58 protein-coding genes are annotated in these 57,671 nt (G+C 43.6%); 32 read left to right on the top strand and 26 right to left on the bottom strand.

Annotated elements, in window-relative coordinates:
- Positions 1-13: 13 nt before the first annotated feature.
- The 4 genes from can to G6047_RS04735 form a co-directional block, all read right to left on the bottom strand.
- On the bottom strand, positions 14-655 hold the full coding sequence (gene can / locus G6047_RS04750) for a carbonate dehydratase (RefSeq protein ID WP_169526337.1): 642 nt from the start codon (positions 653-655) through the stop codon (positions 14-16).
- Positions 656-681: 26 nt separating this feature from the next.
- Complete coding sequence (locus G6047_RS04745; RefSeq protein WP_169526336.1) at positions 682-2,331, bottom strand: SulP family inorganic anion transporter; 1,650 nt, start codon at positions 2,329-2,331, stop codon at positions 682-684.
- Between the two features lie 70 nt (positions 2,332-2,401).
- A complete protein-coding gene (locus tag G6047_RS04740) occupies positions 2,402-2,584 on the bottom strand; it encodes a hypothetical protein (protein ID WP_169526335.1) in 183 nt (60 codons plus the stop codon).
- 177 nt (positions 2,585-2,761) lie between these two features.
- On the bottom strand, positions 2,762-3,241 hold the full coding sequence (locus G6047_RS04735) for a Dps family protein (RefSeq protein WP_169526334.1): 480 nt from the start codon (positions 3,239-3,241) through the stop codon (positions 2,762-2,764).
- A gap of 105 nt (positions 3,242-3,346) precedes the next feature.
- Between G6047_RS04735 and G6047_RS04730 the strand changes: the two genes are divergently transcribed.
- On the top strand, positions 3,347-4,288 hold the full coding sequence (locus tag G6047_RS04730) for a LysR substrate-binding domain-containing protein (protein ID WP_169526333.1): 942 nt from the start codon (positions 3,347-3,349) through the stop codon (positions 4,286-4,288).
- 32 nt (positions 4,289-4,320) lie between these two features.
- Here G6047_RS04730 and G6047_RS04725 read toward each other — a convergent pair whose 3' ends face one another.
- The 5 genes from G6047_RS04725 to G6047_RS04705 form a co-directional block, all read right to left on the bottom strand.
- Positions 4,321-4,512 carry a hypothetical protein gene (locus G6047_RS04725; RefSeq protein WP_169526332.1) on the bottom strand — a complete coding sequence of 64 codons (192 nt, stop codon included), beginning with the start codon at positions 4,510-4,512 and terminating at the stop codon, positions 4,321-4,323.
- A 193-nt stretch (positions 4,513-4,705) separates the two neighbouring features.
- On the bottom strand, positions 4,706-4,903 hold the full coding sequence (locus G6047_RS04720; RefSeq protein ID WP_169526331.1) for a hypothetical protein: 198 nt from the start codon (positions 4,901-4,903) through the stop codon (positions 4,706-4,708).
- A gap of 176 nt (positions 4,904-5,079) precedes the next feature.
- The gene (mnmD, locus tag G6047_RS04715) at positions 5,080-5,742 is read right to left on the bottom strand and encodes a tRNA (5-methylaminomethyl-2-thiouridine)(34)-methyltransferase MnmD (RefSeq protein ID WP_169526330.1); all 663 of its coding nucleotides are present in this window, start codon (positions 5,740-5,742) and stop codon (positions 5,080-5,082) included.
- On the bottom strand, positions 5,742-6,089 hold the full coding sequence (locus G6047_RS04710; protein WP_235946496.1) for a hypothetical protein: 348 nt from the start codon (positions 6,087-6,089) through the stop codon (positions 5,742-5,744). The genes mnmD and G6047_RS04710 overlap by 1 nt, the downstream gene beginning before the upstream one ends.
- 86 nt (positions 6,090-6,175) lie before the next feature.
- On the bottom strand, positions 6,176-6,760 hold the full coding sequence (locus tag G6047_RS04705) for a DUF4920 domain-containing protein (protein WP_235946495.1): 585 nt from the start codon (positions 6,758-6,760) through the stop codon (positions 6,176-6,178).
- Between the two features lie 260 nt (positions 6,761-7,020).
- On the opposite strand from G6047_RS04705, the gene G6047_RS04700 reads away from it, so the two are divergent.
- Positions 7,021-8,088, top strand: a complete 1,068-nt coding sequence (locus tag G6047_RS04700) for a branched-chain amino acid aminotransferase (RefSeq protein ID WP_169526329.1) — start codon at positions 7,021-7,023, stop codon at positions 8,086-8,088.
- Here the strand turns inward: G6047_RS04700 and G6047_RS04695 are convergent.
- Positions 8,085-8,477, bottom strand: a complete 393-nt coding sequence (locus G6047_RS04695; protein ID WP_169526328.1) for a pyrophosphohydrolase domain-containing protein — start codon at positions 8,475-8,477, stop codon at positions 8,085-8,087. The two genes, G6047_RS04700 and G6047_RS04695, sit on opposite strands and share 4 nt — an antisense overlap.
- Before the next feature lie 75 nt (positions 8,478-8,552).
- Here G6047_RS04695 and G6047_RS04690 point away from each other — a divergent pair, with 75 nt between their 5' ends.
- The 5 genes from G6047_RS04690 to G6047_RS04670 all read left to right on the top strand — a co-directional run bounded on the left by G6047_RS04690 (position 8,553) and on the right by G6047_RS04670 (position 11,408).
- Positions 8,553-8,741: a hypothetical protein gene (locus tag G6047_RS04690; protein ID WP_169526327.1), complete on the top strand. Its 189-nt coding sequence runs from the start codon at positions 8,553-8,555 to the stop codon at positions 8,739-8,741.
- A gap of 65 nt (positions 8,742-8,806) precedes the next feature.
- Positions 8,807-9,916, top strand: a complete 1,110-nt coding sequence (locus G6047_RS04685) for an SRPBCC family protein (RefSeq protein WP_169526326.1) — start codon at positions 8,807-8,809, stop codon at positions 9,914-9,916.
- 57 nt (positions 9,917-9,973) lie between these two features.
- Positions 9,974-10,522: an RNA polymerase sigma factor gene (locus G6047_RS04680; protein WP_169526437.1), complete on the top strand. Its 549-nt coding sequence runs from the start codon at positions 9,974-9,976 to the stop codon at positions 10,520-10,522.
- Positions 10,523-10,524: 2 nt separating this feature from the next.
- Positions 10,525-10,944, top strand: coding sequence for a hypothetical protein (locus G6047_RS04675; RefSeq protein ID WP_169526325.1), 420 nt, complete (start codon positions 10,525-10,527; stop codon positions 10,942-10,944).
- Between the two features lie 5 nt (positions 10,945-10,949).
- Positions 10,950-11,408, top strand: a complete 459-nt coding sequence (locus G6047_RS04670) for a sensor of ECF-type sigma factor (RefSeq protein WP_169526324.1) — start codon at positions 10,950-10,952, stop codon at positions 11,406-11,408.
- On the opposite strand, the gene G6047_RS04665 is transcribed toward G6047_RS04670, so the two are convergent.
- Positions 11,409-12,449: a WD40/YVTN/BNR-like repeat-containing protein gene (locus G6047_RS04665; protein WP_169526323.1), complete on the bottom strand. Its 1,041-nt coding sequence runs from the start codon at positions 12,447-12,449 to the stop codon at positions 11,409-11,411. It lies immediately after the preceding gene.
- A gap of 109 nt (positions 12,450-12,558) precedes the next feature.
- On the opposite strand from G6047_RS04665, the gene G6047_RS04660 reads away from it, so the two are divergent.
- From G6047_RS04660 to G6047_RS04645, 4 genes are all read left to right on the top strand, one after another.
- Complete coding sequence (locus G6047_RS04660; RefSeq protein ID WP_169526322.1) at positions 12,559-13,815, top strand: hypothetical protein; 1,257 nt, start codon at positions 12,559-12,561, stop codon at positions 13,813-13,815.
- Positions 13,816-13,939: 124 nt separating this feature from the next.
- A complete protein-coding gene (locus G6047_RS04655) occupies positions 13,940-15,922 on the top strand; it encodes a KUP/HAK/KT family potassium transporter (protein WP_169526321.1) in 1,983 nt (660 codons plus the stop codon).
- 60 nt (positions 15,923-15,982) lie between these two features.
- On the top strand, positions 15,983-17,200 hold the full coding sequence (locus G6047_RS04650; protein ID WP_169526320.1) for an RsmB/NOP family class I SAM-dependent RNA methyltransferase: 1,218 nt from the start codon (positions 15,983-15,985) through the stop codon (positions 17,198-17,200).
- 8 nt (positions 17,201-17,208) lie between these two features.
- The gene (locus tag G6047_RS04645; RefSeq protein WP_169526319.1) at positions 17,209-18,303 is read left to right on the top strand and encodes an endonuclease; all 1,095 of its coding nucleotides are present in this window, start codon (positions 17,209-17,211) and stop codon (positions 18,301-18,303) included.
- A gap of 76 nt (positions 18,304-18,379) precedes the next feature.
- Here G6047_RS04645 and rho read toward each other — a convergent pair whose 3' ends face one another.
- Positions 18,380-20,110 (bottom strand): transcription termination factor Rho, encoded by a 1,731-nt coding sequence (gene rho, locus G6047_RS04640; protein ID WP_169526318.1) that lies wholly within the window; start codon positions 20,108-20,110, stop codon positions 18,380-18,382.
- 171 nt (positions 20,111-20,281) lie between these two features.
- Here rho and G6047_RS04635 point away from each other — a divergent pair, with 171 nt between their 5' ends.
- From G6047_RS04635 to G6047_RS04620, 4 genes are all read left to right on the top strand, one after another.
- Complete coding sequence (locus tag G6047_RS04635) at positions 20,282-20,692, top strand: DUF4293 family protein (RefSeq protein WP_169526317.1); 411 nt, start codon at positions 20,282-20,284, stop codon at positions 20,690-20,692.
- Between the two features lie 133 nt (positions 20,693-20,825).
- A complete protein-coding gene (locus G6047_RS04630; protein WP_169526316.1) occupies positions 20,826-21,488 on the top strand; it encodes a response regulator transcription factor in 663 nt (220 codons plus the stop codon).
- A gap of 11 nt (positions 21,489-21,499) precedes the next feature.
- Positions 21,500-21,775: a hypothetical protein gene (locus G6047_RS04625; RefSeq protein WP_169526315.1), complete on the top strand. Its 276-nt coding sequence runs from the start codon at positions 21,500-21,502 to the stop codon at positions 21,773-21,775.
- A gap of 50 nt (positions 21,776-21,825) precedes the next feature.
- The gene (locus G6047_RS04620; RefSeq protein WP_169526314.1) at positions 21,826-23,511 is read left to right on the top strand and encodes a sensor histidine kinase; all 1,686 of its coding nucleotides are present in this window, start codon (positions 21,826-21,828) and stop codon (positions 23,509-23,511) included.
- Here G6047_RS04620 and G6047_RS04615 read toward each other — a convergent pair.
- Positions 23,494-23,994, bottom strand: a complete 501-nt coding sequence (locus tag G6047_RS04615) for a metallophosphoesterase family protein (protein ID WP_169526313.1) — start codon at positions 23,992-23,994, stop codon at positions 23,494-23,496. The genes G6047_RS04620 and G6047_RS04615 overlap by 18 nt on opposite strands.
- 288 nt (positions 23,995-24,282) lie before the next feature.
- Between G6047_RS04615 and truA the strand changes: the two genes are divergently transcribed.
- The 4 genes from truA to lpdA all read left to right on the top strand — a co-directional run bounded on the left by truA (position 24,283) and on the right by lpdA (position 29,905).
- Positions 24,283-25,023: a tRNA pseudouridine(38-40) synthase TruA gene (gene truA / locus G6047_RS04610; protein ID WP_169526312.1), complete on the top strand. Its 741-nt coding sequence runs from the start codon at positions 24,283-24,285 to the stop codon at positions 25,021-25,023.
- A 201-nt stretch (positions 25,024-25,224) separates the two neighbouring features.
- Positions 25,225-26,334: a hypothetical protein gene (locus G6047_RS04605; protein ID WP_169526311.1), complete on the top strand. Its 1,110-nt coding sequence runs from the start codon at positions 25,225-25,227 to the stop codon at positions 26,332-26,334.
- A 321-nt stretch (positions 26,335-26,655) separates the two neighbouring features.
- Entirely contained in the window at positions 26,656-28,419 is a 1,764-nt protein-coding gene (locus tag G6047_RS04600) for an ABC transporter ATP-binding protein (RefSeq protein WP_169526310.1), read from the top strand.
- Positions 28,420-28,516: 97 nt separating this feature from the next.
- Positions 28,517-29,905 carry a dihydrolipoyl dehydrogenase gene (gene lpdA / locus G6047_RS04595; RefSeq protein ID WP_169526309.1) on the top strand — a complete coding sequence of 463 codons (1,389 nt, stop codon included), beginning with the start codon at positions 28,517-28,519 and terminating at the stop codon, positions 29,903-29,905.
- A gap of 195 nt (positions 29,906-30,100) precedes the next feature.
- Here the strand turns inward: lpdA and G6047_RS04590 are convergent, their stop codons facing one another.
- The 3 genes from G6047_RS04590 to G6047_RS04580 form a co-directional block, all read right to left on the bottom strand.
- Positions 30,101-30,679 (bottom strand): hypothetical protein, encoded by a 579-nt coding sequence (locus tag G6047_RS04590; protein ID WP_169526308.1) that lies wholly within the window; start codon positions 30,677-30,679, stop codon positions 30,101-30,103.
- 231 nt (positions 30,680-30,910) lie between these two features.
- On the bottom strand, positions 30,911-31,906 hold the full coding sequence (locus tag G6047_RS04585; protein ID WP_169526307.1) for an aldo/keto reductase: 996 nt from the start codon (positions 31,904-31,906) through the stop codon (positions 30,911-30,913).
- A gap of 11 nt (positions 31,907-31,917) precedes the next feature.
- Positions 31,918-32,346 (bottom strand): hypothetical protein, encoded by a 429-nt coding sequence (locus tag G6047_RS04580; protein WP_169526306.1) that lies wholly within the window; start codon positions 32,344-32,346, stop codon positions 31,918-31,920.
- A 193-nt stretch (positions 32,347-32,539) separates the two neighbouring features.
- Here G6047_RS04580 and G6047_RS04575 point away from each other — a divergent pair, with 193 nt between their 5' ends.
- The 3 genes from G6047_RS04575 to G6047_RS04565 are packed head-to-tail and all read left to right on the top strand — an operon-like array spanning position 32,540 to position 36,168.
- A complete protein-coding gene (locus G6047_RS04575; RefSeq protein WP_169526305.1) occupies positions 32,540-32,833 on the top strand; it encodes a hypothetical protein in 294 nt (97 codons plus the stop codon).
- A 49-nt stretch (positions 32,834-32,882) separates the two neighbouring features.
- Positions 32,883-33,590 (top strand): GLPGLI family protein, encoded by a 708-nt coding sequence (locus tag G6047_RS04570; RefSeq protein ID WP_169526304.1) that lies wholly within the window; start codon positions 32,883-32,885, stop codon positions 33,588-33,590.
- Positions 33,580-36,168 (top strand): TonB-dependent receptor, encoded by a 2,589-nt coding sequence (locus G6047_RS04565; RefSeq protein WP_169526303.1) that lies wholly within the window; start codon positions 33,580-33,582, stop codon positions 36,166-36,168. The genes G6047_RS04570 and G6047_RS04565 overlap by 11 nt, the downstream gene beginning before the upstream one ends.
- A 41-nt stretch (positions 36,169-36,209) precedes the next feature.
- Here the strand turns inward: G6047_RS04565 and G6047_RS04560 are convergent, their stop codons facing one another.
- The 3 genes from G6047_RS04560 to G6047_RS04550 are packed head-to-tail and all read right to left on the bottom strand — an operon-like array spanning position 36,210 to position 38,755.
- Positions 36,210-37,355, bottom strand: coding sequence for a hypothetical protein (locus tag G6047_RS04560; RefSeq protein ID WP_169526302.1), 1,146 nt, complete (start codon positions 37,353-37,355; stop codon positions 36,210-36,212).
- 1 nt (position 37,356) lies between these two features.
- Entirely contained in the window at positions 37,357-38,415 is a 1,059-nt protein-coding gene (locus G6047_RS04555; protein WP_169526301.1) for a hypothetical protein, read from the bottom strand.
- Position 38,416: 1 nt separating this feature from the next.
- Positions 38,417-38,755 (bottom strand): PadR family transcriptional regulator, encoded by a 339-nt coding sequence (locus tag G6047_RS04550; protein WP_169526436.1) that lies wholly within the window; start codon positions 38,753-38,755, stop codon positions 38,417-38,419.
- 194 nt (positions 38,756-38,949) lie between these two features.
- On the opposite strand from G6047_RS04550, the gene G6047_RS04545 reads away from it, so the two are divergent.
- The 3 genes from G6047_RS04545 to xseB are packed head-to-tail and all read left to right on the top strand — an operon-like array spanning position 38,950 to position 41,927.
- The gene (locus G6047_RS04545; protein WP_169526300.1) at positions 38,950-40,332 is read left to right on the top strand and encodes an alpha-amylase family glycosyl hydrolase; all 1,383 of its coding nucleotides are present in this window, start codon (positions 38,950-38,952) and stop codon (positions 40,330-40,332) included.
- A gap of 4 nt (positions 40,333-40,336) precedes the next feature.
- Positions 40,337-41,743: an exodeoxyribonuclease VII large subunit gene (xseA, locus tag G6047_RS04540; protein ID WP_169526299.1), complete on the top strand. Its 1,407-nt coding sequence runs from the start codon at positions 40,337-40,339 to the stop codon at positions 41,741-41,743.
- Positions 41,730-41,927 carry an exodeoxyribonuclease VII small subunit gene (gene xseB / locus G6047_RS04535; protein ID WP_169526298.1) on the top strand — a complete coding sequence of 66 codons (198 nt, stop codon included), beginning with the start codon at positions 41,730-41,732 and terminating at the stop codon, positions 41,925-41,927. The genes xseA and xseB overlap by 14 nt, the downstream gene beginning before the upstream one ends.
- Here xseB and G6047_RS04530 read toward each other — a convergent pair.
- The 3 genes from G6047_RS04530 to G6047_RS04520 form a co-directional block, all read right to left on the bottom strand.
- Positions 41,924-42,397 carry a GNAT family N-acetyltransferase gene (locus G6047_RS04530; RefSeq protein ID WP_169526297.1) on the bottom strand — a complete coding sequence of 158 codons (474 nt, stop codon included), beginning with the start codon at positions 42,395-42,397 and terminating at the stop codon, positions 41,924-41,926. The genes xseB and G6047_RS04530 overlap by 4 nt on opposite strands.
- Before the next feature lie 156 nt (positions 42,398-42,553).
- Entirely contained in the window at positions 42,554-43,690 is a 1,137-nt protein-coding gene (locus G6047_RS04525; RefSeq protein WP_169526296.1) for a cysteine desulfurase family protein, read from the bottom strand.
- A gap of 1 nt (position 43,691) precedes the next feature.
- Positions 43,692-45,812 carry a glycoside hydrolase family 97 protein gene (locus G6047_RS04520; protein ID WP_169526295.1) on the bottom strand — a complete coding sequence of 707 codons (2,121 nt, stop codon included), beginning with the start codon at positions 45,810-45,812 and terminating at the stop codon, positions 43,692-43,694.
- Positions 45,813-45,962: 150 nt separating this feature from the next.
- Between G6047_RS04520 and G6047_RS04515 the strand changes: the two genes are divergently transcribed.
- Positions 45,963-46,955 (top strand): hypothetical protein, encoded by a 993-nt coding sequence (locus tag G6047_RS04515; RefSeq protein WP_169526294.1) that lies wholly within the window; start codon positions 45,963-45,965, stop codon positions 46,953-46,955.
- Here the strand turns inward: G6047_RS04515 and G6047_RS04510 are convergent.
- Together G6047_RS04510 and G6047_RS04505 are read right to left on the bottom strand one after the other, a co-directional pair.
- Positions 46,952-47,491: a Smr/MutS family protein gene (locus G6047_RS04510; RefSeq protein WP_169526293.1), complete on the bottom strand. Its 540-nt coding sequence runs from the start codon at positions 47,489-47,491 to the stop codon at positions 46,952-46,954. The genes G6047_RS04515 and G6047_RS04510 overlap by 4 nt on opposite strands.
- Positions 47,475-47,660: a hypothetical protein gene (locus G6047_RS04505; protein ID WP_169526292.1), complete on the bottom strand. Its 186-nt coding sequence runs from the start codon at positions 47,658-47,660 to the stop codon at positions 47,475-47,477. The genes G6047_RS04510 and G6047_RS04505 overlap by 17 nt, the downstream gene beginning before the upstream one ends.
- An 89-nt stretch (positions 47,661-47,749) precedes the next feature.
- Between G6047_RS04505 and G6047_RS04500 the strand changes: the two genes are divergently transcribed.
- Both G6047_RS04500 and G6047_RS04495 read left to right on the top strand, forming a co-directional pair.
- Complete coding sequence (locus tag G6047_RS04500) at positions 47,750-48,031, top strand: DUF2752 domain-containing protein (RefSeq protein ID WP_169526291.1); 282 nt, start codon at positions 47,750-47,752, stop codon at positions 48,029-48,031.
- Between the two features lie 26 nt (positions 48,032-48,057).
- Positions 48,058-48,369: a CCC motif membrane protein gene (locus tag G6047_RS04495; protein ID WP_169526290.1), complete on the top strand. Its 312-nt coding sequence runs from the start codon at positions 48,058-48,060 to the stop codon at positions 48,367-48,369.
- 45 nt (positions 48,370-48,414) lie between these two features.
- Here the strand turns inward: G6047_RS04495 and rocD are convergent, their stop codons facing one another.
- Positions 48,415-49,659 carry an ornithine--oxo-acid transaminase gene (rocD, locus tag G6047_RS04490; protein WP_169526289.1) on the bottom strand — a complete coding sequence of 415 codons (1,245 nt, stop codon included), beginning with the start codon at positions 49,657-49,659 and terminating at the stop codon, positions 48,415-48,417.
- A 187-nt stretch (positions 49,660-49,846) separates the two neighbouring features.
- Positions 49,847-50,257 carry an OsmC family peroxiredoxin gene (locus G6047_RS04485; protein ID WP_169526288.1) on the bottom strand — a complete coding sequence of 137 codons (411 nt, stop codon included), beginning with the start codon at positions 50,255-50,257 and terminating at the stop codon, positions 49,847-49,849.
- A gap of 714 nt (positions 50,258-50,971) precedes the next feature.
- Here G6047_RS04485 and rlmD point away from each other — a divergent pair.
- The 4 genes from rlmD to G6047_RS04465 form a co-directional block, all read left to right on the top strand.
- The gene (gene rlmD / locus G6047_RS04480; RefSeq protein ID WP_169526287.1) at positions 50,972-52,387 is read left to right on the top strand and encodes a 23S rRNA (uracil(1939)-C(5))-methyltransferase RlmD; all 1,416 of its coding nucleotides are present in this window, start codon (positions 50,972-50,974) and stop codon (positions 52,385-52,387) included.
- Between the two features lie 5 nt (positions 52,388-52,392).
- Positions 52,393-52,908, top strand: a complete 516-nt coding sequence (locus G6047_RS04475; protein WP_169526286.1) for a DUF6452 family protein — start codon at positions 52,393-52,395, stop codon at positions 52,906-52,908.
- Entirely contained in the window at positions 52,883-53,629 is a 747-nt protein-coding gene (locus G6047_RS04470) for a DUF6048 family protein (protein WP_169526285.1), read from the top strand. The genes G6047_RS04475 and G6047_RS04470 overlap by 26 nt, the downstream gene beginning before the upstream one ends.
- A gap of 262 nt (positions 53,630-53,891) precedes the next feature.
- Positions 53,892-57,671 (top strand): lamin tail domain-containing protein (locus G6047_RS04465; RefSeq protein ID WP_211165377.1); only part of this gene is annotated, 3,780 nt, incomplete at its 3' end.

Below are 57,671 nucleotides of genomic sequence, written 5' to 3'. Positions count from 1 at the left end.
AGCGGTTTTGAATTTACTTTGCGAATTGCAACTGATAAACTTTATCGAGTTGGTCAGGTGAACTCAGGTTGACGTCAAGATCTGTAACATACCCGGAATTGAGACCGTAAACCCAACCGTGGAGCGTGACTTCCTGTCCTCTGCCCCACGCGCCTTGTACCACGGATGTTTTGGCAAGGTCGAAAACCTGCTCTTTAACGTTCAGTTCCACGAAAGCCTTGAAACGGTCTTCTTCGTTTATGATGGAATCAAGGTACTGATGATGCAATCTGTAAATATCCTTGATATGGCGAATCCAGTTGTCGATGATGCCGATGGATTGGTTGCCCATAGCCGCTTTGATACCACCGCAGCCGTAGTGTCCGCATACGATAACGTGTTTTACTTTCAACACATTGACAGCATAATCGAGCACACTGAGCATGTTCATATCCGAATGGATGACCATATTGGCAATATTCCTGTGAACGAATACATCGCCCGGCTTGGCACCGATGATTTCATTTGCAGGCACGCGGCTGTCCGAACATCCGATCCACAACAACGGCGGCTTTTGTTCCTTGGCGAGATGCGTAAAATATTCCGGGTCTTTTTCCAATGATTTTTGAACCCATTCCTGATTGTTGTCCAGTATTTTTTTATAGAAATCTTCCATGATTTAATTATAGTTTGTAATGTAATTTAAAATTTGGATTTATCTTTTTCTTCTTTTTCCTGAAGGCGTTTTACAGCTTCCGATCTATGCTGCAAGGTAACATTATTAAAAGTATTTTCTGAATTTTCGAGGTTATAAGCCTTCTTGAATCCTTTTAATTTGAGCCTGATATTTTCTTCAGGGGCGCGTACATCTTTAAATTCGGTTATCAGGTCGAGGATATCGTGGGCAATGTAAACGGTATCAGATGCATCGATGATGACTTTTGAATTCGCCGGAATTTCTCCCAATGTGGTCTTGATTGCAGCTTTATTAAGGAACGAAACTTCCTGTGCCAGATCAATATGGATCACATCACCGTCCTCATATTGTTCTTTTCGGAAATTATACGCCCGTTTGAGATTTCCTTTGATGAGGAAAATGATGCTGATGATGATCCCGAGTGCGACACCTTTCAATAAATCGGTAAACACAACCCCAATCAGCGTGGCCACGAAAGGAATGAACTGGTATTTCCCCTGATGCCAGAAGTGCATGAAAATAGCCGGTTTAGCAAGCCTGTAACCCACGAGAATCAGGACCGCGGCAAGCGTTGCAAGTGGAATCAGGTTCAAAACAAACGGAATGCTCAATACACAAATCAGCAATAGAACACCGTGGATTATTGTCGACATCTTGGTTTTGGCTCCTGCGTTATTGTTCGCAGAGGTACGTACCACAACTGATGTCATTGGCAAACCGCCGAGCATGGCACTGATAATATTCCCGATTCCCTGAGCCTTGAGTTCGTTATTGGTATCGGTATATCGCTTCTGGACGTCCATCCGGTCGGCAGCTTCGATGCAAAGCAAGGTTTCGATTGAGGCTACGACGGCAATGGTTGCACCTGTTATCCAGACTTTGGAATTTCCGAATGCCGTAAAATCGGGCAAAACGATAATATTCTTTAAATCTTCAAAACTCTGCGGAACCGGTAGTTTCACCAAATGGTTTCCGGACACTTCCAATCCTGGAAAACTCGCCTTGAAGAACTCATTGAGCAAAATGGCCACCACCACCGCAACCAAAGGTCCTGGAACCAGTTTGAGTCGTTTGAGGAAACCTATTTTGTCCCATGAAATCAGTATGGCTATCGAAATCAACGTAATGATAATCGCGCCGAGCTGCACATAATCGAATGCATGCATGATGGCTGAAAAGGTATTCGATCCGTCGGTTTCGACAAATTTTTCGTCTCCTTCAAAATCTGAATCGTAGCCTACGGCATGCGGCAATTGCTTTAGGATGATAATGATCCCGATTCCAGCCAACATCCCTTCAATGACATTGTTCGGGAAATAATTCGAAATGGTTCCGGCTTTGACGAATCCAAGGATCAATTGGATCACTCCGGCAACCAATACGGCCGAAAGGAAAATCTCAAAGGCGCCAAAATCTGTTATCGCAGTAAGTACGATGGCGGTCAATCCCGCTGCCGGCCCGGAAACGCTTAAATGCGATTTACTCAGGAAACCAACTATTATACCTCCGATTATTCCGGCTATGATGCCTGAAAGAGGCGGCGCACCGGATGCCAGTGCAATACCAAGGCATAAGGGCAAAGCGACCAGGAATACTACAAGGCCTGAAGCGAAATCGGCATTCAGGTGGCCAAAAATGTTTATTTTTTTTGTCATGTCTGATGATTGAAAATACAGTTTAAGCCACAACCTCTTTGGCTGCAGCATGCATTCGTACACGTAACAATCAGACCAATTCTGGTGGAGGAGATAAAATTTGTGCCGGCAGTGTAAGGCAATCCTGGATCAGATACCAGAATACACTGCGTTGTGCCTGCTTAGGAAAAAAAGAAAAAACATATTGTATAGGCTGCGGGAAATCGGCTTTAAGCTCATTGAAAGATTTTAATGCAATTTCTTCTTCGTTCATGCTGAAGAAACAAGTAGTATCGCAGGATTTTTTTATGACGCTGACAAGTGTTGGCGTTGCCAGGAAGAAAACAAAAAGGGCCGTCATAAGTCTTACCGCGTGCAGCATAGTTGCAAAAATAGCGGAACGACCTTACAAACCAAGCCCTCTTGTATGTTTTAATGTAAAATTAACGGCTTAAAGCGATTCTTCGAGCCAAGCGTTCATCATCCAGATTGTTTTTTCCTGATCGACGATGAAATCTGAAATCATGGAATTTGTTCCTTCATCATTGATTTCCGCAGATTTAGCTAGAATAGGGCGCTCAATCTTAAGTAATCCTGTCAATGACGAAACGACCAAATGTACTGCCTTGACATCTTCTGAAATATTTTTCCCGATTTCAAGCTGGTTTTCTTTGATGTAATCTTCGAATGTGTGGAGTGGCTTTCCACCGATGGTCAGGATACGTTCAGCTATCAAATCGATTTTGAGTTGGGCATCATTGTATAATTCCTCGAATTTGACGTGAAGATCAAAGAAACGCTTGCCGCGGATATTCCAGTGAATGCCTCTGAGGTTTTGGTAATACACCTGGAAGTTTGCTAAAAGTGTATTGAGTTCATCTGCAATAACACCTGATTCTTTGACCGGAAGGCCTAACATATTGGTTTTCATGTTGCTTTTGTTTTTGATTTTTCGGCACCTAAAATTACAATTATAATTGGTCATTTCAATAAATAAAAGCTATCGTTTTCTTATTTTTAACCAAAATTTACAATCATGACAATCACCCAGCTCACCTATGTACTCGCTGTTGCGGAACATCGCAATTTCACGCTTGCCGCCGAAAAATGTTTCGTCACCCAACCCACATTGAGCATGCAGATCCAGAAAATTGAGGACGAACTGGGAATCCTGATTTTTGACCGCAGCAAAAAACCCATCCAACTGACCGAAATTGGGAACAAGATTGTCACCCAGGCAAAAAATATCGTCAATGAATCAATTCGTATCAAAGACATTGTTGATCAGCAGAAAGGTTTTATAGGCGGGGAATTCAGATTGGGCATCATCCCGACGATTATGCCTACGTTGCTTCCGATGTTCCTGAATTCTTTCATCAAAAAATATCCGAAAGTAAACCTGATAATTGAAGAACTGAACACGGAGGAAATATTGACCAAACTCCACAACAATCACCTCGACGCCGCCATTGCCGCGACTCCGCTTGAAGACGAAAAGATAAAGGAACTCGTTCTCTATTATGAACCATTCGTGGTTTACGTACCTGAACAACATGAATTTTCATCACAGAAAACAATCGACCCGAATCAACTCGACCCCAATGAAATCCTTTTGTTGCGGGACGGACACTGTTTCCGTGATGGCATTTTGAATTTATGCCAAAGACGTGACAACATTCATCCGCCGGCTTTCGAGATTGCCAGCGGGAGTTTTGAAACCCTGATCAAACTGGCCGACGAAGGCTTGGGAATAACGCTTCTTCCTTATTTACATACGTTGGATTTAAACGATAAAAACCGTGAAAAACTGCGTCAGTTCCGCGACCCGAAACCGGCACGTGAAGTCAGTCTCATTTTCCCGAAATCGGAATTGAAACTGCACATTATTGAAGCTTTGCGATCTGTAATCAATGGTGTTGTAAAAGGTGCGATTGCTTTTCATGATGTCGAAATCATAAGCCCTCTTTCTAAAAAATAAAAAAGAGGAGCGTAGGTTCTCCTCTTTTTTAGTTAATGTGCAAAGACAAAATCTTTGAGTTCTGGTTTTTGGCTGGTGTAATAATCAAGCCATTTCTTAAGCATTTCAAGCTCATAAGGCAACAAGACTTTCTCGGCGTTTTTTAGTTTTCTCACGAACCTTGCCGGATCTGTACTTGCCCTTTCGAGTCTGGATTTGGTGTAATCGTAGATCATTCGGGGCATATGGATAGGGTTTTGGGGTTTCTTTGGTTGAACGTGAGATAAATCTACATAAGTTTTCTTTAACACATATCACTTTTAACCGATTAAATGTATTTTTTATCGGCGAAATGCATTTATAAATAATTTAAGAAAGATTTTTCTTTCAAAATTAAATTGAACTAAAGAAAAAGGAGCTTTTATACTCCTTCTCAATTTATTTCTTTACATATAACAGGCATTGCCTTAGTTCGGGTTTGCCTTGGGTAAAATTCAACAGCCAGTCTCTCAGCTGTTCAACTTCGTATGGCAATAATGATTTGAGGGCTTTTTGCAATTCCTTACGGAAAAGATCGGGATCAAAACTGACTCTTTCCAGAATCTCTTTAGTGTAAGCAATCATGGTTTTTTTCATACGATCAATACAGGTTAAATGAGTTTGGATTTCGTGATAGCCAAATGTAATTAAAAAATTAATCGATGACACGTGGAGTTTCCGTTAATTAACAAGGCTGGATTGCGTTAAATTCTACCAAACCGCACAAACAGTGCGATTATAACAAATGAAATTGTTAAAAAAAATATAATTTTTTAAAGCTTTACAGCTCTTGTCATTTCTCGCTTTCCTGGTGGGCCGGGTAACGTTTCAACAGAAAATCCTGTTGCTTTAAGATTTCTACGGATAACGGACCGGGCCGCATAAGTGACTAAAACGCCGTCTTTTTTTAAGGCTTCGGACATGGTTTGGAATATACTTTCACTCCAGAGCTCAGGCTGCACGCGGAATCCGAAAGCATCGAAATAAATCAGGTCGAATTGCTCCTTAAGATGTATGTCTTCGAATTTCATCTGCAATTTTGTCAACTTAAAGGTGTCAGATATATCGACTGATTTTTCCCAATCTGATACATGCATAAGTTGAAATTGCCTTTCGTATTGCCCATTTCCCACAAGTTCCGGATAATTCAGTGATGTAGCCTCCGACTCCAAAACGGGATAAGCTTCGATTCCGGTATAATCAATAGGAACGTTCCAATCTTTGGTGTGCAGATATGTCAGGAAACAATTAAGTCCGGTTCCGAAACCAATTTCCAGAATGCTGACCGGTTTACCCTGGAACAAATCCAATCCTTTGGAAATGAATACGTGTACTGCTTCCTGGATGGCTCCGTGTTTGGAATGATAGGTTTCATCCCAATCTGGCAGCCGCAATGTTACCGATCCGTCCGCCGTGGTAATGACTTCGCGCTTCACTACTTGATGTACAGTTTTTTGATCCTTGAAACCGGCCCCATACATTTTACTTTATGGCAGTCGATACAGGCCGTAACCGATGCGTTGAAATGTTCTTTCGCATTTTCGGTATCTGAATAGATTTGGGCCTGCGCCTCAAGAAAAACCTTCGCCTTTGTTTTGAAAAAAGCATCATTTTCAGACGGGTCAGTCATAGCCGCACTATGGATCTTTTGGAAATGTACCGGCATTTCACCAAGCTTTTTTCCTTCGATGATTTCGTTGCGAAGCTTTTGGTTATCTGCGAACATCTGCTCCATGACGAGAGACATTTCACTCATCTCGTACATTTCGAATTTGCTCTTCATTTCTTTTGATTTTGGTGTAGTTTCGGCTTTTTTAGAACAGGAAGCCAGCAAGTCAAAAGAAATGATAAGTACTAGTGTAATCCGCATTATTCCTGCATAAGTACGCCATCAGCCATGAACGCATAGGTAGTTTTTGGCTGGGTGATTTTATCGATTTCAGCCTGGGATTTGCCACCGTCTTTTGCGTAATGCTTCAATTCCTCGACAGTTTCCACATCAATAAAAGCTTTGCCACTTACGATTGCAGTTGAATTATCTGAATTCAGCGGAACAAAGAATTCATAATCCTTAAAACGAACGAATGTTTCCTTTCCTTTCGCCAGATCCATCTTCATCCAGCAGCCTTTTTTCTTGCAGACGCTGGTCACTTTGGATTTGAATTTCACCTGGATCGTATCGCCTTTTTTCAACCCTTCATACTTTTTTAGCATAGCCGATTGATCCAAGGCCTTATCAGCGGTGATCTTTTTACCGAATGAAGCATATTTCGGTTCCTGTACCGGAAAGTTCATGGCAAGTAATTTACCCGAAGTCTTCTCCATTAACGCAACGGTATCTTTTTTAACGGTGTCGGCTTCCGTCTGCATTGGCTGATCCGGAGCGGGCGTACTTTCTTTTTTACACGATACGATTACAGTTCCAAGCAACAAGGCAAATACTATTTTTTTCATATTTCGATCTTTCAGATTTTTCGGTCGTAAAAATAACGAGTTTGGCTGAACCTAAAACATTTTTTATCTGGTTTAACGGCTGCATTCCAGTAAATAAGATGATTATTGTTTTTTGAAGCATCGCCAAAAGTTAAATTTATTGGACATCTGCCCTACCCAATCTTAGGATTTTTAGTATTTTAGCCCGTGACAGATAATAGTGTCTGTAATTCAGTGACAGAATGGAAATGTGAGCTTCGTTTTGTCATAATACCACTTGAATGAACCCAAACACAACACACGCTATTGAAGTATTAAAGGCAGACTCGTCCAAGATTAGTTCCGTCGATTTTGAAAACCTGGTTTTTGGCAACATTTTCACCGATCATATGTTGAGCTGTGATTTTAGGAACGGTGCCTGGGAAAAGCCAATCATAAAGCCGTATGAGCCTATGTTGCTCGATCCTTCGGCAAAAGTTTTCCATTACGGACAGGCTATTTTTGAAGGTATGAAAGCATATAAGGATGACAATGACGAGGTGTGGTTGTTCCGTCCCGAACAAAACCTCGAGCGCTTCAATAAATCGGCGGTGCGTTTGGCCATGCCGGAAGTCCCGGACGATTTGTTCCTTGAGGGCATGAAGCAACTCATAGACCTCGAACGCGATTGGGTCAAAAAAGGAAAAGGCAATACCTTATATATACGGCCTTTTATGATTGCAATCGGAACCGGAGTCGTCGCTGCTCCGTCTACGCAATACCGCTTCATGATTATCCTTTCACCTGCCAAATCTTATTATTCAGGTGAAGTCAAAGTCATCATAGCCGAACATTTCAGCCGTGCGGCAAATGGCGGGATTGGGGCTGCAAAAGCTGCCGGTAATTATTCGGCTCAATTCTACCCTACCAAATTGGCTAACGAAAAAGGTTTCCAGCAAATCATCTGGACCGATGACGCCACGCATACCAAATTGGAAGAAGCAGGGACCATGAACGTTTTCTTCCGTATCAACGACACACTTTACACAGCACCTACGAGCGAGCGTATCCTTGACGGTGTCACCAGAAAAAGTCTTATACAACTCGCGCGTAGCCTTGACATAAAGGTTGAGGAGCGCTCCGTATTGGTCACGGAACTTGTCGATGCGCAAAAAGACGGATCTCTGAAAGAAGTATTCGGAGCCGGAACTGCGGCCGTAGTCAATCCAATCGTAGGTTTTAGTTATGCCGATATGTATTACGAACTTCCGAAACTCGAAAATTCCTTTGCCGCAATGCTAAAGGAAAAACTTACGGACATTCAATACAAAATCGATTCAGATCCTTTTGGCTGGACAGTTAAAGTCTAGCTTTCAGACAACAATATTTTGGTGAAATCGGGCTTGAAATAATCAGGCCCTTTCATCACTTTTCCATCTTCGCGATAGATTGGTTTTCCATCTGCCCCGAGCTTGCTCATGTTACTGCGTTGGATTTCGGCAAAAACTTCCTCGATTTTGTATTGCAGGCCGTGTTCGATTATGGTTCCGCACAAAATATAAAGCATGTCACCCAATGCATCGGCAATTTCTATAAGGTCGCCGTTTTGTGCCGCTTCGAGATATTCTTCGTTTTCCTCTTTCATCAAATTGAACCGAAGCATGACTTTTTCGGGTGTCAGTTCAGAGGTCGGTGCTTCTTTATATCCTAATCCGAATGATGTATGGAAAGCCTTTACGGCATCTATCTGGTTTTTCATGATTATAACTTTTACGTGGTGAAATTAGCCGTAAAATCTATGTGAATCTGTACCTTTGCGCCAAAATTATACACAATGTTTTCAGAGGGCCAACTCATTTTCGCATTGGTTTTTATTGTCGTCTTTGTTGGTGCGACCATTTGGGTTTACCGTCGTGATGCCTCATTGCATAAGACTTTTTACAAAGGAAGCTATCGGGTGCTGATTGCATTTTTGCTTTTTGTGGCTTTTTTATTTTTTATCAAAGGCTATCTGAAACACTGATTATCGGCTTTGATTTTCATCTGTCGTTGCTTACATTTACCATACAACTTTAACCGGCGGCCAATATGCGCATCCTGAAATACCTGTTTCTATTATTGCTGCTTTTCCTGATTTCGGTCAGTGTTTTCGTCGCCACTTCAAAGGGAACATTTTCGGTCGAACGAAGCCGGATCATCAATTTACCAAGACCGGTCGTATTCTCTTACGCCAGCGATTTCAGGAACTGGGAAAATTTCGGTACGTGGCCCATCAATAAAAAAGAAGCGAGGTTCGATTATCCGGCAATGACATCTGGTAAAGGGGCATCCTATTCATGGGAATCTTCCGAAGGCGACGGAAAAGTAAAAACGTTATACGTAAAGGAAAACGACAGTCTTTTCCAGCGCATGGAATTCAACGGGGCTTTATCTGACATTTCGTGGAAATTCAAGGATACGGTCGGCGGGACAAAAGTGACCTGGCGTGGGAAAGGCCGTATGAGCTTCATGTATAAGGTGAAGGCGGTTGCGGAAGGTGGGATTGAAAAACTGATTTCGGCACTATCGGAACAAAGCCTTATCGACCTTGACAAAACACTTCAAAAGGAAATAGCGACTTTCAAGGTTATCCCGAATGGAATCAAAGACCTGGCTTCGGTCGGTTATCTGCAACAAACCATTTCAAGTAAAATTGATCTCGCACCATCGAATATCCGGATCATGTTGGCCAAGATGTATTATTTTTTCAAAAAGAACAAGCTCGAAGCGGCCGGAAATCCGTTTGTGATTTATGACAGATATGACGGCCCTAACAATCATTGCCGTTTTTCTGTCTGCATGCCCATTGCCGAAGAAGTCCACATTTCTGACGGAAGCGACATCCAATATGCCGAAATTCCAAAAATGAGTTGTGCCAAAGTAACCCTTACCGGAGATTTATCACATTTGCCCGAAGCACGAAAGAAAGCCACTGAATATCTTACGGCGAACAATTTAGTTGCATTGCCAAAATACCGTTGGATAGAAGTCATAACAAAAGGAATCAACCAAACAAACCGGCCTTCCCAATGGATTACAGAACTGTATTATCCCGTTGGCGTGTATGATGAACATGTCGTAACAGATTCAACTTTGGTCCAGACTCCAACACTTCCAGTCCAACGTCCAGCCGCTACGGTTCGCGACACTGCGAGATAAATTAGCCGAATGATTTAAACTTTTCTTTCCAAACCGTATCAAAGGCCGCGAATCATGATTTTGGAAGACAGGGAAATCGTAGCGAAATTATTGGATCCGGCCACACAGGACGTGGCTTTCCGTGAACTCATCAGTGAGTATAAACGGCCGCTTTATTCCCATATCAGGTCCATAGTCATCGATCATGATGATGCCGATGACGTATTACAGAACACATTCGTAAAGGTTTTCCAGCACGTCAAAGGATTTAAAGGCGAAAGCCGGTTGTTCTCCTGGGTGTATCGGATCGCGACGAATGAAGCCCTGACGTTCATCAGGCAAAAGAAAAGGAAAACCGGAATTGGAGATGAAGCTTCTCACGAAAGGACTTTCCAGAATTTAAAAGCCGATACGTATTTTGATGGCGATGAAATCCAGACAAAACTGCTTGAAGCAGTCGAAAAGCTGCCCGATAAACAGAAACTCGTCTTCCGGATGAAATATTTCGAGGAACTGAAATACGAAGAGATGTCGGAAATACTTGGCACATCGGTTGGTGCTTTGAAAGCATCTTACCATCACGCCGTAAAAAAAATAGAAGATTATGTCACACGTGAACGCAATTGACCATGAAAGAATTTAAACTTGACGAAACCAAAAAAATAAACATCGGTTTTAAGACACCCGAAGGTTACTTCGATTCGCTTGAAGACCGTATCATGCAACGCATAAACGAACTGCCGGAAGCAAAAGAAACACGCATTATTCCCTTGTATCGCCGCAAAATATGGATGTATGCAACGGCGGCGATGATAGTCATCGCACTCGGAACCGCTTTTTTCCTTGAGAAATCGGTCGATGATGTTCCGGACCATGAAGTCCTTGAAAACTATCTGGCTTATCAGACTTCGCTCAATCAATTCGATTTGCTCAATGTTCTTGATACCGAAGACATCCGTGCCATTCAGACAGAACTTCCCGTAGAAGACAAAGACATCGAAGCATTCATTTCTGACAATCCCGATTTTGAACCTATATTAACAGAATAGCCTATATGAAAACTAAAATTTTAATCCCAGTACTCTGTCTGTTGTTCTCCTCTGCCCTTTTCGCCCAGGGCGGCCGTTTGCTGAAGGAGAAAAAAGAAGAACTCAAATCGGTCAAGGTGGCATTCATTACCGATGCACTTGACCTCACGACTGCCGAAGCCCAGAAATTCTGGCCTGTCTATAATAAATTCGAAGACGATCAATTCGCACTGCGTCAGCAAAAAATGGAAGCTTATAAAGACCGGATGAACGACGGTTCTCTGGAAACAATGACCGAAAAAGAAGCGGTGACTATGTTGGGCCAGATGGAAGAAACGGAAGCCGATTTATATCAGCTCAAGAAAAAGCTTATCGCCGATTTGAAAACCATCATTCCGGCAAAAAAGATAATCCTTCTTAAAAAGGCCGAGGAAGATTTTAACCGCAAGCTTTTACAGCAATACCGAAAGAAACGCGATAAATGATCAAGGTTTCAACGTGATTTTTACAATTTTGTTCTTTCCCGCAGCAAACAAAGTAGTTTGGTCTTTGACGACAAGGGTGTAAAGCGTATAATCGTTGAGCATCAATTTCCATGTTTCGCCTGAATCTTCAGAATAAAACAATCCCGTTGCCCCCACGCTCCATAGTTTTTTGCCCATGCTTCCCGGAACATATTGAATACACGAAGCATACCCGAAAGGTTTATCCTGAGCCATGACTTTCCAGGTTTTCCCACCATCAAGAGTCATGGCTTTGTTATTGACGTTACTTGTGGGTTTGGAATAATCGCCACCAGCAACAAAGCCGGTTTTGGAATCGTAAAAATCAGAGGTGAAAATCCCAGTCATTCTTTCTCCTTTTACAATTGGCGTATCGAATACTTTCCAGGTTTTGCCTTTATCTGAGGTGTGGAAAATACGTGAATGACTGCCTCCGCTCACGACCCACGCATTGTTTCCGTGAATCGAAATGTTGGTGTTGCTCGATGCAAATGCGGCTTCTCCATTGTTTATTTTGGGCAACAAACTACAATCGATCTTATGCCAGTTTTTACCTGAATCTCTTGTAATCAATATGGACAGGCAATTTTCAACCGGATCGCCAATGGCAATTCCTTCGCGGTCGTTCCAGAATTTCATGCTGTCGTAGAATGTTTTCTTATTCGAATCTGAATGACGCTGGGCTTTCTGCTTTCCGTCTTTCCCGACCTCAAAAAGAAATGCAGGACTTCCTGCGTTTAAAAGGAATACACTGTTTTTGGTTATGGCGATGCTTCGCAGATCAAGTGTGTCGGGTTCCAATTTGTTTTCACTGCTGATATTTTTATCCAGATCGATGAAACCATATCTCGAACCCGTTGCTGCAAACCACAGTCTGTTTCCGTCGAGGGCCAAAGCACGGCATCCGAAATTGCCTTTGAAAATTGTATCGACCTGAACCGACTGATCCAGTTCAAATGATGGGTTTTCCTTAATAGGAATAAGCATTGACAGCCAAACAGCCGCTAGTATCAAAAATCTCATAAAAGCTAAATAAATCATAAAGATACGCATCTGGGCCATGTGAGTCGCAATTTTAAATCCGGTGGCACAGTGTTTGGAATCGGCACTTCAAGAAATAACCAATACCATTATGAAAACTTCGATTTTTACCTTCGCACTGGCTCTGATCCTAAGTTCAGGCCAACTTTTTGCCCAGGACCGTACTACGGTAACGGCAAAGAATTACGATATCAGCGATAACTTAGACTTGCGCGCTGTCGCTTCCCTCTTTGGGGAATCCAGAAATCTGGAAGAATTTGAACAAAAGCTGAACGATCCTTCCCTCCAAATCTCCAATCTTGACCTTAATGGCGACAACCAGGTCGATTACCTGCGGGTTATTGAATCTACAGAGAACAATATCCACGTTGTGATTATCCAATCGGTACTTGACAAAGATGTCTATCAGGACGTTGCAACCGTAGAAGTCGAAAAGACGGGTTCTGATATCCAGGTTCAGGTTGTAGGTGATTCTTATCTGTACGGACCTAATTATATCTACCAACCGGTTTACGTCACTACTCCCTACATTTACTCTTCTTTTTGGGTGATTGGTTACAGACCATATATTTCAAGCTGGTACTGGGGTTACTATCCGTCATACTATCATTATTGGGCTCCGATTCCCGTTTACAGATACCACAACCACGTTCACAACCACATAAATATCCACAACACATACAACTATGTCAATGTCAGGAATGTGCGTAATGTGGCCGCAATTACAAGACCGTATCGTGGAAACGGCTGGGAAACCAGAAATCCCGGACGTGGTTTTGAAACCAGGAATGCAGGTATGACCAATCGTCATGATTTGGATCGTTCCCGGGGAAATTCCCGCAACACGCTATCTGCTCCATCCGGAAGAAACACGACTGCCAATGTAAACGGAAGGAATTCACAACGAAACAATTCAGCATCTGTCGGAAATACAAGAAAATCCAATTTGTCGACTACAGTAAGCAGGACAAAAACACCGTCTGCAACAGTTAAAAATACCGGAGCACGTGATAATACATCTGTCAGAAACCAGGATTTACAACCGAATCGTTCCGTGCGAAATGAAACCAAAATCCCACAATCTGCTCCGGTTCGGTCAACCGTTAGCCAACCTGTAAGCACACCGCGTGAAAACACAAGACAATCGGTCCCGAATCAAAGTACTCCGCGTTCTTATTCAGCTCCTACACAACAAAGAAGTGTCAGTAGCCCGCAACGTTCGGCTCCGGCAGTACAACAGCCACAGCGTACACAGGTGAGCAGCCCGCAACGTTCAGCCCCGGTTCAGCAACAATCGGCCGCTCCCCAAAGGCAAAGTGGTAATGAAGGTGGTGGAAGAAGAAGATAAAACCTCGAAAATCAAAGCATCCGTAACAGGGTGCTTTTTTTATGCTTTTTCAAAAAAGGGGCATTTACAGAATAACATTGCCCTAATAGTCATAAATTTGCATCGTAATTCGACGGAAAGATAAATGAATGCACAACACAGCGGTCTCCACAATAAACTGACTTTTGCAGGTTTATTGATTACTTTGGGGATCATTTACGGTGACATAGGCACTTCTCCCCTCTATGTTATGAAAGCCATTGTAGGCGATCACCCCATAAATGCAGATGTAGTTCTAGGAGGAATTTCCTGCATATTCTGGACACTGACACTTCAAACCACAATCAAATACGTAATCATTACCCTAAGCGCCGATAACCATGGCGAAGGTGGAATCTTTGCCTTATACGCATTAGTAAGGCGTACCAAGGTCAAATGGCTTATCATTCCTGCTGTCATTGGAGGAAGCGCATTACTGGCAGACGGAATCATTACACCTCCCATCTCGGTTTCTTCGGCAGTCGAAGGTATACGGACATTCTATCCGGAGATAAATACTGTCCCGATAGTTATTGCAATTCTGGTGATTTTGTTCACTATACAGCAATTCGGAACCAAGCTTGTCGGTAAGTTCTTTGCCCCTATGATGCTCATCTGGTTTGTGATGCTTGGTGTTTTGGGCGTTATACAAATCACGGGACATTTAGCTGTTTTTAAAGCACTGAACCCGTATTATGCCATACATTTATTACAGATACATCCCGATGGCTTTTACGTACTCGGGTTCGTTTTTCTTTGTACCACAGGAGCTGAAGCGTTATATTCAGACATGGGTCACTGTGGACGCAAGAACATCCGCATCAGCTGGATTTTTGTAAAAGCGATGTTGGTACTGAACTACTTCGGACAAGCTGCCTGGCTAATACAACACGAAGGTGAAACACTTCAATCTCTTGGAGGTGATTACGGAAATCCATTTTATCTCATAATGGCAGATTGGTTCCAGCCCGCTGGGATCATCATAGCTACAATGGCTGCAGTAATTGCTTCCCAAGCGTTGATTTCAGGTTCTTTCACACTTATCAATGAGGCCATGCGACTGAGTTTCTGGCCAAAAGTCAAAATCAAATACCCTACGGAACTCAAAGGCCAACTTTATATTCCATCGATCAACTGGTTATTACTGGCTGGCTGTGTCGGCGTAGTGTTGCATTTCCGTGAATCGAGTAATATGGAAGCGGCTTACGGTTTGGCAATTGTCTTATGTATGATAATGACGACCATTTTGCTCAATTATTATATGATAATGAAGCGGCTTCCGTGGTATGTTTTCTCCCCTATAATCACGGTTTACCTGGTCATTGAATTCTGTTTCCTTTTTGCAAACCTGAACAAATTTGCACACGGTGGTTATGTGTCGCTTTTCATTACCTGTGTACTCATAGGAATCATGGCAACCTGGTTCCGTGCCAAGAAAATTTCTAAGAATTATACCAAATTCGTCAAGATCGAGCATTACAAAAAGGTCATGGCGGAACTCAGCGTCGATTTGTCTATCCCAAAATATGCTACGCACTTGGTATACATGACCAATGCGAGCCGGACTGATGAAATCGAAGAAAAAGTAATGATTTCGATTTTACAGAAACGCCCGAAACGAGCCGATATTTATTGGTTTGTCCACGTAAATATCCTCAATGAACCGTATCGGACCGAATATAAAGTAACCGAAGTCATCAAAGACGACTTGTTCCGCATCGATTTCAACATCGGTTTCCGTGAATCGACCAAAATCAGCATGATGTTCCGTGAGGTGTTGCGCGATATGGTGCAAAAAGGCGAAGTCGATGTTACCAGCCGATATGAATCATTGAACAAAAACAATATCATTGGTGATTTCAAGTTCGTCCTGTCTGAAAAATTCCTTTCGAACGACAGCGATCTCCGTTTTGACGAAAAAGTCATTATGAACACCTACTTCTTATTTAAGAAGCTGAGCCTGTCCGAAGAAAAAGCTTTCGGTCTTGACAGTAGTTCGGTAAAAGTAGAAAAGTTCCCGTTGGTGCTGCATCCGCCCGAAAAAATTTCATTGACACGGGTTTACAGCAATTCCAAGCAGGAACATTAATAACGTACAGATAATGTTCAAGATAGAATATTAACTATCTTTGCCGTCCCAATTTAGCACATGAGACTTCACCGCAACCTTGTTTACACTACGATCGACTCACTCAACGCCATCTTCAATGAAGGTGAATACGCCGATAAAGTAGTTGCCCGCGCCCTTAAAAAGGACAAGCGGTGGGGAAGCGCCGACCGTAAGTTTGTAGCAGAAACCATTTATGAGATTGTCCGGTGGAAGCGTCTTTATGCTGAAATTGCCGAGGTCAAAGAACCGTTCAACCGGGAAAACCTGTGGCGTATGTTCGGGGTGTGGGCCGTTTTGAGGGGTTACCCGATTCCGGATTGGACACAACTTCAGGGAACGCCGGAAAGAAAAATCAAAGGCCGGTTCGATGAACTGAGCAAAATCCGCAAATTTCGTGAGTCGATTCCCGATTGGATTGACGAAGTGGGGATCAGCGAATTGGGTGAAGAAACCTGGAACAGGGAAATCGCAGCCCAGAATCAGCCTGCTAAAGTAATTTTACGTGTCAATACGCTTAAAACGACCCGTGAAAAGCTTCGGGCCCTATTGATGGATCTGAACATCGAAACAGAATTCCTCGACAATCAACCTGATGCTTTAGTTCTCAAAGAACGCGCGAACGTGTTCCTTACCGATGCGTTCAAAGAAGGTCTTTTTGAAGTACAGGATGCAAGTTCCCAACTCGTAGCACCATTGCTTGACGTACAGCCCGGAATGCGGGTCGTCGATGCATGTGCGGGTGCGGGAGGAAAAACGCTTCACTTGGCTTCGCTAATGCAGAACAAGGGCCAGTTGATAGCTATGGATCTGTACGAAAGCAAGCTCAAGCAACTGAAACTCCGCGCTAAAAGAAACAGCGCTTTTAATATTGAATACCGAATCATTGATTCAACCAAAGTCATCAAGAAACTTCAGGAAAAAGCCGACAGGGTATTGATTGATGCGCCATGCAGCGGCTTGGGTGTCTTAAAAAGAAACCCCGATGCCAAATGGAAACTCCAGCCTGAATTCATAGACAACATCAGAAAAGTACAAGCAGACGTGCTTGAAAGTTACAGCCGAATGGTCAAACCGGGAGGCAAATTGGTTTATGCTACATGTTCGGTTCTCCCATCTGAGAATCAGGAACAGGTTAGCCGTTTTCTGGCCACAGATGCCGGTAAAAACTTCGAATTGATACAGGATCGAAGCATCCTGGCGTCCGAATCCGGTTTCGACGGGTTCTACATGGCACTCTTACATAAAAAAAACTCATAATCCTTTTCATGAAATTGAAATTTACCCTTGCGGTTTGGGCAATAGTCCAGGTCGCTTTTGCGCAGGATGGCGCCCCGGCATCTCCGTATTACAATGGTTTTGACTTCACCCAGACCGGTATGCCTCTCAAATCGGCTCTGGCGACGAAGATTACAACGACCCACACCCATGAACTCACTTACGCACAGGCAAAAAGTGCGCTCAAAGTGACCGACCTCGATCCGACAGATCCGACACATACCAATTTATTGTTGCTATACGGATTCAGTCCGAACACCTGTCCGACATCTTCATCCGATGACAAAGACCACCGCACGCGTAACACGGATATGGAAGACGATGGAACCGCAGCATCGTGTTTATGGAATCGGGAACATACATTCCCAAAAGCACTCGGAAACCCGGATTTGGGAACCACGGGTCCCGGAGGCGATGCGCACAACCTGCGTGCCTGCGACAAAAAACGCAATGCCGACCGCGACAACGATAAATTCTTTGCCGGAAGCGGAAATTCATTCGAAACCGGGACCAATTGGTATCCGGGTGATGAATGGAAAGGCGATGTGGCGCGTATCATCATGTATATGTATCTCAGATATGGCACCCAATGCCTTCCGACCAATGTGGGTGTAGGATCAACCGTTTCTACAGACAATAATATGCCCGAACTGTTTCTTCAATGGAATGCCGAAGATCCGGTATCGGTGTATGAAGATGCCAGAAACACCTATCTTGGAAATGCCAATAATACCTACGGACAAGGCAACCGCAATCCGTTTATCGATAATCCATACCTGGCAACATTGATTTGGGGCGGACCTGTCGCACAGAATCGCTGGCCTTTCCTTGGAACACAGGATTTAAGTTGGACACAATCGGTTTCCGTATTTCCGAACCCTTCAAATGGAATCGTAAATATCAGCAGTGAGATTGACGTGGAAAACATAAAGATATTTTCCGTGAACGGACAATTAATCCAATCCTTTGAAAATCCGGTGTTTTCCAACCATGTGTTTTCTGTCGGAAATCTGCCAAAAGGGTTTTACCTGATGCAATTGAAAGCTTCAGGTTCAGAAGTTGTCCGGAAAGTCATCGTCAACTAAATCTGAAAATATCAGGAATAAAAAATCCCGGAACCTGAATGATTCCGGGATTTTTTATGGTTGCTTCAGAAGATTATCAATCATTCATCGAAATCAGGAATTCTTCATTATTACGGGTCTTCTTAAATCTGTCGTTAATGAAATCCATCGCTTCCACCGGATTCATATCAGACAGATACTTACGCATGATCCACATACGCTGTAACGTAGTATCATCAAGTAATAAATCATCGCGTCTGGTACTCGAAGACATAAGATCGATAGCCGGGAAAATACGTTTGTTAGCAATTTTACGGTCGAGCTGTAGCTCCATGTTACCTGTTCCTTTGAATTCCTCGAAGATCACTTCGTCCATTTTGGAGCCCGTATCTGTAAGTGCGGTCGCGATGATACTCAATGAACCGCCATTTTCAACATTCCGTGCAGCCCCGAAGAAACGTTTCGGTTTTTGTAGCGCGTTGGCATCGACACCACCTGAAAGTACTTTTCCGGATGCAGGCTGAACGGTATTGTATGCCCTGGCCAGACGTGTGATCGAATCGAGAAGGATAACGACATCGTGCCCGCATTCCACAAGTCTCTTCGCTTTTTCAAGGACGATATTGGCAATTTTTACGTGTTCCTGTGGTTCGCGGTCAAACGTTGAGGCGATAACTTCTCCACGGACACTACGCTGCATGTCGGTGACTTCTTCCGGGCGTTCATCTATAAGGAGTACAAGCAGATATGCCTCCGGATGATTCGCCGCGATCGCATTGGCTACATCCTTCAAAAGCATGGTTTTACCCGTTTTGGGCTGGGCGACAATCATACCGCGCTGGCCTTTCCCGATTGGGGAAAACAAGTCAATGATACGTGTGGATATAGTGCTTTGTTTTTCGGCTAACTTGAATTTTTCGGTAGGGAAAACCGGAGTCAGGTGCTCGAACGATATCCTGTCGCGAACCACTTGCGGATCATGCCCGTTGATTTTGAGGACACGAACCAACGGAAAGAATTTTTCTCCTTCTTTCGGCGGACGAACTACACCTTTCACGGTATCGCCGGTTTTCAATCCGAACAAGCGGATTTGTGACGTTGAAAGATAAATATCATCCGGAGATGCGAGATAGTTATAATCGGACGAACGTAAAAAACCATATCCGTCCGGCATCATCTCAAGTACGCCTTCACTTTCTATGATTCCGTCGAATTCATAATCTGAATCGCGGTAATTTGTGGTTTTCTTATCCTTGAACTTCTGATATTGAAAGCCCGGATTTCCAGGATTCTGGACGTTTTGTTGTCCATTTCCGTTTCCGTTGTTATTCTGGTTTTGGTTATTATGCTGATGACGTTGTTGTTGCTGTTGCTTTTGGAATTTCTGCTGAGGTTTTTCGACAGGTGTTTCAGGCGATTGTGAAGCAACAACTTCCGGAGCTTTTTCTTCAGGAACCGAAATAGGTGCAGCAGCTTCTACCCTGACTTCCTGCGGCTGATTTTTATTCAGTTTGAAACCGGGCTTGCGACCGCGCTTTTTTTGCTGGTTTTCTTCCGGAGCCTGATTTGGTTCAGGAAATGGCAAAGTTTGCTCAGCGACAACAGGTTCGGGAGTTGGAGACTGGTTTTTATCAGACGTGATTCTCGCCCGTTTTTGTCGTGTTTCGGCGTTTTTTTCAGATCCGTTTGATGAAGCCGAAGCATCATGGTCCAGAATCTGGTTTATAAGGGTTTCCTTTTTGACGCCATTGAATTTAATACGGCGTTGCTTGGCAAGATCCTGAAGCTCTGGCAGCTTCATTTCTTTTAGTACGGAACTATCTAACATCAAAAAAAGATGGGGTTAATTTGAAAGGAGTGTAAAATACAAGGTGAGTATTAAAAGGTTGCCGCATGGTGAAGTACTTTCGGCTTCCTTACTGCAATATTACAAATAAATTTGATTTGCAACTAGAATTATAAAAAAAGAAAAATTATTTTTGCGATCATAATTCAGGTAATGATACAACGCATACAAACGGTTTATCTTTTTTTGGTCCTCCTTGTGGCCGGAGTTTTACCTTTTGTGTTCCCGCTTTGGAAAACTGACGGAAAGGATTTTTATTTCGCCTCTTCCCTCACGTATTCTTCATTATTCGGATTATCAGCAACATTGGCGCTTCTGGCGTTATTGTTCTATCAAAAAAGACAGCATCAGTTTGTCATTGACAGGCTGAATATCATATTAAATTTAATTTTGTTGGGATTGTTTCTGTATCGGTCACTAAATCTATCTGGAGAAGCGGCTAACGTTTCAGAGAAAGGTATTGGGATGTTCCTTCCTTTTATTTCCATCGTTTTGCTTGTTTTGGCAAACCGCGCCATAAAAAAGGATGAAGATCTCGTAAAATCTGTTGACAGATTGAGATAATCCAATGAAACTTAGTTTATTAGTGCGAAGAAAACCCGGATGTAAATTCCGGGTTTTTTTGTTGAAATATCCCTGAATATAGGGATACATAAACAGCATTAAATTGTTTAGATTTGAAGGGAACAAACACCACATGCATTCCAAAATCAAAATTTACCTGGCCGACGACCATCAGTTGTTGCTTGATGGCTTAGTAGCAGTTTTAGGCAACTCACCTGAGTTCGAAATTGTCGGCACAGCCATGAATGGCGAAGACCTGATCCAAAAAGCGACAGCTTCCAACGCAGACATACTTGTGATGGATATCAATATGCCTGTGCGCGACGGAATAGAAGTATTAAAGGAATTTGCCGCCCTGCCCCAGCCTTTCCGCATCATTGTCCTTTCAAGTTATGACGAAATCAAGCTTATCCGAGAGGTAATGAAACTGGGAGCCAGTAGTTACCTGACCAAACAATGCGCAGGCGAAAATATCATCGAAGCAGTTGAGGCGGTTCAACGTGGCGAAGAATATTTCTGCAAGACCGTACGTGAAAAAATATTCAACTCGTTTGCAGGAAATAATCCGAAAATCAACTCTTCTGGTCCTAACTACAACCTGCCTCTTACCGAACGTGAAATTGAAATACTGAAATTGCTATCGTTGGAATACAGCGGAAAACAGATAAGTGAATTCCTGTTCATCAGTTTCCATACTGTCGAAAGCCATCGCAAGAACCTATTGAAGAAAATCAATGTAAAGTCTACAGTCGGCCTTGTAAAATATGCAATAAAACACCAATTGATCAACCCCTAAAACCAAACATTATGAACCTAATCACAAATTACAGTATCAGCTACCAAAACTCAGGATATGACTATTTGGTGGAATTTGACATGCCTAACAATTGCACGTGCAAAAAAATAACCGGCGTTGGTAAAAACACTATAGAAGTTACGCTTCCGAGCGGCCAGGTACCTTCTCCCACAATGATAACCAAACAACTCACTTTTACCGGTACCGCTACGGGCATTGAAGTAGGTTTTGACCAGATTTGCAATGGGATAAGTTATAAAAAACCAACCATGGTGGTCACGATATAATCTTGGGGCGAACCTCTGTCATACTAGTATTACAATGCCTTTTGATTTCATTGGCATTACCCTGTCACGCGACATCTTCACCAGATTCGCTTCAGATATACATAGACAAGTATGATTATGTAGGTGCAAGAAATTTTGCCAACCGATTCTGCGAAAAAGCCTGGAGGAACAAAGAATATCTTTCCTACACAAAATGCCTTATAGCGCATGCGGAAATGTATGTACTTGTAAATGATCCGGAAGCTTCCCACAAATTATTATTCGAAGGCCTAAGGAAAGTCGAACAGGCAAATTTGCTGGTTCCCCAGGTTATGATTCGAAACCGAATCGGGGCCATATTTGCAAAATCCGAAAGTTACAGGGCATCTATGAAATATATGCGCTCTGCCTGGCAATTAAGCTTGCAGACGCATAACGACAGCCTGATTTCGCGATGTGAGCAAAGTATTTTCTACAGCTATCTTATGATGCATGTACGGGACAGCTCAAAATATTTTTCTGACCGAATCTATAAATATGCGAAAAAGACAAAGGATAATTCAGAATTCCATCGCGCCCATACCAATATATGCGCCTATTATTTTGAATTCGAGGAATATGATATCGGTAAAAAATATCTTGATTCCTCTGTCTATTATGCTAACCGAACCGCTAATCCGCAAATTATAGAAGATGCATCAATGAATGCGGCGGCATTTTACGTTAAGCCCTTTAAGAATTATGCTGCCGCTAAAAAAATTTATGATAAATATTTCCAGGATCACGCTTCCGATACGACTTCTTCGGCCATGGCAAATTTTTATCATACCTATTCTGAAATCCTTGAAAAAACAGGTCATCCTGATGAAGCCATAACCTATCTCAATAAAGCGATCGCTATCAAAGAAAAAGCATATGCCGCCGATAGGGATCGATTGGTGTGGAACATCGAAAGCAAATACAAAATCAAGAAAATAGAAGACGGATTTGCCAAAAAGAATAAGATCATGCTTATCATCCTTGCAGTGCTCATCCTCACGCTGATCCTTTTCTATTTCTACATGCAGAACACCCGCCTCAAGCAAAAGAACAAGCTGCAGTTGCTCCAAAACGAAACCCAGCAGCAGATTCTCGGTGCTACGCTTGACGGACAGGAAACCGAGCGACACAAAATAGCGGGCGTGCTCCACGACAACATCAGTGCTATGCTGAGTTCGGCGTCTTTACAGTTGAGCGCTTTCTCGGCTGGCAATCCGGATAAATCGGCCGGTGTTTCAAAGGTTCGCGAAATAATAGGGATGGCGCATGAAACCGTAAGGGAATTATCGCACGAGCTTGTGCCGGTACTGCTTTCCAAATTCGGTCTTGCTTATGCTGTCAACGATTTGAGTGAACGCAATTCCACCGATACCCTTTCCATAAAGGCCCAAATGGCGCAGGAAGCCCAAAAAAGATTCGATGCCGAATTTGAAATGAAGGTGTTTTTCATCACATCAGAACTGATCAACAATGTCGTAAAGCACAGTAAGGCCACGGAAGCGTTTGTAAAAATCGGGGCTGACGAAGGCCAGCTTTCCGTTGTTATTTCCGACAATGGGAACGGTTTCAGTTCAGATACTTCATCGGACGGCTTCGGGTTGACCCAAATCAAAGCCAGGGTCGCGGCCATGAAAGGAAAAATCAATATCGATTCCAAACCGGGTGCAGGAACCTCGATACATATCTCATTGCCGATACCGCTAGCCCCGCTTTCCTAATTCGATGATTTCCATATCGCGGATGTCCTTTCCATCGATCACAAACCGAAGCATCGTACGAACCTGATGAAATCCGCTTTTACCTGCAGCGCCGGGATTCAAGTGAAGTAAATCCAGCTTTTTGTCGAACATCACTTTTAATATATGTGAATGGCCGCTGATGAAAATATCCGGTTTTTCGGCGGCGAGTTCCTTTGTGATTCCAGGTGCGTAATTTCCCGGATAACCGCCAATATGAGTGATCCGCACGGACATTCCTTCACATTTGAAAGTATTGTCCAACGGATATTCGAGCCTGGCCGCAGCTCCATCGATGTTCCCATAAACTGCGCGCAATGGTTTCAATGCCTTTATGGAATCGGTAACCGATAAATTCCCAATGTCTCCGGCATGCCAGACTTCATCGGCCTGGGAAACATAGTTGAGGATGACATCATCAATGTGGCCGTGTGTATCTGAAAGAAGAAGGATTTTGACAGGCATGTCGATTACTGGATCATCAAAAGCTAAATTAGTATTTTCCTATTACAAACTTCCCAACTTTCCGATCTTCCAAACTTCCAATCTTCCAAACTTCTTAACTTCCTAACTCTCAAACTCCCAGACTTTCCCGACTTTCCCGACTTTCCCAACTTCCGATCTTCCGAACTCCCGAACTTCCAACTTTCCCAACTTTCCCGACTTTCCCAACTTTCCCGACTTTCCCGACTTCCGATCTTCCGATCTTCCCAACTTCCGAACTCCCAGACTTTTCAACTACCTTTGCACCCCATGCGCTACTTCATCGAATTTTCATACAACGGAACAAACTACCTCGGCTGGCAGGCCCAACCCGACACACCCAAAACCGTTCAGGAAACCTTACAGACCGCCGTTTCTCTTTTGTTGCGTTCCGAGGTGGAACTTGTTGGCGCCGGTCGCACCGATTCAGGCGTACACGCAAGACAGATGTTCGCCCATTTTGATTTTGACGGATTGTTCGAGACCAAAAAACTGATCCACAGACTCAATTCTTTTTTACCCCAGGATATTGCCATCCATTCCATTTTTGCGGTTGCCGATGATGCCCATGCCCGTTTTGATGCGCGCCAACGAACCTACGAATACCACATACACACCCAAAAAGAAGTATTCCTTGAAAACATGAGCCTGTATTATTTCCGCAAGCTCGATGTGGAAGTGATGAACCTTGCGGCACGACAGCTATTGCTTCATGAAGATTTTGAATGTTTTTCAAAGACCAATACAGATGTGCATACGTTCATCTGCCATATTTCCCATGCGGAATGGGTTCGGCATGGCGACCGGTTGGTTTTTACGATAGCTGCCGACAGATTCCTCAGGAATATGGTACGCGCAATAGTGGGTACACTGATACAGGTTGGTTTGGGAAAGACTACGATTGAAGAATTCGTGGCGATCATTGAAAGCCGGAATCGTTCAAAGGCCGGATTTTCGGTACCTGCAAGAGGATTGTACCTGACAAAGGTCGCTTATGATTATGTAGGCTGATTTGTCAGTAGTCCTTTTCTATGTTCAGAATTCCTATTTTTCTACAACAGGACACTAAGTACGTCTTTAATTTCAGATTATCCTGAATGCGGCTTCAAGGTTTTAGATATATACAATTTGTTACGCAATTTTGTGTTACTTAAAATAGCGTAACGGGAAATCGCGTAACAGAAAAGTTTATCCAGAGACGAAAAATAGTTCATGACCCATAAATTGAAACTGAAAGTCATATGCTGTTACCTCCTAGTCATGATCTTGTCAGGTTGTGGAAAGAAACGGGAACAAAATAGCGCGATTCCTTCCGCCTCTACTTCAATCAAAGCTGAAAAGACTGAAACGGACAGGAAAAAGGACATACGATATTCTGATAGCCAGCTCGAAAAATTTCTCGACAGCGTTGGAGGATTGCCTGCTTCTGATTTAATTCAGAAAGCATCTTTCAAAGCCGATTCTACCTTTAAAAATCAAATACAGCCTCAAAAAACCATCGCTCAATCTGATTTTTTGAAACTGAAGAAAGCCATACAGGTAAAAGGAACTGAGAAGTTTCTTGATTTGAAGTCCGCAAAAAACATTTTCGGGAAAATTCAAGATGACAGCTCTTATATTGTTAACGGGAAAATTCCGATTACGGTGTTTTCGTTCGATAAAAGCACAACCGATTTGAATGAATACGCCATTTGCCCGACTTATCCGGATGCAGGCTGGAATTGCAGGATCTATTTCTTTAAGCAGAATAAAATCGTGGCCGAACACAACATCGAGCATCATTACGGACTCGAGCTGGAACATTACAAAGACGCCGACGGAAAAACGATCATTTACTACAAACAGAATTTTGGAACCGGAACCGGAATATGGCAATACAATTTTTATTTCTACAAATATTACGATGACCAACTCATTCCGATACTGAACGTACTTGAAAACGGCAATCTGCAAAGGCCATGGGGCTTACGCATGTATTGGCTTGAGACATTCGTGAAAAAGACTTCTCCTTTAACGTTGAAGATGGTATATTACCAGGAATTGTATGATTCTATTGGCAACGAAGCCAGGATTATTGACGATTCGACTTTTGTCCGGTATTCCTGGAATGAAAATTCAAAGACGCTTGTGGGCGATTATGAAAAGAGCGACATTACCGAACCGCAAACCGTATCCTATTATCTTTCCGACAACGAACTGGTATTTATCAATTCGTATCATTCCACCCTAAAAGCATGTCTCAAAGACAAATCGAAACGAAAACTGACTTTGGATTACTTGAACCAAGTCAAAAACCATTACCGTAAAAATTCAGTAAAATGATTCCAATTAACACAGCAGCCCTAGCCCCGATAGAGCATAAAGCTTGCTGCCTTTGCCCCGTAATTTTCCCGAAACGCCAAATCACGTAACAGAAGTTCCTGGCGCGAGTTGGAAAACAAATAGCACAAAGCAACTAGGAGCGGCGGCGGGATTGGCTCATTATTATTTATTTTTATTGCGCTGCACTCCACACAGTCCGGTTGCGCCCCGGGTTTGTTATCACTTTTTATTGCCGACTCTGCTTACGGATATTGGTTATTGCCGATTATGCCCTATTTTTGTACACCGTTAACCGTTACGTGTTGACCGTTGACTCCAATAATGAAAGCAAAAGCATTCGACACGCGCCTTTTCAAGCGCATCCTTCAATATACAAAACCTTACAGACTGCTGTTTTACGGTGTGATTGCATCGGCGGTAGGGCTTGCCATTTTCTCGGCGTTGCGTCCGTACCTGCTCAAAAGTACGGTGGACGATTACATCAAGACACACGACGCACACGGTCTGCTGCTATACATCTCGCTCATGGGTTTTGTGCTGATGCTCGAGGTATTGTCGCAATTTTATTTTGTGCTTTGGGCCAATGTGCTCGGACAGGACATTGTAAAAGATATCCGCATGAAACTGTTCCGCCACTTGCTCAGTTTCAAGATGCGGTATTTCGACATGGCTCCTGTGGGACAATTGATTACGCGTTCTGTATCGGACATTGAATCCATCGCCCGTATCTTCAGCCAGGGCTTGTTCATGATCTTCAGCGACCTGCTGAAAATGGTGGCCGTATTGATCTTTATGTTCTGGATGAACTGGAAACTGGCGTGGATTGCAACCCTGGCGATGCCTGTACTGGTTTACATTACCCGTATTTTCCAGCGCAAGATGCAGGTGGCTTTTGAAGAAGTGCGGCTACAGGTGGCCAATATGAATACGTTTGTACAGGAACGCGTGACCGGAATGAAAATCGTCCAGTTGTTCAACCGGGAAGACATCGAAGCCGAAAAATTCCGTGACATCAACCACAAACACCGTCACGCCTGGGTCAAGACCATTTTATACAACTCCATCTTCTTCCCTATCGCCGATATCATTTCCTCGGTTACGTTGGGCTTAGTGGTTTGGTACGGATGTAGCCTGATACTTGGCGGCAATCTCAACACGACGTTCGGGGATTTGTTCACCTATACCATGTACATTGGCATGTTGTTCAACCCGTTGCGGCAGATTGCCGATAAGTTCAACGAAATGCAGCTCGGGATGATTTCTGCCAATCGCGTGTTCGAGATTCTGGATACCGAAGACCAGGTGCAGCAAAATGGTTCGATCGAAGCACCATCGTTCAACGGGGAAATTCTTTTCCGCGACGTCCATTTCAGCTACACCGGAAAAGAAGAAGTCATCAAAGGAATAGACCTTTCTGTAAAAGCCGGACAGATGGTAGCGATCGTTGGTTCGACGGGAGCCGGAAAGTCGACGATCATCAATTTGCTCAATCGGTTCTATGAAATAGATTCCGGTGAGATTTTAATCGACGGACAGAACATCGTCAACTATAAACTCGATTCGCTCAGAAAGCAGATTGCCGTCGTGTTGCAGGATGTTTTTCTTTTTGCAGATAGTATTTTCCACAACATCACGCTTCACAATCCGGCCATTTCACGCGAAGAAGTAATTTCGGCCGCCAAAAAAATCGGCATACACGAATTCATCCAAAGCCTTCCGGACGGATACGATTATAATGTGAAGGAAAGGGGCGCGATGTTATCGTCGGGCCAACGTCAGTTGATAGCTTTTTTGCGTGCTTATGTGAGCAATCCATCAATTCTTGTACTTGATGAAGCGACCTCATCTGTCGATACCCACACCGAGGAAATGATCCAGCACGCGACCGAAACGCTGACCAGCGGACGTACTTCGATTGTTATAGCACACCGTTTGGCAACCGTAATCAACGCCGATAAGATCGTGGTCATGGACAAAGGCCTGATCGTGGAAGAAGGAACACATGCCGAATTACTCGGAAGAAGCGACGGCTACTACCGGAATTTATACGATTCCCAGTTTTTATCAGAAGAAAAAGCCAATTGATTCTTTGAACAGTAAGTATTGAGAACCAATTCTCCATTGTTAATTATTAATTATTCATTGTTAATTGTAATTTTGTCAAGCACATTTAAATAGAGATATGAAATACGATATTATAGTTTTAGGAAGCGGCCCGGGCGGATATGTCACTGCAATCAGAGCATCGCAACTGGGTTTCAAGACCGCAATTGTCGAAAAAGAAAGCCTGGGTGGCATTTGCCTTAACTGGGGTTGCATCCCGACAAAAGCATTGCTCAAATCGGCACAGGTATTCGATTATCTAAAGCACGCTTCAGATTACGGATTGACGGTAACCGCTTTCGACAAAGATTTCCCTGCCGTGATCAAACGTTCCAGAGGTGTTGCCGAAGGAATGAGCAAAGGCATCGACTTCCTGATGAAGAAAAATAAAATCGATGTCATCAAAGGATACGGAACCATCAAACCGGGTAAAAAAATTGATGTCAAGGCCGAAGACGGAGCAACCACAGAATATTCCGCAGACCATATCATCATCGCAACCGGCGCACGTTCACGCGAATTGCCGAATTTGCCCCAGGATGGTAAAAAAGTGATCGGTTACCGCCAGGCGATGAACTTGCCGGAGCAGCCGAAATCCATGATCGTTGTTGGTTCAGGTGCGATAGGCGTTGAATTCGCCCATTTTTATAATTCTATGGGAACTGAGGTGACTATTGTTGAATTCCTTCCGAACGTAGTTCCTGTGGAAGACGAAGACATTTCGAAACAATTCGAGCGTTCGCTTAAAAAGAACGGCATCAAAGTCATGACGAGTTCATCTGTGGAACGTATCGACACGACCGGAAACGGTGTGAAAGCTTTCGTCAAGACGGCTAAAGGTGAAGAAGTGCTTGAAGCTGACATCCTTTTATCTGCTGTTGGGATCAAAACGAATATCGAAAACATCGGGCTCGAATCGGTCGGAATCGCAACCGACAGAGATAAAATTTTAGTAAACGACTGGTATCAGACGAACATTCCGGGCTATTACGCAATCGGTGATGTCGTTCCGGGACAGGCGTTGGCCCACGTGGCATCGGCCGAAGGGATTACCTGCGTCGAGAAAATCGCCGGGCTTCACGTGGATAAAATCGACTACGGAAACATTCCGGGTTGTACGTATGCGTCTCCGGAAATCGCTTCTGTCGGCCTTACGGAAAAGCAGGCACGTGAAAAAGGATACGAACTCAAAATCGGGAAATTCCCGTTCACGGCTTCCGGAAAGGCAAAAGCAGCCGGAACGCCTGACGGTTTCGTGAAAGTGATTTTCGATGCCAAATACGGAGAATGGCTCGGTTGCCACATGATTGGCGCGGGTGTCACCGATATGATCGCCGAGGCCGTCGTAGCGCGTAAACTGGAAACCACAGGCCACGAAATCATCAAATCTGTCCACCCGCACCCGACTATGAGCGAGGCTGTGATGGAAGCTGCTGCTGATGCGTATGGTGAGGTGATTCACTTGTAAGATCAAAAGTTCGGAAAATCAAAAGATCGGAAGATCGGGAGATTGGAAGAAAAAATTCTAATATCAATTTTATAAAAATCCGTTCCTTGATTGGGACGGATTTTTTTATGGCTCCCCGTAACTAAAAAACTACAGTCGGCAAACAAAAAAATCCGCCATTTCTGACGGATCTTCTTGCTTATGATCAAGCAGTAACTATACTTTGATGTGGCCCCAGTTTTCTCCGCTTTTGATTCGGAACAACTGCATTTCACTAATGCCGAATTGCTTGGCTAATATTTTCATTCGGGTTTTACGGTTCGGATCGAGAACCATTTTTTTGAGCCGTATCACTTCCATCAATGTCAGTTTATGACCGTTGGAAGATTTTCGCTTTTCCAGCATGCGTTTGCGTCCGGCAATAACGTTAGGGCTTTTTTTGTAGTGCTCCATCCTTGCATCTGCATCGACCCATTTAAGGTTTTCGACGCGATCGTTCGATAAATCATGGTCAAGATGGATAAGGTGCTTTTGTACTTCGTCCGGTTGTGGTAAGAAATGTTCGGCGACGAATTTGTAAACAAACGATTGGATATTGTGCATTTTGCCTTCAATGACCTTCTTGAACCGGATCATCCGGTAACCGTTCATCGTCGAACCTTTTATGAGTGCACCATTCTCCAAATTGTCAGAAAAGCTCAGGATTCGTCCCCGATTGGAAACAGCATATCGCATACGTGGTTTTATGGCGAAATGCACCTCTCTGAACTCTTCCCCAGGGAAAAGTCTAATCATGGTAAGTGTATTTTTGGAATCTCAAATGTAGCGTAATTTTATCACAGACTACGGGAAACCATAACGATTGCTCGGTTTTTTAAGATATTTTTATAATTATTCCTGACCTAATAACAAGAATACATTAACTACAACGTTACCGTAAATTTCACCACAAACTGCCTGTACGTCTTTTCCTACTACTACATTAGGGTTGAAAAGTAAATAGTTATACCTGTGTCCGACACAAAATTACCTGACGAGCTGTAAATTTTGAAGTCCCTCCGTAATAAAATCCAACTCGTCATGGCCGAGCATAACGTTGAGTGCTTTTGCATTCTGGATGGATTGTTCCGGAGTCCGTGCACCGGCAAGGGCAATAGTGATTCCCGGCTGATGGACTGTCCAGTTCAACACAAGCTGGCCCAACGAGAGTTTATGCGCCTGGGCAATATATCTGACAGAATCCAGGAACTTATTGACCCGCCTGAGGTTTTCTTCTTTAAAAGCCGGATGTGAAGCCCGGTGATCTCCGGTTCCAAACTCATGCCCGGGTTTCATCTTACCCGTCAGAAGCCCACGCTCCATAGGACTATAGGCAAGGATCGACTTTTTATTTTGGATGCAAAACGGAACCAGTTCGTTTTCTATATCACGCCGAACCATACTGTAAGGAACCTGGTTGGAAACGACAGGCGCAAATTTCATGGCTTCTTCCAACTTTGCCCTATTGTAATTGCAGACGCCCGCATACCTGATTTTACCAGACTTGACAAGCGATTCCACAGCTTTCATGCTTTCCTCTATGGACGTTGTCGAATCGGGCCAATGAATCTGGTAGAGGTCGATGTAATCTGTCCGCAACCGACGAAGGCTGTCTTCACATTCCTTGATGATGCTTTCTGCACCGGCATATTTGTAGACATCGATCGGCCTTCCCCGGTTATCCTGCGAATGCATGGCAAAATCACCTTTGGCCAAGTCCCAACGCATTCCGTATTTGGTAAGGATGTATACTTTGTCACGTGGAATTCCAAGCAAGGCCTCTCCCACTATTTCTTCGGACACGCCCTGACCATATATCGGAGCCGTGTCTATGGCGTTGATTCCATTGTCGAACGCAGCCTCGATTGCCCGAATAGAATCGTTTTGCTCCGTTCCGCCCCACATCCAGCCACCTGCGGCCCAGGCACCGAAAGCTATTGCCGACAGGTTCAAATCTGAATCGGCTATTTTTCTGTATTTCATCTTATTAAAACTTAAACAACTTCAACAGGTTTTCCCATGGCCAGTTTACCTCCAAGATATGCCATAGGGATATACGCAAGCAATAGATCGATTGCCATGAACCAGGCGGGCGCCGGAATCATGAAACAGTTTGCGATGCCTCCGAGAAGAAATAGAAATCCGACTATGTAAGCCGGACGCATGGTTTTGGGGCCAATTTTTACCGCGACCCAGGCACCGAAAAAAGTTCCTAAAGCGTGGGCAAGAAACGGCATTATGAAATATTTCGGGGTCATCAGCCCAAGATCCAATGCAGCTTTGAGCCCTTCCATGTTTGTAAAATCATATCCTTCAGGCGGAGGGAAAAGATACGGACTGATGGTAATTAACGCGCCATTTACGATACTTCCGGAAAAAGCACCGGCTATGACAGCAAGGATATTGCGTAAGGTAGGGTTCATTGTTATCAATTTAGTGGTTTGGATATTAAAGATACGAAGGTTAGCCCCGGATTCTACAACAATACACAGCTTTATCAATTCCATTAGTTATTGATACAGGCAAAACTTTAACAATTGATACAGAAAAACTGTATCCAACCTTTTCACCTTCCCGATAATTTAGCTACAGTATTAATCTTTAAATATTTAACGTATGAAAAATGTATTCGTTGCCACGTTGCTTGTTTGTGGAATGGGAGCTTTTGCCAATCCACACGAATCAAAGCCAGTTAGTGAACAGAAAAAAAGCTCAAAATCAACAGCTGAAGCCAGCATTGCACAGGCATGTTGCCGTAGAACCGCGAGTGACGGCACAGGGCAATCCGTATCCGTTACGGACTGTATATCTTATTCAGGAGCTGATAATTACAATGTAGCTATGGGAATCGCCTGCGGTAATGCCGCCAATCTTGCACAACAAGCTTTGGTATTGATCAAAAAAACCTAAAATTTCCAACAAGGCCCGGAATTCCCGGGCCTTTAAAAAATCCAGAATCATGAAAGAAAAAATTTTATTTGTACTGCTGTTACTTCATGCTTTTCTTCACGCCCAAAAAGTAAAAGTTCATTATGACAGCTATTTGATCGACCTGAAGGACGAATTCGGCGGAATCAATATAATTTCCGCAGATTTAATCACCGATACCAATGAAGCTTTATATATCTCCACAACAAAGGATACGGTATTCACTATTCTCGATTCAGGCGAATATTCGAGTAAAAAATCAGATCCGTTTTTTTTATACAAAAAGCTCAAAACACAAGAAGCCTGTTATTTTGGACAATCTGTTCACAAGAATCCTGTTAAGGATACCGATTATAAAATTAACTGGCAAATCGGAAAAGAAACAAAAACCCTTTTGGGTTATCACTGCAATCAAGCCGTTTGCCAATGGAGAGGCAGATCTTATACAGCTTTCTATACTCCGGATATTCCCATTTCAAGTGGCCCTTATAAATTTGATGGCCTTCCCGGAATCATATTGGAAATAAATTCCGAAGATAAAGAAGTCAGGATAATAGCCCGGGCAATAACCAGAACAGAAGAAAAAATAACAAATCCATTCTCGGAAAAACAAACGATTTCCTGGCAGGAATTTCTTAAACTTTATAAAAAGAAGTTCGAAGATTTCAGAAATCTGTCTCTTGGTGAACATACTACCCAGACCATTCCCAAAAGATATATAGAAACTTATGTTGAATAATGGATTTCTATGGTTGTTTTTGCTGATTCCTTTTTTTTGTAAATCTCAATCTGTATCCGGTTTCATAAAATCTGACGGCAAGGCTGTTACCGAAGCCATAGCCTATATCAAGTCGGTTGAAAATCCAGATATTATTTTAGGTTTTTCAGGAACACGCCCTGACGGTTCATTTATGATCGATTTACAGACTACTCCTCAAAAAGTTATCGTCGAAATCCGATCCATGAACCACGAGTTTTTCCAACAAACGTACGACTGGCCCAAAAACGAGACTACATTAAAAGTATCTATTGCCCTTACGGAAAAACCATTCGAACTCAAAGAAGTTGTTGTCAGCCAAAAACCCGCCATTCAGCAAAAAAAAGATACTGTAGTGTACAATGTCGATAAATTCAGGGATGGATCTGAAAAAGTCATCGAAGACATCCTTAAAAAATTACCTGGAGTAAAAATCGACAACAACGGACAGGTCACCTATAATGGAAAGCAAATCAAAAAACTGCTATTCAATGGAGACGATCTTTTCAATGAGGCTTACTCCATGGGTACAAAGAATATCAATTCAGATATGATTGAATCTGTGGAAGCCTATAAAAACTATAATGAACATATTCAACTTAAGGGCATCACCGATTCTGAGGACGATGTGGCACTCAACATCAAACTCAAAAAAGACAAAGGTGATGTATCCGGCGGCCTCGAATTGGGTGCGGGACATAAGGATGTATGGAATACCCGATTCAATTCGTTGTTTTTGTACAAAGGATTTACGATTTTCAATGTTACCGGGTATAATAACACCAATATTGATTATGGAACCAACGGCATGCAAAAACGTATAGAGAATGCGCCAAAAACATTGATTTTTGATGAAACTTCACAATATGTCATTGATGATAAATATGCACAAGTCAAAAAGAATTTTCTCTCAGGTACGCATTCTGTGCTTAAACTGACTCCAAAAACAAATCTGAGGCTCGCCGGAAATTATTCTTCGGACAGATTTCTGAGACAAACCGAAAACCAGACAACCATTCAAGGTCCAGGGCAAATTATGTTCAATACCACAGAAAATAGTTGGAAATCCCCAAAAAGACTCGATGTTTCGACAGAATTAAAATCCGATCTTTCAAAAAAACTTTATCTGGAATACAACGTAAATGTTCAGCGTGAACAATCGTCAACAACGGCCAAAATAGATAACAATGGAACGTTGCAGCACAATGAACTCGAAGGCCGAAAAGAGTTTTTGCGACAGGAAGTAAAAATAATCGCACGCCTTGCAGATTCAGTCGGAATGGAGTCTTCGGTGATTCATTATGATGGAAAGTCGCCACAGGAATTTTTCCTGTATCCGGGAGTATTTGCATCGTCTGTCACAGATTTTCAATTCGCTCAGATACAAACCCAAAAAATCGAATCGAAAACCACGCTTTCCGGCACACGGAAACAGTTAAAATGGCAGGCAGATGCGGGCTGTAATTTTGAAAGAGACAAATTGAGAAGTAATCTCAAAAGTGATTCCTCTGATATTCCTGACAATAGAAATGATGACACTTACAAACATTCTGTTCCTTATTTTTCTGCATCAGTCGCATACAAGTTCAAATCTTTTGCGTTCAGGACCGGACTCAAAGCAACTTATTTTGATTTAGGATTAAGACAAACCGACACGACACAACAGGCTCTGAAAAAATTTGTACTGAATCCGTCAATACGATTCATGTACCTGTTAAATTCAGCCAATTCTATCACGGCCGGTTATGCGAGTCAAACCAAAGAACCGACTATCGATTTTCTGTTCAGGCAAAACATCACAACTAATTTCCGGACGCTGCGTTCCAATATTCCTGAATTGGCTCTTATGCCTGTCCATGTAGCCGACCTGCGTTTTGCCCACGGAAGCATTTTAAATCTTCCAACCTGGGATGTCCGCCTGTCGGTAACCAAAACCGATAAAAATTATTTCTCAGGAAATTTTGTCTCAGAACAACTGTCTTATATTTCGGGTCGTTTGCTGGCTGAACCGATGACAACCTATAACGTTGATTTTTCGTTGAGGAATTATTTCTCTCCTTTAAAATTAACCTATGAAATCAATGCCGGTTATTCCGACACACATTCGCGGTCGAATGTAAATAGCTTTGATTTGGTAAAAAGCCGTTTGCAATCAATGACGCTTAAACTCACCATCAGGAATCGTCCGAAAGCAGCAGCTTTCGTCGAGAATAATGCATCTTATAATTTTAATCATTCGGGATTGGAAGGAATATCAGGGTTTGATTTTTCAGGACTCGAAGATGAATTACGTATTGTTTACAAAATAGTCGACAAATGGCGGGCGGAAGCAAAAGGAAAATTCTATTACCCGGATCTGTCAAAACCAAATGCCTATTGTTTTGCAGATGCATCCGTAACCTATGATTCGCCAAAAGGCCTGACGTATTCCTTAATCGCGAATAATCTGCTGAACCATAAAACGTTCACAAATTCCAATATCAATGAAATTTCAAGAACCTATAATTCTTTCAATCTCATGCGGGCTTATGTGATGGCTTCGATACGGTTTCAATGGTAACCGCGGATGGTTCGATAAGCATCCGCGGTCATTGCCTGAATTTATTTCTGTAATGCGACAGCCGATTCGTTTTGGAGCACGGCCATTTCCACAAGGATCAGGTCGTTTATCGACTGGGATAATTTCCGGTTTTCGATTCCGGAAATTTCCGGGATATTTCCGCCCGATGTTTTATTGAAAGATTGAATCTTACCGGTGAGATTTTTCAATTGAGCTTCGGCTTTTGGAGAATCACTGATATAATGACCGGCATCCATATCGGACAACATATCGCCACTTCCCAGTTGCGCCTTTCCGGTTTCAGAAGCGATAAGGAATTGCTTCAGCTGATTCGCCAACAGACCAATTTGTCCGGCTTGTTCGTTTTCCAGCTTCGTGCTTTGGGCCGATGGATTGTCAATCCGGGATTGTGAAACCAACGCCGCCGTAAGCTTTTGTTGTTCCGACAGCATATTCTCGTTGCGAAGAACCATCTCCGCATTTTCACGCATCAATTGGTTTGAAGCCGCCGAAGACCGAACCATCATCAAAATCAATGCGCATCCGTAAAAAATAAAAATCGATGAAACTATAGTATTGACCTTGGTTTCCGGATTCCGGATCCCGCTGAAAAAATAAACCGGAAGGAATACCAATAACATAATCGAAAGTGCTAGAATACCAATGATATTCGCTCCGGGCCAATGGAAAATTTTAAACATCGTACCAACGCTGATAAGAATTCCCGCGAATGTCCCTACACCGGTGATGATTTTATCTCGCGATGAACTGTTTTCCCGGATCTTGAGCGTAAAAAGTAACGGGAGAAAAACGAGACTCAATAATATAATGCCGACCGCAATCAGGAACGACGCTCCAGGCATGTGAAAGAATTTGAAAAACAGGCCGGCAGTCATGGTAAGTACCGAAAATGCGCCTGCAAACAACATGATTTTTTTCATGACATAATAGTTTTTAAAGGTTAGTAATTGGATGGTTTCCTGTTCAATTTCACTCAGGTCGGTTTTGTAGAATGTCCGGATCCTGTGCTGGTAGAAATCGTCGAAGTTGCCATCGGGGTCGAGCTCCTGCTCTATCACACAGCAAATATGGTCCAACAGGTCTTGCTGCAGGCCGACCATCAAAACGCCACGTGCACGAATGTCGTTTTGGATGAACTCAATTTGTGTATCTGTTAGTGTATACATTTTATCTTCGATTTTTTGGCCGCGGCAATGGCTCAAGTTTGAGTTCCAGAATCAAAGGTTTATCTCCAATTCTGCCCGCAAGCAACAATTTATCAGTACCTACACCTGACAGCTTAGCTGAAACATCATTGGTCAGTTTTTCAGGAAATTTCCAATCGATGTGTATTTTTTTAGTCGCTTTATCCCAAATGACATGTCCTGCCTTGATCCGGTCAAAATCACCATAGCTAAAGACACAGGCATCGTTCTGATCGAAATAAATGGCCGTCAGTCCATCGGTTACCGTTTTTTCCCCATTTGCGGATACCACCACATATTTGCCGTTAAGCTCTTCGTTCAATCTGGGAATGCGTATGCTGTAAAGCAAAAGTAGCGGAAGGGCAACGGCAGTCAGCCGAAAGGCAATAATCCTGTTTGAAGACATTGCGGTCAACGGAAACAGAAAAGCCCTGAATCTTTTCCGGTCCTGCCATAACGAATAGGCAAGCGAAATGTTCAGCCCGGCAGCCAATAGACTGATGGCAAGCCCAATGTCGAAAAAAACATCCATCAAAACGATGTTTAAGACTATAGGCAACAAGATGAAGATTCCCAAAAGCCGGGTTCGCTTAGTCACCAGCAATATTGCCCCAATAACCTGCAATGTTCCTATGATAATCTTTAATTGCGGGACGCGGCCGAAAAAGTAATCCATAAGAGCGGGGCCGTTCAATGCCCCGGCACGGAAATCGTCATATACCAACGAATTGTTCATATGCATATGCAGCAGCTTGAGCCAACCGAACAACGCGAAAATCAAAGCTGTCAGGAACACGATGGATTCTTCCAAATAAAAAACGATTCGTACGTTGTCAACCTTCTTTTGGAAAAAGTGCCATCCTGACGCCAAAACCGGAAACGAAAAAATCAAGATCACCGCAAGCGTACCCGAAATAGAAGACGGAATGCTCGTCAATCTGTCAGGCCCCAATAATTCAATGCAAGCCTGTGCCCCAAGAAAAGCGCAAAGTCCACATAAAAATAATTTATGCAGAAAAGTGGTTTGTTTTTCCGGATTCATATCACGCAGTTGTTGGGTTGATATCGAGCAGGAATTTCATCGTTTCCATGAATTCCGCCATTTCACTTAGCTTCTCTTCTATTTTCGTTTTTCCTTTCGGACTCAGGCTGTAATATTTACGCACGCGTTTGCCGATGAATTCCGTTTCGGTCGTGACCAATCCGTCGGCTTCAAGTGCATGCAATGTTGGGTAAAGCGCGCCTTCGGTAATCTGGATCCTGTCCTTGGTAAGCTCCTTTACGCGTTGGGTAATTTCGTACCCGTACATACGTTTATTGGATTCGAGTTGCTTGAGGACGATTGTCTTTAAGGTGCCTTTTATAAGTTCCGATGAAAAAATCATTTCAATTAATAATTAACGATTAACAATGAAGGATTAAAATAGCTCTTGTTTATTTTTCATGAACGCAATATACATAAGATTATTATGTATCCATAAATTATGTATACTTATTTTCTGATTGTTAATTATTCAACCCCTTAAAAACATTGCGAATTCCAAGCTATCACTTACTTTTATACAAATTCATTTTGATGAAAAAATTTACAATTCTTGCACTGTCAGCTTTGTTTTTTGGCTGTAATACTTCTGTCAAAATCGATAACAAGCCAGATGATGACCGATACAAACCAATAGAATACGTCAAAGTCAAGCATCCGGACTGGAGCAAAAATGCCACGATATATGAAGCGAACATCCGTCAGTTTACGCCGGAAGGAACGTTCAAGGCCTTCGAAACCCATTTGCCAAGGCTAAAAGAAATGGGCGTCGATATTGTCTGGCTGATGCCGATCCATCCGATAGGAAACGAAAAACGAAAAGGCACGCTCGGAAGCGAATATTCGGTCAAAGACTACTTCGATGTCAATCCGGAATTCGGAACCAAGCAGGACTTCAAGCATCTCGTCGACAAAGTCCATGAAATGGGAATGCATATCATCATCGATTGGGTCGCGAACCATTCCGCCTGGGACAATCCGCTGGCCAAACAACATCCGGACTGGTATTCCAAAACGCCCGAAGGTCATTTCCAACCGACTCCGTGGTATGATTGGGACGATGTGATCGATTTTGATTACGACAAGCCCGAATTGCGCAAATACATGACTTCTGCCCTCGTCTATTGGGTAAAGGATTTCAATATCGACGGATACAGATGCGACACCGCCGGCTTTATCCCGACCGATTTCTGGAACAATGCCAGAGCCGAAATGGATGCTGTAAAACCGGTTTTCATGCTCGGCGAATGGGAATCTCGCGATTTACATGAATATGCATTTGATGCCACGTATTCGTGGAGTTTCTGGAATGCGATGACTGCCGTGACCAAAGATGGTAAAAGCATAGGACAATTGGTTGAATATATGGCGCACGATGTCAGCACGTTCCCGAGAGATGCCTACAGAATGACATTTACCGATAACCACGACAAAAATTCCTGGGAAGGAAATATGGTCTCGAACTTTGGCGACGGCCTTGAAGCTTCTATGGTTTTGTGCGGAACAGTCAACGGAATGCCTTTGGTTTACGGCGGGCAGGAAGCCGGATTGGACAAGTCACTCAAGTTCTTCGATAAAGACGAAATCGATTGGAGCAATCTCAACTATGCACCGCTGTACAAAAAATTGTTCGACCTCAAACATCGGAACAAAGCATTGTGGAACGGCAGGAACGGAGGCGTAATGATCCGGATTTTTAACGACAAAATGAACCAGGTGGTTTCATTCTCAAGGACGATGGACAATGATCGCGTGGTCACGATTGTAAATTACAGTAAAGAACCGACAAAAGTAAAATTGGATTCGAAGTATCAGAAAGGAACGTACACGGAATTATTCTCTGGCAAAACCATCGTTCTCAACGGAGACGACACCTTTGAAATGAAACCGTGGGAATATCTTGTCCTTGTGAAATAAAGCAATGGCAGAAATTAGCAACGACCGTAAAATATTCTCGCTTCTCGATGTGACCCGAAGCGTCCAGAAAACGTTGAATGAGCGTTACCAAACCGCGTTTTGGGTGAAGGCCGAAATGAACAAACTCAATCATTACAGCCATTCCGGACACAGCTATCCTGAACTTGTCGAGAAAAGCAACGGCCAGGTAATCGCCCAGATCAAGTCCATTTTATGGCGAGCCGATTATGTCAACATCAACAATAATTTCCTTCGGACGCTAAGAGAACCTCTAAAGGACGGGATCAAAATCCTGTTCCTTGCCAAGATTATTTTCGATCCGGTTCACGGATTGTCGCTCCATATTCTCGACATTGACCCGAATTATACCCTGGGCGATCTGGAACTCGAGAAACAGCAAAGCATCGCAAGGTTAAAAGATGAAGGAATTTTCGACAGCAATAAAAAACTGTCGCTACCTATTTTACCGCAGCGTGTCGCGATCATTTCAGTCGAAACCAGTAAAGGCTATGCCGATTTCCTCAAAGTGCTAGAAGAGAATCCGTGGCATTACAAGTTCTTCCATATGCTGTTTCCGTCTCTATTGCAAGGTGAAAAAGCCGTCCCTGGAATCATCGGACAGTTGAATCAGATTAAAAAAGTAACATCCCATTTTGACGTCGTGGCTATAATTCGCGGCGGCGGTGGCGATGTAGGTCTATCGGTCTACAATAATTTCGAACTGGCAAAAGCAATCGCTACGTTCCCAATCCCAATCATTACAGGAATCGGTCATGCGACGAATGAAACGGTTTCAGAAATGGTTTCGTATCAAAATGCCATCACTCCGACCAAAATAGCTGAATTCCTGATCCAGAAATTCCATAATTTTTCGGTTCCGGTGGAACGCGCGAGCGAATTCATTATCGAACGGTCGCGTCGGCTATTATCAGATGAGAAAAACAACCTGCAACAGAAAGTCAAATTGTTCCGGTCGGTCACAGAGAATATCGTCGTCCGGAATCAGAATGCCATAGAAAATTCAAAAAACACCATTTCAACCCAGGCGGCATTTATCTTTCGGAACGAAAAAAATCAGGTGGCTTCATGTAAAGACCGTATTTTCAGTTCGGCAAACCTGAACCTCAACCAAAGCAAATCGGCACTTAACCAAACAAAGGAAAGGCTCAATCTTCAGGCATTGCTCAAAGTAAAACGCGACGAACTCGAAATTGAAAACCTGCAGCGGAATGTCAGCAACCTCGATCCCGTAAATGTGCTCAAACGCGGCTTCAGCATTACGCGAATCAACGGGAAGGCAGTCACCGATGTATCCAATCTTAAAACAGGACAAATCCTCAAAACCCAAACATACAACGGAACCATTTCAAGTTCCGTAACCCAAATTGAAATGACTGATGGAAAAGAATAACAGCTATACCAAGGCTTTCGAAGAATTACAGCAGATTGTCACCGAAATCGAACGGGGCGAAATATCGGTGGACGAACTATCCGAAAAAGTAAAACGGGCCACCGAACTGATCAAAATCTGCAAAGCGAAACTGACTACGACAGAAGAAGATGTCAATACGATTTTAAAAGAACTGGAAGGTTAAAGGATTTTCTCCATTTTGATATCGGCCCTGTCGTAAACGCCGTCTTCGAGTTCGATTTCCTGAAAACCGAACTTTTTGTATAAATGGATTGCCGGTTTAAGGGATGTATTCGAATAAAGGACAAGCTTCTCGATATTCAATTCGCTCGCAAACGAAACACAATGCGCAATCAATTCATTTCCAACACCTTTCCCCTGAGCCGAATCACCGACAGCCATTTTGCTCAATTCAAAGACCGTATCGCTTTTTTTGAGTAACGCAACCGTTCCCAAAACTTCCCCACCGATTTTTGCAAAAAATATAAAACCGCCTTTGCCTAAAATTTCAGTTTCGGGATTGGAGAGCGAAAGTTCATCGCCTTTTTCTATTCTAAAATATCTTTCGATCCAGTCGTAATTCAATTTCTTGAAAATCTCACGATATGCATCCGAAAAAGCAATTATTTCAATTTGAGGAACCATTTTGTTCATTTTTTGGGCGGTCCGCCAGCCAACATAAGCTACGGCTTTGCCTTGTTATGTAAGGCAGCCGTCGCGCTGCCCGCTCCTATCTTTTGCAAAAAGGCAAAAGGATAACCGCTCGCATCGCTACCGCGGGCACTCGTCTCCGAAACCCACTTTGAGGAATTATTGCGCATCCAAAGCCCGAAGTGCCTCAACCAGTTTTTCCACATCGGCCTCCGTATTGTAATGGCTAAACGAAATACGTAGCGACGGTTTGCGGATATCGTCATCAGACAACATTTCGGCAAGTACATGCGAAGGCTTCACACTTCCCGACTGACACGCACTTCCGCGTGATACGCAAATACCTTTCATATCGAGGTGAAACAAGATCATGATGGTCTTTTGCTCGTCCATCGGCAAACACACATTAAGCAGGTTGTAAAAACCATTTTCCGCGCTTCCGTTGATTTTTACATTTGGAAATTTAGCCCGCAACGACTGAATCGCAAAGTTCTTCAAACCAGTTATTTGATTACGTTCACTTTCCAGATTGGTATAAGAAATGGAAAGTGCCTTGGCCATACCCGAAATTTGATGTGTGGCTTCTGTCCCTGGACGAATTCCTTTTTCCTGTTCGCCTCCGAAAAGCATCGGATTGACAAATAATCCTTTGCGGATGTATGCGAAACCGATTCCTTTTGGCCCATGAAATTTATGGGCACTCGCCACTGCAAAATCTATCGGAAGTTCATGGAAATTGATTTCGGTTTTTCCAATCGATTGCACTGTATCGGAATGAAAAAGTGCGTTGTATTTCCGGCACATTTCACCAACCGTCTTCAAATCGAGAACGGTGCCGATTTCGTTGTTTACATGCATCAGCGAAACCAGCGTCGGGACATCTTCCGCCAGCAATTCTTCCAGATGATCCAAATCTATAGTGCCATCTGGATTGACTTTTACAAAGGCCAGATCTTTTGAAAACACCGATGCATATTTCTCGGCCGTATGTAAAACCGCATGATGCTCGATTTTCGAAGTGATGATACGTTCCACCTTAAAGTCGATGATAGCGCTGCGAATGATCCAGTTATTGGCTTCGGTAGCACCCGATGTAAAAAGGATTTCCTGGGCCGAACAGCCCAAATTTGCCGCAATAGACTTTCGCGCCGTTTCAATCACGGCCTTTGCCTGACGTCCGACTGCGTGTGTCGAGGACGGATTTCCATAGGTTTCGAGAAGCACGTTGCCCATATCTGCAACTACTTCCGGTCGGACGGCTGTCGTGGCCGCATTGTCGAGATAAACGATATCCATATTAATTCTCCGGGACAAAACTGATGGCTGCACCACCGCCGGCAGCAAGATTCAGCGTCAGTTTGGTTTTACTGTCCACAGTCATGGTTTTGACCGTGTATGACTTTGGATTTTTGTCGTAATGAGCATCTTTACCATCTTCGTATAAAGTAGCTTTGTATTTTTTGCCCGGTGTAAGGAAGCTCAGTGTTACAGATGATGTTCGTGGATTTTCATCGGTGATCGCCCCGAGAAACCAACTTTCTTTTCCTTTGGCTTTTCGTACTTCGGTGATGTAATCGCCCGGTTCGGCTTCGAGGATTTTCGTGTCGTCCCAATCTACCGCCACATCCTTGATGAACTGGAAGGCATCTGGGTAACGCTCGTAATTCTCAGGCAAATCGGCTGCCATCTGGATTGGCGAATACATAGTAACGTATAGCGCAAGCTGCTTTACCAAAGTCGTATGCACCGATGCCGTTTTGGCCGGATTGTAAAAACTCATCTTGGTTTCAAAAATCCCTGGTGTGTAATCCATCGGCCCGCCCAAAAGTCTTGTAAACGGAAGAATTGTTTCGTGTGCCGGCGGATTTCCGGTGCTCCAGGCATTAAATTCGGTTCCTCGCGCGGCTTCGGCGGCTACATAGTTTGGCCAGGTTCGGCTGACACCTGTCGGATGTGACGATTCGTGAGAATTGACCATGATCTTTCTCTCGGCGGCACGCTGTACCACATAATTGAAATGATTGACCATTTCCTGCCCGTCGTGCCACTCGCCTCTTGGAATGATGCGGCCCACGTAGCCTGTCTTTACAGCTTTATACCCATATTTCTGCATGAAATCGAAGGCCCGGTCGAGTCGTCTTTCATAATTTGAAACCGATGCGGACGTTTCGTGGTGCATGATAAGCTCAATTTTTTTGGCTTTGGCATAATCGGTGACTTCCTTTACATTGAAATCGGGATAAGGTGTCACAAAATCAAAAACTTCCTCTTTCCATTTGCCGAACCAATCTTCCCAACCTACATCCCAGCCTTCGATAAGCACACCGTCGAATCCGTTTTTGGCAGCAAAGTCAATATACCGTTTGGCGTTTTGGGTAGTCGCCCCATGTTTTCCGGTCGGGATCAGGTTGCCTTTCGAATCTTTTTTAGCAGCATTTCCTGCCCCTGCATAATCCCAGGTTGTCTTATCAACATGCATTTCCCACCAAATCCCTACATATTTCATTGGCTTGATCCAGGATGTGTCGTCAATTTTAGAAGGTTCGTTCAGATTCAGGATTATTTGTGACCCGTTGAGTATATCACGTGCGTCGTCGCTGACCATTACCGTACGCCACGGAAGTTTACATGGTGTTTGCAGATAGGCAAGCGTCCCAAGGGCGTTCGGAGCCAGATCTGCAGAAAAAGTAAACGACTTTGGATCCAGATCAAGTTGCATTACCGGATAATTGATTACGGCAGCTTCAAAAATGTTGATGTACAGATTGTCTTTTGTCTTCATCATCAGCGGAGACTGTACCCGATATTTTGTCATTGGCCCTTTAAAACCTATGCCGTTATTCAGGTCAAGGCCATCAGTATTGATTCCCGAAAGAGGTGTTTCATAATACACATATTCCTGGCTGTCAAAATCTCCCGGAATCCAGAACGCTTTGTGATCGCCCGTCATTTTAAATTGCGTCAACTCTCTGGTAACCTGAAAGTAATCCCAATTGAATTGATCCGGGAATTCATATCTGAAAGCAAGTCCTGTATCATACAATCGGAACACAATGTCCATCTTTCTCTCGGTGGTAGTCTGGATCATCCGGAAACCGAATTCGTTGTAATTGTCGCGAATCTGGGCTACTTCCCCCATAACCGGCTTCCATGAAGAATCTGAAGACCGGCTGCCTGATTGGGTGATTTTAAAATCACTCTGGAGCGACTGGTTTTCCTGGAGTTGCAACCCTAATTTGCTTTCGAGGACAACCGGTTTTCCTTTGTAGAACAGGGAGTAAACGGGTGCGCCGTTTTCCAGAAGTTTAAATTCGAGTCGCAGGTTTTTGGATGGTGAAAGAAATTGAGATTTGTCTTGTGTCTGCCCTTGGACAATGAATGCTGCGGCAAAAACCAGCATCAGAAAGAAATTTCGCATGATTCTAATCGGGTCAATGGATTCAAAGAATGCAAATATAACGAATGAAGCGTTTGTAAACTGTGAAATTCCGGCTGAGCCGACTGGGAAAAAATGTATTTTTGTCATCCTGTATCCGCAATCTGATGGGATGCAGCTAAAATTGCCTTTATGAAAAAGTATCTGTTTGCCGGTTTGATGCTGGCGTTGTTGAGTTCATGTGATGACGGGGATTTGGTGTATGAAGACCTGGATTTTGATTCTTCCGACATCAAAGAATGCAACAACACGATTCTTTATAAGACGGGAGCCGACCAGGCGTTCATCATCAACTTACCCGATGTGGCTGCAGCCTTGCCCATTCAACCTACAGTTGCCGGCACTCCTTTGAACATAACTATTGGAGCAACTAACCGATTGGTATACAGACATTACAATGGTACGGTCAGCGTAAACAACATTTGCGCATCGATCCCTCCAGCAACGCCAATAGTTGATGACGAATGGACAGCCCTCAATGGCCAAATGACCGTTGAAACAGTTGCCATAAAGACCGCTAATGGAACAGATGGATTCGAAGGCGGCGAGATAATCAATCATTTGGAACATACCATCCGGATTCCAAACGTTACTTTTCAGACAAGTGTCGGAACCCAGACTTATGCGCCTTTTCCAGAAGACGGCACTGCATATGGCGTTTATGCAGAGGGCACTTTTGCACACCCGCAGATTCCATCGCCTAATTCGACATTGGAAATTTGTGACGGCAATTTGGTTTTCAATCGCGGTTCGGTTTCATTGTTTGCAGTGAAATTATCCACCATGCTGCTTGATCCGACAATCCTTAATCAGGAAAAAACAGACTACATAGGCACCGATGTTTTGGTAATTTTCCGCAATTATCCTACAGGCGTCGATCTTGACTTGATTGATTTGGCAACAACGGACGGGTGTTCCGATCTTTTTGGAGCCGTCTCAACCCAGGAATGGAGAGGTGCAGACGGCGTTCAGGCCGATTTAACCGGCCAGGTAGTCGTAACCACGACGAACGATGTACCCGGTCACGTGAAACATGTGATACACCTTAAGAATGTAACCCTGAAGTTCGGAACCTTTGAATTTCTTTTGGCAACCGATTACCTGTTTGGTGAAATCATCATTTAATACCGGAAAGATACTTCCATGGCACCTAGGCCGTATTTGTTATAAGCAGCTTCGCGATAGGTGACGTTATCGTATCTGCGCAATAAATAACCAAGTTCGGACTTCAGGATTCCTTCACCAACACCGTGGATCAAAATGATTTTCGGAGCTCTTTTCTTAATAGCCGATTCAATTTGGTAGCGTGCATTCGAAAGCTGCAATTCAAGTATTTCCGACTGATCCATACGACTGTGGTTTTTGACCAGTTTTTCAATGTGCAGATCGTATTCGGCTGGCGGAATCTCTCCTTTTACACGTTTGGTTTCGGGTTTTCTTGACGGCGAATCATCTGCTTTTTCCTGTTTGATTTTATTTATATTATGAATTCCGGTCGATTTATATAACTCGCTGGAATTTAAAATTTTGACCAATTCATTGACAAAATAAGTCATTTGAAACCCGTCGGTGGTTTCTATAAATACCTTATCTTTTTCCACAGACAATACCACACCTGTGAATGTATCATCCAGTACGGCAACTTTATCTCCCGGTTTCATCTTCGCTATCAGGATTTTTGCTTGGGATTTTTGATCCGAGAAACATCAGGCAAACCATAAAAATCACAAACGAAATGGCGGTAATGATTTGGTCCGGATGATTGAGCGACTGTTCATAAAATGCAATTCCGACAGCAATCAGCATAACCGGATACACAAATTTCTTCATTGTAAATGCTTTGCCTCAAAAGTACGAAGTGAATAACTTTAATAATGACGTTGCACCAAATTTTGTATTATTGTTCTGCATTTGAACTTATGGAAAAATATATGTTGCCGTGTTTTTTGAAGAGCATATTCGGGATAGATTGTCCCGGATGCGGCGCACAACGTTCGGTGGTTTTGCTGTTCAAAGGTGAATTTATAGCGGCTTTCCATATGTTTCCGGCTATTTACACCACAATTCTCTTTGCCATTTTCGTAAGCCTCCATTTTATAGACAAATCACACAATTACCTCAAAGGTGTGCTCTATCTTGGCGTGGCCAATGCCGTAATCATGATGATTGCCTATATTTATAAAATGATTTTTTTTACCTGATTTCAATCAATATTTAAACAAACAACATGGAAAAACAAAAATTACCTAATGCCACAGCGACTTTAGTGCTTGGAATCCTCTCCATTTTGGGAAGCTGTTGTTGCGGCTCGGGAATAATACTCGGAATCATTGGCCTTGTATTGGGACAAAAAGACAGAGCTACCTATATGGCAGATCCGGAAGTATACGGCAACTTTTCCACTTCAAATACCGGAAAAATATTGTCTATTGTGGGAATTATCCTTAGTGCCGCAGCCATCATATACTGCATCATCATATTCAGTAGTGATGAATTTATGACCGAATTCAGGCGGGAAATGGAGCGTCAGGGAAGATAACAGCCTCTCTTAAATAAAGAATCCGCCTTTAACCGGCGGATTTTTTTATTTTTCGAACTCACTGAGCGTCCTTATGATAATCGTGATACAATCGAGCAACTGTTCTTTGTTCATCACCAAAGGTGGCGCAAAACGAATGATGTTCCCATGTGTCGGTTTTGCCAAAAGACCATTATCGCGCAGGCGCAGGCAAATATTCCATGCCGTATCGCCATCTTCAGAATCATTGATTACAATGGCATTGAGCAATCCTTTACCGCGTACTAGCGTTGCAATACCAGACGTTTTTATGTACTCGCCTATTTTCTCACGGAAAATCCGGCCCAGATATTCTGCGTTTTCCGCAAGCGATTCTTCGGTAACAACCTGAAGCGCAGCCATAGCTACTGCGGCAGCCAACGGATTTCCGCCAAACGTGGAACCGTGTTGTCCGGGTTTGATGACATTCATGATTTCATTATCAGCCAAAACAGCCGACACCGGATAAACTCCGCCAGAAAGTGCTTTCCCCAGAATCAGTATATCGGGACGCACGTTTTCATGGTCGACGGCCAGTCGTTTTCCTGTCCTGGCTATGCCGGTCTGGACTTCATCGGCAATAAAAAGGACGTTGTATTTTTCGCATAAAGCTTTCGCTTTTGACAGATAATCATCAGACGGAACAAAAACCCCGGCTTCACCCTGGATTGGCTCTACCAAAAAACCGGCAATCTCATTCGAGGCTGACAGTACATTTTCAAGAGCTTCGATGTGGTTGTATGGAATTGAAACGAATCCATCTGTATATGGCCCGAAATTCCTGCGTGCATTGGCATCGTTCGAAAACGAAATGATTGTCGTGGTGCGTCCGTGGAAATTCCCATCACACACAATGATTTTCGCCTGATTTTCAGAAAGCCCTTTTACTTCATAAGCCCATTTACGGCAAATCTTGACAGCGGTTTCTACAGCTTCTGCACCTGTATTCATTGGCAGCATTTTATCGAACCCGAAATAATGCGACATGAACTGTTCATATTCACCAAGCTTGTCATTATAAAAAGCTCGTGATGTCAACGTCAGTGTTTGTGCCTGGTTGATCAGGGCAGAAATGATTTTCGGATGGCAATGCCCCTGATTCACCGCAGAATAAGCCGATAGAAAATCATAATACCGTTTCCCTTCGCTGTCCCAAACGTAAACGCCTTCACCTTTTGAAAGTACAACGGGAAGCGGATGGTAATTGTGGGCACCGAACTGATCTTCGAGTGCCATAAGAGCTTCAGATGTGGATGTAGATAAAACCGACATATTGAAGATATTTTAATTAAAAAGCGATTATTCCTTCTTATGGAGAGAAATCATCCGGTTAATGGCAAAAATAATCAAAAGTATTCAACACAGGTATCGATTTCGTAATCTGTTCATAAATAAAAAAGCCACCATTAAGGCAGCTTTTCAATTCTTCCGAACTTCCGAACTCCCGAACTTCCGACCTTCAAACTAACTTCGCATTCGACGTAATCTTCGCGTTCAATAATTTGGAAATCGGGCAATTTTTCTCAGCTTTGGTGACAAGTTCCTGAAATTCCTCATCTGAAATCCCTTCTATTTTGGCACTGACCTCAAGTTCCGACGACACAATGGTTCCATCGGTCAGATCAATCTTGCAAGTCGTTTCAATGAATTCAATACGGTGGCCGGTTTCAGAGAGGAAGGCATCGAGCTGCATGGTAAAACAGCCCGCGTGGGCCGCCGCTACCAATTCTTCCGGATTTGTCCCCACGCCTTCTTCGAAACGGCTTTTGAATGAATATTGCGTTCCGTCGAGCGTTTTGCTCTGAGTGGTCAGTTTCCCCGAACCTTCTTTGATCGTACCTTGCCAAACGGCTGTTGCCTGTCTTTTCATGTGTTGTTATTTTAATTTCCTTAAAGTTAAGGGTTATTATTTATTGTTATTGTTATTATTTATTCAAGCTTCGTATGGCTCGGCTGCATCTCTTATTTTGGTGGGGCCTGCCATATGTCCGGCTTATAAATTTGTGGCGATTATAGTTGTGGCTTTTTAAAAATCCACACATCAGATTGCCACAGTTTGATTCATGCGCAACGCAAGTGTAGCAGGAACAGTTTGGCAAAGCCTGAAGACTTTTGCACTTAGAGATTTAAACAAAATGCAGGATGAAAGTATTTGCACCAATTTTTAAGTGGTTGAACAATCAACCTGTCGATGTAGTAAAATTTAACTTTTCCGGCAATTTATATGTACCCATATAATTTCGGGAAGAGTTATTTTGCATTGGGAAGGGGTCAATGGTGTTCCCTACATAATCGAAATTTTAGTCAGATACATTTTTATGTATTTTTTTAGCTTCGCTCAGTTCGGCTAAAGCCTCGGGTGTTAAATTTTTATATGCCGTTACCAACAGCTGTTTTATAATAATTATCTCCGATCTATCTTGACCATTGTAATTTAAGCAACACAATCCATTTCATTGTTCATTATCATCTTTCCTTTAGCTTCGATCGAACCGTAAAAAAGTCTACCCCGGATCGTCGCACGTACTTAGCGTAAACCAATTATTCATTATTAATTGTTAATCGTTAATTGTACCTTCGCGCCATGGCAAGAAAAACCACCGATAAGATTATTTTCCAGAATGTAGACGTACTCGATGCAGGTGCAAAAGGCGTCTGTGTTGCAAAAGCACCCGACGGAAAAGTGATCTTCGTTCCCAACGTCGTCCCCGGCGACAACATAGACGTACAGACATTCAAGAAGCGCAAAGCCTATTATGAAGGCAAGGCAATCAAAATAAATTCCTATTCGGAATTCCGGACCGAACCCGTGTGCCAGCATTTTGGCTCATGCGGCGGCTGCAAATGGCAGAACATGGAATACGACAGGCAGTTATATTACAAACAGAACGAAGTGTTCAACCATTTGAAGCGCATCGGGAAAGTGGAATTGCCGGAATTCGAACCCATTTTAGGTTCGGAAGAGCAATATTTCTACCGTAACAAAATGGAATTCTCTTTTTCGAACGCGCGTTGGCTCACCGAAAAAGAAATTTCCACCGAAGGCGAAGTCAATGACCGAAACGCACTCGGTTTCCATATCCCGAGAATGTGGGACAAAATCCTCGACATCGAAAAATGCTGGCTGCAGCCGGATCCGTCAAACGATATCCGCAACGAGGTGCGTCGTTTTGCCATAGAAAATAATCTGGCGTTTTTCAATCCGCGTGAACACGAAGGTTTGCTGCGTACGCTTATGATCCGAACGGCGACTACGGGCGAAGTCATGGTTTTGATCCAATTCTTCGACGACAATCAGACGGAACGTGAACTGATCCTTGATTTCCTGTCGGAACGATTCCCGCAAATCACATCCTTATTATATGTAGTCAACCAAAAGGCGAACGACACGCTGTATGATCAGGACATCCAATTATACAAAGGCCGCGACCATATCTTTGAGGAAATGGAAGGTTTGAAATTCGCCATCAACGCCAAATCGTTTTACCAGACCAATCCGCAGCAAGCCTACGAACTATATAAGGTGACGCGCGATTTTGCCGGATTGACCGGAAACGAGCTGGTTTATGATTTATACACCGGAACCGGAACTATCGCCCAATTCGTCTCCAAAAAGGCAAAGAAAGTAATCGGGGTGGAAAGCGTGCCCGATGCTATTGCCGAAGCCAAAGAAAACGCCAGACGCAACAACATTGACAACTGTGAGTTCTTCGTGGGCGACATGAAAACTGTATTCAACGACACCTTCATCGCCCAACACGGTGTTCCTGATGTTTTGATCACCGATCCGCCGCGCGACGGCATGCACAAAGATGTCGTGGATATGATTCTCAAGATCGCCCCGGAAAAAGTGGTCTATGTAAGCTGTAACTCGGCGACACAGGCGAGAGATCTCGCACTTATGGACGAAACGTACAAAGTCGTGCGTGTGCGTCCGGTAGATATGTTCCCGCAGACGCATCACGTAGAAAATGTCGTACTTTTGGAAAAACGCCAGTGATTGCTATGAAAAAAATACCGGCCTTGATTGCTTTGGCCTTTATGGCGCTTGGTTCGGCGAATTGTGAACGCGACGATCTTTGCAGCGAATCCACGCCCACAACTCCGCGCCTTTTTATGGAATTCCATAATATCGATGTGACTGCAGATTTGAAACCGGTGACGCTGGACATGCGGGAAATCAATTCTGACGATACCTTGCGCGTGACAGCCCAAAGCAAAGTATATGTACCGCTAAAGACAGATGCCGATACCGTTACCTGGATTTTTACCATAAATCCGGAAAGTTCAGATCCGAACCTGATTCGGACAGACACGATTATCTTTAACTATACCCGCAACAATGTTTACGTTTCACGTGCCTGCGGATATAAAACCGTTTTCACGTTAAACGGCAATGGCGGCCCCGCTCCTGGCTATCAACGTACGCCACTTCCTCCACTCGCCTGGATGCGAACCATTATAGTAGATGATTATAACATTGAATTTGAAACCGATGCGCATATCAGGGTTTTATGGTAGCCTGTTGTTTGTGCTTTGCTTCCTGACAGCATCGGCACAAAAAACCGAGCAAAAAGAAGCGGACAAACCGACCGATTCCGTTACGATCAAGGAAAGACGATACGGGCTTCGGATTGGTGTCGACTTATACCGTCTTACACGAGGTCTTTACGATAAAGATTACAAAGGACTGGAACTTGTCGCCGATTACCGGATTTCACCCAGCTATTATATCGCGGCCGAAATTGGAAATGAAAATAAGACTGACGACAAAGACCGTATAGACTACACCACCAAAGGTTCCTATATCAAGGCCGGGTTCGATTATAACACCTACCAGAACTGGCTCAATATGGAAAACATCATCAATGTTGGCGCCCGATACGGTTTCAGTACATTTTCACAGACACGCAACAGTTACAAAATATACAATCCGAACCCGTACTTCGGGGAAGAGCAAATAGTCCCATCGGGAGATAAATTCGACGGGCTTACCGCAGGCTGGATCGAGCTCGTGGCCGGATTGAAAGCCGAAGTATTGCACAATATTTTTGTCGGCTTCAGTGTCCGGATCAATTACCTTATATCCCAAACCGAACCACAGAACTTCGCGAACCTCTACATTCCGGGATTCAACCGGACGTATGAAGGGAAATTCGGGGCTGGTTTCAATTACACAGTGAGTTATTTCATTCCATTATATAAGACGAAAAAGCCAATTGAAAAAGAAGGCAAAAAATAAACTTCCCATTTTTCCTGTCAAAATCATCAAACGCCCTTTACGGGTGTTTTTTTATGTCCTGTAAGATGACATAGGAACATTTTCCAAAGCGTTAACGTCACGATAACGCCAGAGCCGTTTTGGGAACGCAAAAAGCATTTAGTTAATAAACACTTAATAATCAGCATACAAACAAGCATTTTTACAATGATACATTTGTTGTCTGTCTAAAAAAACAACAAACATTATCATGAACTCATTTTTACAAAGTAATCGGTTTCGAATGCTCCTCGGGGTCTTCGTCTGTATGATTTACGGTATTGGGTCAGCACAAACAACCATTTATACGTGGAATTGTGACTCTGCAACAACACCGACATCGGGAACCAATTCCAGCATTTCGGTTGGAACGTGGTCTCAGGGAAACAACAACGGTACAACAGCTTTGGTGACTACGGTTTCTGCATCCAGCGGATATACCGGAGCAACAGGGAGCAATAACTTTGGTGCTGCGGCCCGAACAGGAGCCTTGAATACTGCGGCAAGCGGAAGTGCCTATTTTGAAATTACATTCACGCCAATCACAGGTACGACCATTACCGTAAATTCAATAACATTTGGTACACGATCTACCGGAACAGGTCCGGTCAATGGTACTTTAAGATCCAACGTTGCCGGTTATACTACGGCCATAACCAATGGAAGCACCGTAATACAAAACGGCACTTCATGGTCGTCAAAAACCATTACGCCTACTGCTCTCGCAGGAGCTGCAGGAGCCGCTTTAACGTTAAGGATTTATGGATCTGACGGTAGTGGCAATGCAGCCGCAAGTACTGCAAACTGGAGAATTGATGATATCTCTATCAGTGTAACGGCTGCAACTTCAATCACTCCGCCAACCGTTACAACAGGAACTGCTTCAGGAATCACAACTTCTTCTGCCAACTTAAGCGGAACCATAAATGCAAACGGTACAAGTACGGCAGCTAAATTCCTTTTCGGAACTACGGCAACACCAGCTACAAACGTAACTTCTTCACCCACTACTGCTACCGGATCTTCCAATACTTCCATTTCAGGTTCGGTTTCATCATTGGCTGTGAATACGCAATATTATTTTCGTGCTGTGGGAACTTCCGCCACTACGGTGAACGGTAACGTAGTTTCTTTTTACACCCTTGCCAATGTGCCAGGAACACCGGCTGTTGGAAATGCCACGACATCGACACTCGATATTGAAATCAACTCTGACAACAACCCGGTAGCAACCCAATTCGCAATACAGGAAGCAGGCGGGCAATATATTCAGGCTTCAGGTGCATTAGGTGCGACTGCCGTATGGAGAACAGCTGTCCAATGGGGAACGGTAACGGCTTCCGGGCTGGCATCGAACACACTATACACCTTTAAGGTAAAAGCCCGTAACGGTGACACTATTGAAACGGCTTTTAGCGGTGAGGCATCTGGCACGACACTAAGTTTGTCTTCACCTGCCGTCGCTTTGACAACTGCACCGACAGCTTTAGGAAGTCTTTGTACAGGCACATCAGGAACTACAAGCTTTGCAATCAGCGGGGTGAATCTTGACGGTTCTGCAATCAACATCGCTTCATTGAACGGTTTCGGCTATTCGCTATCCCAAAACGGGACGTATACTGAAACATTGGATGTTACATATTCCGGTGATTCATTCACGAACCAGGTTGTTTGGGTTAAATTCTCTCCGACTGTAGTCCAATCATACAGTGGGGAAATCACCCTGACTGGTGGTGGCCTGACAGCTCCTTTTGATATTGACATTACCGGAAGCGGAATCAATCCGGCCGGAACGGCAACAACCGGAAGCGCTTCCGGCGTATCTGCCAATGGGTCAACACTGTCCGGATCATTGTCTTCTTTGTGCAGTACCTTCAGTTCTTATGGAATAGCTTACAGCACGACTAATGGATTCATCAACGGTTCAGGAACGCCCGTTGCGGCAAGCAATCTTTCATCCGGAAGTTTCTCCGTAGCACTATCTTCATTGGAACCGGGAACGACTTATTATTTCAAAGCATATGGAACAGATGGAAACGGAACCTATTACGGAAATCAGGCTTCGTTTACCACAGGCGCCATCACTGCGCCAGTTGCCATTGCGGCAGATCCAATCGGGTCGACTTCTTTTACGGCCAACTGGAATTCGGTTGCCGGCGCATCATCCTATAAATTAGATGTAAGCACCACAGCTGCCTTTACGGCGACCAGCACTATTTCAGACCTTATCATTTCTGAATACGGGGAAGGAAGCAGCAACAACAAAGTACTTGAGCTATATAACGGAACTGGTGCCGCAGTGAACCTCTCCCAATACACCATAAAAAAACAGGTCAACGGAGCCGGTGCTTATGCCAATGACCTTGCCTTGTCCGGAACGCTTGCCAATGGCCAAACATATGTAATTGCCTATTCTGCGGCAACTGCAACTGCGATTACATCTGCCGCAAACCTGACTACAGGAAGCGGGTCATTGACATTCAACGGAAATGATGCTGTTGCCCTGTTCAAAAACGGTACGCAGATCGATGAAGTAGGCATCTTTAACCAGGTTTCTCCAAACTGGGGAGCAGATATGACACTGGTACGCAAGCCAACGGTTCTTAGTCCATCCGCAACTTACAATGCATCCCAATGGACACAATTAGCTATCGATACATTCTCAAACCTCGGATCGCATACTGCCAATACGACTGCATCGACCATGCTTCCGGGTTATGATAACCTGACGGTGAACGGAACTTCACAAGTAGTTTCCGGCCTGACCGAAAACACAACGTATTATTACCGGGTACGTGCGGTTTCCACGAACAGTACATCGGCCAATTCAAATACAATAACAGTTCACACTATAGTCGCTCCTGCAACTTTTGGAGGCATTTCACAGGCTGCCCCGGTTTGTGCGGGAGAAACGGCTACTTTCAACGTAACCGGATTGCTTTATCCGGGAACTACGCAGCTTATGTACAGCATCAATGGTGAAACCGATCAGGCTGTAACACTTGTGGCCAATGCTTCAGGCCAGGCATCTTTCGGTGTTGTCCTTTCGGCTGAATTGCATGGATTGACGCTTGAAGTCACCTCGGTTGAGCGTACCGACCTTGCCTCATCACCAATCGGCGTGGGCTCGAACAATACCGTCGTTTTATTTGCCGGCGCTCTGGAAACCTATTATGCCGATGCTGATGGCGACACGTATGGAAATTTCGACATCAGCCAAACAGCGTGTATCCAACCCGATGGTTATGTGCTTTTCAACAACCTCAATTTCGACTGTAATGATAACGATGCATCAATCTATCAAAGCTTCCTGTTACTTGTGGATTCAGATGATGACGGATACACCAATGGTGAAGAAAACGTGTGTATCGGGGAAACGATACCGGAACACGGATATACCTTTGAATATATAGGCGACGATTGTGACGATACCGATCCGCTCAAACATGAGACCTTTGAATTCTATGCAGATGCCGATGGCGATACGTTTGGTGCCGGTTCACTCGTGGCTGCCTGTGCCATAGATGCGCTTACGCCACCTGCGGGTTATACTTTTGACCACAGCGATTGTAACGATGCCGATGCGACCAAATGGCAATTCGGGAATTTTTACACCGATGCTGATGCTGACGGTTACACGGCTTCAGACAACACTTCTGCCGTTTGTTACGGAACTTCGACCCCAACCGGTTATTCACTCACGTCAAACGGTATTGATTGTAATGACGATAATGCCCAATTGACCAGCGAGTTTGAATTCTTTGTTGATTCCGATTTCGACACCTACGGATCAACCACTACCGCTATGGTTTGTGCTGCGAATGCCATTACGCCACCATCAGGCTATTCTTTGAATAATACGGATTGCGACGACGCGGCCGCAGCCATCAACCCTGGCCATGCCGAGGTACTGTACAACGGTGTCGACGACAACTGCGACGGCAACCTCGACGAAGGCTTCCAGCTGCTTTCCAACGTGATCAACGCACAGTGCGGCATCACCCTTGCGGCCATCAACTCGGTG

It is taken from the genome of Flavobacterium silvaticum, from assembly GCF_012911565.1.
Lineage (GTDB): Bacteria > Bacteroidota > Bacteroidia > Flavobacteriales > Flavobacteriaceae > Flavobacterium > Flavobacterium silvaticum.
This window is presented reverse-complemented; position numbering and strand designations above follow the sequence as displayed.

Coding starts and splice junctions, on each gene's coding strand:
- can (WP_169526337.1), bottom strand. CDS start 655: ATGGAAGATTTCTATAAAAAAATACTGGACAACAATCAGGAATGGGTT.
- G6047_RS04745 (WP_169526336.1), bottom strand. CDS start 2,331: ATGACAAAAAAAATAAACATTTTTGGCCACCTGAATGCCGATTTCGCT.
- G6047_RS04740 (WP_169526335.1), bottom strand. CDS start 2,584: ATGAACGAAGAAGAAATTGCATTAAAATCTTTCAATGAGCTTAAAGCC.
- G6047_RS04735 (WP_169526334.1), bottom strand. CDS start 3,241: ATGAAAACCAATATGTTAGGCCTTCCGGTCAAAGAATCAGGTGTTATT.
- G6047_RS04730 (WP_169526333.1), top strand. CDS start 3,347: ATGACAATCACCCAGCTCACCTATGTACTCGCTGTTGCGGAACATCGC.
- G6047_RS04725 (WP_169526332.1), bottom strand. CDS start 4,512: ATGCCCCGAATGATCTACGATTACACCAAATCCAGACTCGAAAGGGCA.
- G6047_RS04720 (WP_169526331.1), bottom strand. CDS start 4,903: ATGAAAAAAACCATGATTGCTTACACTAAAGAGATTCTGGAAAGAGTC.
- G6047_RS04710 (WP_235946496.1), bottom strand. CDS start 6,089: ATGAAGAGCAAATTCGAAATGTACGAGATGAGTGAAATGTCTCTCGTC.
- G6047_RS04705 (WP_235946495.1), bottom strand. CDS start 6,760: ATGAAAAAAATAGTATTTGCCTTGTTGCTTGGAACTGTAATCGTATCG.
- G6047_RS04700 (WP_169526329.1), top strand. CDS start 7,021: ATGAACCCAAACACAACACACGCTATTGAAGTATTAAAGGCAGACTCG.
- G6047_RS04695 (WP_169526328.1), bottom strand. CDS start 8,477: ATGAAAAACCAGATAGATGCCGTAAAGGCTTTCCATACATCATTCGGA.
- G6047_RS04690 (WP_169526327.1), top strand. CDS start 8,553: ATGTTTTCAGAGGGCCAACTCATTTTCGCATTGGTTTTTATTGTCGTC.
- G6047_RS04685 (WP_169526326.1), top strand. CDS start 8,807: ATGCGCATCCTGAAATACCTGTTTCTATTATTGCTGCTTTTCCTGATT.
- G6047_RS04675 (WP_169526325.1), top strand. CDS start 10,525: ATGAAAGAATTTAAACTTGACGAAACCAAAAAAATAAACATCGGTTTT.
- G6047_RS04670 (WP_169526324.1), top strand. CDS start 10,950: ATGAAAACTAAAATTTTAATCCCAGTACTCTGTCTGTTGTTCTCCTCT.
- G6047_RS04665 (WP_169526323.1), bottom strand. CDS start 12,449: ATGAGATTTTTGATACTAGCGGCTGTTTGGCTGTCAATGCTTATTCCT.
- G6047_RS04660 (WP_169526322.1), top strand. CDS start 12,559: ATGAAAACTTCGATTTTTACCTTCGCACTGGCTCTGATCCTAAGTTCA.
- G6047_RS04655 (WP_169526321.1), top strand. CDS start 13,940: ATGAATGCACAACACAGCGGTCTCCACAATAAACTGACTTTTGCAGGT.
- G6047_RS04650 (WP_169526320.1), top strand. CDS start 15,983: ATGAGACTTCACCGCAACCTTGTTTACACTACGATCGACTCACTCAAC.
- G6047_RS04645 (WP_169526319.1), top strand. CDS start 17,209: ATGAAATTGAAATTTACCCTTGCGGTTTGGGCAATAGTCCAGGTCGCT.
- rho (WP_169526318.1), bottom strand. CDS start 20,110: ATGTTAGATAGTTCCGTACTAAAAGAAATGAAGCTGCCAGAGCTTCAG.
- G6047_RS04635 (WP_169526317.1), top strand. CDS start 20,282: ATGATACAACGCATACAAACGGTTTATCTTTTTTTGGTCCTCCTTGTG.
- G6047_RS04630 (WP_169526316.1), top strand. CDS start 20,826: ATGCATTCCAAAATCAAAATTTACCTGGCCGACGACCATCAGTTGTTG.
- G6047_RS04625 (WP_169526315.1), top strand. CDS start 21,500: ATGAACCTAATCACAAATTACAGTATCAGCTACCAAAACTCAGGATAT.
- G6047_RS04615 (WP_169526313.1), bottom strand. CDS start 23,994: ATGCCTGTCAAAATCCTTCTTCTTTCAGATACACACGGCCACATTGAT.
- truA (WP_169526312.1), top strand. CDS start 24,283: ATGCGCTACTTCATCGAATTTTCATACAACGGAACAAACTACCTCGGC.
- G6047_RS04605 (WP_169526311.1), top strand. CDS start 25,225: ATGACCCATAAATTGAAACTGAAAGTCATATGCTGTTACCTCCTAGTC.
- G6047_RS04600 (WP_169526310.1), top strand. CDS start 26,656: ATGAAAGCAAAAGCATTCGACACGCGCCTTTTCAAGCGCATCCTTCAA.
- lpdA (WP_169526309.1), top strand. CDS start 28,517: ATGAAATACGATATTATAGTTTTAGGAAGCGGCCCGGGCGGATATGTC.
- G6047_RS04590 (WP_169526308.1), bottom strand. CDS start 30,679: ATGATTAGACTTTTCCCTGGGGAAGAGTTCAGAGAGGTGCATTTCGCC.
- G6047_RS04585 (WP_169526307.1), bottom strand. CDS start 31,906: ATGAAATACAGAAAAATAGCCGATTCAGATTTGAACCTGTCGGCAATA.
- G6047_RS04580 (WP_169526306.1), bottom strand. CDS start 32,346: ATGAACCCTACCTTACGCAATATCCTTGCTGTCATAGCCGGTGCTTTT.
- G6047_RS04575 (WP_169526305.1), top strand. CDS start 32,540: ATGAAAAATGTATTCGTTGCCACGTTGCTTGTTTGTGGAATGGGAGCT.
- G6047_RS04570 (WP_169526304.1), top strand. CDS start 32,883: ATGAAAGAAAAAATTTTATTTGTACTGCTGTTACTTCATGCTTTTCTT.
- G6047_RS04565 (WP_169526303.1), top strand. CDS start 33,580: ATGTTGAATAATGGATTTCTATGGTTGTTTTTGCTGATTCCTTTTTTT.
- G6047_RS04560 (WP_169526302.1), bottom strand. CDS start 37,355: ATGTATACACTAACAGATACACAAATTGAGTTCATCCAAAACGACATT.
- G6047_RS04555 (WP_169526301.1), bottom strand. CDS start 38,415: ATGAATCCGGAAAAACAAACCACTTTTCTGCATAAATTATTTTTATGT.
- G6047_RS04545 (WP_169526300.1), top strand. CDS start 38,950: ATGAAAAAATTTACAATTCTTGCACTGTCAGCTTTGTTTTTTGGCTGT.
- xseA (WP_169526299.1), top strand. CDS start 40,337: ATGGCAGAAATTAGCAACGACCGTAAAATATTCTCGCTTCTCGATGTG.
- xseB (WP_169526298.1), top strand. CDS start 41,730: ATGGAAAAGAATAACAGCTATACCAAGGCTTTCGAAGAATTACAGCAG.
- G6047_RS04530 (WP_169526297.1), bottom strand. CDS start 42,397: ATGAACAAAATGGTTCCTCAAATTGAAATAATTGCTTTTTCGGATGCA.
- G6047_RS04525 (WP_169526296.1), bottom strand. CDS start 43,690: ATGGATATCGTTTATCTCGACAATGCGGCCACGACAGCCGTCCGACCG.
- G6047_RS04520 (WP_169526295.1), bottom strand. CDS start 45,812: ATGCGAAATTTCTTTCTGATGCTGGTTTTTGCCGCAGCATTCATTGTC.
- G6047_RS04515 (WP_169526294.1), top strand. CDS start 45,963: ATGAAAAAGTATCTGTTTGCCGGTTTGATGCTGGCGTTGTTGAGTTCA.
- G6047_RS04510 (WP_169526293.1), bottom strand. CDS start 47,491: ATGAAACCGGGAGATAAAGTTGCCGTACTGGATGATACATTCACAGGT.
- G6047_RS04505 (WP_169526292.1), bottom strand. CDS start 47,660: ATGAAGAAATTTGTGTATCCGGTTATGCTGATTGCTGTCGGAATTGCA.
- G6047_RS04500 (WP_169526291.1), top strand. CDS start 47,750: ATGGAAAAATATATGTTGCCGTGTTTTTTGAAGAGCATATTCGGGATA.
- G6047_RS04495 (WP_169526290.1), top strand. CDS start 48,058: ATGGAAAAACAAAAATTACCTAATGCCACAGCGACTTTAGTGCTTGGA.
- rocD (WP_169526289.1), bottom strand. CDS start 49,659: ATGTCGGTTTTATCTACATCCACATCTGAAGCTCTTATGGCACTCGAA.
- G6047_RS04485 (WP_169526288.1), bottom strand. CDS start 50,257: ATGAAAAGACAGGCAACAGCCGTTTGGCAAGGTACGATCAAAGAAGGT.
- rlmD (WP_169526287.1), top strand. CDS start 50,972: ATGGCAAGAAAAACCACCGATAAGATTATTTTCCAGAATGTAGACGTA.
- G6047_RS04475 (WP_169526286.1), top strand. CDS start 52,393: ATGAAAAAAATACCGGCCTTGATTGCTTTGGCCTTTATGGCGCTTGGT.
- G6047_RS04470 (WP_169526285.1), top strand. CDS start 52,883: ATGCGCATATCAGGGTTTTATGGTAGCCTGTTGTTTGTGCTTTGCTTC.